This is a genomic window from Blautia luti (assembly GCF_013304735.1).
GTDB lineage: Bacteria > Bacillota > Clostridia > Lachnospirales > Lachnospiraceae > Blautia_A.
In genome coordinates, this window is record NZ_JAAITI010000030.1 from 1 (window position 1) to 40,960 (window position 40,960).

Genomic DNA, 40,960 nt, shown 5'->3' on the forward strand with positions numbered 1-40,960 from the left:
GAATAGTCCCTTATAGGGACAGAGCAAGCCACCCGCTAAGCGGGTGGTCTTGACTGTTTATAATAGTATTTAAGATAAAAAATAAAGCTGCTGACGGGAATCGAACCCGTGACCTCCGCCTTACCAAGGCGACGCTCTACCGACTGAGCCACAGCAGCTTGTTTTGCGACGCGACGTTTGTGCCGCTCACAGTTGAATATATTATCAGATGAGTAGAGAATTGTCAACATATATTTTGTAAATTTCTTTATTTTTTTTCGTGCAGATAAATTTTTTAAAAAACTTTCAAAAACTCCAAATTTATGATAAGATAAAACATCAGGACGATATCTAGGAGGGAGAATCATGGACAACGAGACAGTTTCCAAAAACTTTATTGAGAATATTATAGACAAAGATCTTGAAGAAGGCGTTTATGACACTGTGCATACACGTTTTCCACCGGAACCGAATGGTTATCTTCACATCGGACATGCAAAATCCATTCTTTTAAACTACGGACTTGCAAAGAAATACAACGGAAAATTTAACCTTCGTTTTGATGATACAAACCCGACAAAGGAGAAATCCGAATTCGTAGAATCCATCAAAGCTGATGTAAAATGGCTTGGTGCAGACTGGGAAGACAGACTTTTCTTTGCTTCTGACTATTTTGACCAGATGTATGAAGCTGCTGTGAAACTGATCAAAAAAGGCAAAGCTTTTGTCTGCGATCTGACTGCAGACCAGATCCGTGAGTACAGAGGAACTCTTACAGAACCAGGTAAAGAGAGCCCGTACAGAAACCGTACTGTAGAAGAGAACCTGCAGCTTTTTGAGGAAATGCGCGAGGGTAAATACGGAGACGGTGAAAAAGTTCTCCGTGCAAAGATTGATATGGCATCTCCGAATATGAACATGCGTGATCCGGTTATCTACCGTGTAGCCCGCATGACACACCACAACACAGGAGATAAATGGTGCATCTATCCGATGTATGACTTCGCCCATCCTATTGAGGATGCGATCGAAGGCGTGACCCATTCCATCTGTACTCTGGAGTTTGAGGATCATAGACCGCTTTATGACTGGGTTGTAAAAGAACTGGAGTATCCACATCCGCCGAAGCAGATCGAGTTTGCAAAACTGTACCTTACAAACGTTGTTACAGGTAAACGTTACATCAAGAAACTTGTTGAGGATGGAATCGTAGATGGCTGGGATGATCCGAGATTGGTATCCATCGCTGCACTTCGCCGCCGTGGATTCACACCGGAATCCATCCGTAAATTCGTAGAGCTCTGTGGTGTTTCCAAGGCTAACAGCTCTGTAGACTATGCAATGCTTGAATACTGCATCCGTGAGGATCTGAAACTGAAACGTCCACGTATGATGGCGATTCTTGATCCGATCAAACTTGTGATCGACAATTATCCGGAAGGACAGGTTGAGTACCTGGAAGCTCCGAACAATATGGAGAATGAGGAACTTGGAACCAGAAAGATCCCGTTCAGCAGAGAACTTTATATCGAACGTGATGATTTCATGGCAGAGCCGCCGAAGAAATACAAACGTCTCTATATCGGAAATGAAGTCCGTCTTATGAATGCATATTTTGTAACCTGTACAGGATATGAAGCAGATGATGACGGAACGATCCGTGTGGTTCACTGCATTTATGATCCGGAAACCAAGGGTGGAAACGCACCGGACGGACGTAAAGTAAAAGGAACCATCCACTGGGTAGAGGCATCCAACGCAGGCAAGGTTGAGGTAAGACTATACGAGAATATCGTAGATGAGGAGAAAGGTGTTTACAATAAAGAAGACGGATCTCTCAATGTAAATCCAAATTCTCTTACTGTGACAAGTGCTTACGTTGAGCCGGAGCTTCTGAAAGCAAAAGGCTACGACAGCTATCAGTTTGTCCGCAACGGATTCTTCTGTGCAGACATCCATGACTCCAAAGAGGGCGCACCGGTATTTAACCGTATTGTGTCTCTTAAGAGCTCTTTCAAACTGCCGAAGGCATAAGATCAAAACCGTAATCATATATAACAGACAGTACGCCGGGATATCTGTACATCCCGGCGTATTATATTTTATAATCCGGAAGAAATTCTCTTTTGACAATTCCGGTTGCACCTCCTTCCGTAAAAGGTTATACTGATAACACAGAAAGAGAGGAATACACACATGAAAAAGATCGTGCTTGCTTCCGCGTCTCCCAGGAGACGGGAGCTTTTGAGCCAGGTGGGAATCATATTTGAGGTAAAACCTGCCAGTGGGGAAGAACGTATCACCAGCACAGAGCCCTCGAAGGTGGTTGAGGAACTTTCCTGTCAGAAGGCCATGTTTACCGCACATGCACTGGAAAAAGAACAGGCGGATGATCTGGCGGATATCCTTGTAATCGGAGCGGATACCATAGTCTCCTATGAGGGAAAGATCCTCGGTAAACCTTCAGATCCGAAAGCAGCAGTGGATATGCTGAGTATGCTGCAGGGAAACACACATCAGGTATATACGGGTGTGACAGTTCTTGTAAGAGAAGAAGAAAGCTGGAAAGTTCATACGTTTCATGAATGCACAGATGTAATTTTTTACCCGGTAACCCAGGAAGAGATTACAGAATATGTAAACAGCAAAGATCCCATGGATAAGGCAGGAAGCTACGGAATCCAGGGCGCCTGGGGAGCTTATGTGAAAGGAATCCGCGGCGATTACAACAACGTAGTCGGGCTGCCTGTGGCACGGCTGATCTATGAGACAAAGAAACTGGGAATAAACCTGAGAGGATGAATGACAAAATGATAAAAGCTTGTATTTTTGACCTGGATGGAACAATTGCAGATACGCTGGAATCCATGGCATATGTGGCGAATGAGATCATGGAGAAATTTTCCCTGAAACCACAGCCGGCAGACAATTTCCGCTATTACAGCGGAGAAGGCGCAGACATGCTGATAAAAAGATGCCTGATCGATGCAGGAGATCCGGAACTGGTCCATTACGAAGAAGTCCGGGAACTTTACCGCAAAAAATTTGATGAAGATCCCCTGTATAAAGTTGTACCATATAAAGACATGCCGGAAACCCTTCAGAAACTGAAAGATGCGGGACTGAAAATGGCAGTATGCTCCAACAAGCCACACATTGCGGCACAGAAAGTCGTAAAAGTAATCTATGGGGATGTTTTTGACGAAGTAATGGGACAGCAGGAGGGAATCCGAAGGAAACCAGCACCGGACGGCCCGTTAAAGATCGCGGAAGAATTCGGAGTGAAACCGGAAGAATGCATGTATATCGGAGATACAAAAACAGACATGCAGACAGGAAAAGCAGCCGGAATGTATACGGTAGGTGCGCTCTGGGGATTTCGTGGCCGCAGGGAACTTGAGGAAAACGGTGCGGATATTGTGGCAGATGGCCCGATGGATCTTTTTACCATATATCAGGAGAAAAGTTATAAATAAAGGAGGATTTTTAAATGTACAAAAAAGAATATGTCCAGACATTTCTGGAAAAACAGGGACAGCTCTTTGATGAGCCGGTAGCAGATGATTTTGAAGAGGCAGAGGCATTTCTGGAAGACTGTATGGCAGTTGTTCTGGATTCTCTGAAAGATGTAAAGAAATATCTGGATGGAATGGGTGCAGATGTGGAAGGCCTTTCTCTGAAAGAACTGGAAGAAGAGAGTGAAGTGTTTAAACTTCCGGATGGAAAATATATGATTGTTGAAGGCTGATGGAAAAATATGTCGGAAAACAAGAATTACATCCCCGAAAATTAAATATGGTAAACTTACATCAGCAAAGAAAGGTCTGCAAAAATCTGACAGAAACGCAGAAAATTAAAAATGATGTAAAGGAGGATGGAATATGAAGAAAAACAGAGTACTGGCAGTCATTATGGCCGTGCTTATGATGGTTACATTACTTCCATCTATGGTATTTGCCGCTGCAGCTCCCCAGGGAGCACTTGATGGCAAACTGAAAATTAAAGGAACAATTGCAGTAGGCGTTACCTTAAGCGCAGATTATTCCAAGGTAAAACCAGAAGGAATTACAGATGATTATGTGAGTTTTTCATGGTCTCTGAAAGACGGTGATCTGCTTACAGAAGTAGGAACCGATAAAACCTATAAGGTGGAAGAAAAGGATCTGGGACTTCCCATTGTTCTTAAAATTACAGGTAAAGAAGAAATGGGAATCAGCGGTGAACTTACGGTAACGACGCAGGAAGTTTCCGCGACGGAGGAAGAAGCAAAAGCTCTTGCACAGCAGAAGAAGGAAGAAGCTGCCGATAGTGAGAGCGAATTGGATGAAACTTCAGAACAGGATTCTACAGAAGAAAGTACAGAAACGGAAATTTCTCCGGCAGCAGACCAAAATACAGAAACAGATGAGAGTGCACAGCCTGATGAAAGTACGGAAACCGAAGAAAGTACAGAAGAAATCGGCACAGATGAAAATACGAGTTCTCAGGAAGAAGTATCCAATACAGAAGAAAAACAGGATTCTTCTACAGAGACTTCCGAAATTATTGAGGTTGGAGGAAACCAGGAGGAAAAGACCGAGCAGGCCGAAGAACTTACCTATTCGGCGGCGGCTTCCACAGAAGACGGAAGTGGTGTCCTGAACTTCGGATCTGTTGAAGAAGGATATACGGAAGTACCAGGAGAACAGTATGTTATTATTACCAATAATGGAACCGGAGATCTGAATTTTAAAGAAATTGCGCCGGAGAATTTTATGGCGCAGGATATTAACGAGCAGCCATTGAAAAGTGGTGAATCAGTTACCGTATGGGTGAAACCAAGAGAAGGGCTGAAAGCCGGAGAATATAAAGATCTGATTACCTATCAGACAGAAGAAGGCGCAGATGTTTTCTTTGAGGCAGATTTTTCAGTGGAAGCAGGAGAAAAAGACGATAAAGCGGACTCTGGAAAAACAACCGAACCAAAAGAAAATGAAGATAAAACCTATAAACTTACCGTAGACTCCGAAGAAATTTCTTTTGATGATCTGACAGCAGGTTATGATAATGTTGAAACAAGAACTGTTACAGTCAGAAATGATGGTACAGAGACAGTGACGCTGGTACAGCCGGTTTCCGAAATATTTGACATTGCACCGGTCAGCGCAGTGGAAAGTGACGGAAATATTCAGCTTGCCCAGGGGGATGAGCAGATGTTTACCGTACAGCCAAAAATCGGTCTTGAAGCAAAAGCAGATTCTTACACAGAAGATCTTGTCTTTGCCTCATCGGATAACAATGCATCGGTAACAGTAAAAGCATCGGTAACTGTGAAAGAAGAACCTCAGAAAATAGTATCGGTAAGCGTTAATCCGGAAAAACTGAATTTTGAAAGCCAGGAACAGGGATACAGTACAGCGCCAGAAGCGCAGACAGTAACAGTTGAAAACACCGGAACAGAAGCGGTTCGTTTGGTACAGCCAACCGCCAGAAACTATGAAGTAGGTACAATTTCGGCGGAAGTGATTAATCCGGGAGATTATGCTACGTTTACCGTACAGCCGAAGACAGGTCTTGCAGCAGGCAGCTACAATGGAACAATTCAGATAACGGATAAAGATGGAAACATAAAAGATGGAGTTTCCGTATCATTTGAAGTGACAGAGCCTGCACCGATTTATAATCTATCTGTCAGCCCGGAAAATCTGGAATTTGGAAATGCAGAGGAAGGATACAAAAATATTCCAGAGGCACAGACGGTTACCGTTACCAATACCGGAAACACAGCAATTACATTGCAGCAGCCTTCCGGTATGAATTATACAGTGGGCAGTCTTTCCAAGACAGAGATTAACGCAGGAGAAAACGCTACATTTACTGTACAGCCGGCAGGTGGCCTTTCTGCATCTGAATATGTGGAAGACATTGCGGTTTCCAGTAGCGCGGATGTGGAAGTTTCTGTAAATGCACATTTCACTGTCACAGAAAAAAAGACGGATAATACGAAAAAAGGAAATAATCTGACAGGAATAAAAAAACCGTCTGACATTAAAGATCTTCCAAATGGTACCGAGAAGACACAGAAAGCACTGAAACTTCCGGAAACAGTAACAATTAAGACAACAAAGGGAGAACAGAAAGCTTCTGTAACATGGGATGTAAATGGCTGTTCTTATAATCCGTCCTCTGCGGACAGACAGACATTTAATGTAAAAGGTACTGTCAAACTTCCAGATGGGGTAAAAAATCCGGATGGAATCAGCACAGTGATTGCAGTAAGTGTGACTGTAAACGGATACAGTGGTTCCAAGGCAGCTGCTTCCGATAATAAGATCACAGGAATTGATCCGGATGGCAAGTATGATACCAACACGAAGATTACTTTTACAGCAGTGGGAGCAGGAATGGATAATGCCAGCCCGCGTAAGGGAGATACCAGATATCTTCCGAAAAGCTGGAAAATTACAGAGGAGCGTACATGGGATGCAGCACCGTACACAGCAACATTCCGCGTAAGCAAACCGGGTAATTACACCTTAAAAGTTACTTTTGGACAGCAGAAATATGATGGCACCAACTGGAAAGATACAGGTACACAGTCAGAAAGTACCGTTGCTTTTGCTGTATCACAGGCCGAGATTCTTACAGCAACACCGAGTCCTGCAGTTACGCAGTCAAACAAAAAATCGGCAGTGCAGACAGGAGACAGTACACCGGTTATGACATTTGTGATTGTTCTGGTTGTTGCAGCAGTATGCATTGGTGGTATTCTTGTGTATCGCAGAAAGAAAAAATAAATAAATTATACGCAGATAGCGTCCCCTCGCATGACTTGATGTGCGAGGGGATTTTTACATGGAAAATACAAAATTGTTACTAGCACTCGAAAATGGTGAGTGCTAAATTTTCCTTGACTTTTGTAAAAAGTCGTATTAGTATATATTTAGTCAGTCGGATAAAAGAATCCGCAGGATGATAAAGTAAAGACAGAAACAGTTTTCCGGTTCTGCCGGGAATATAAGGAATAAAAGTAAAAGGAGAGTGACATACATGTCAGCAAAACATGGAAGTTTATCAATCAACAGTGAAAATATTTTCCCGATTATCAAGAAATGGTTATATTCAGACCATGATATTTTTGTAAGAGAGATGATCTCCAATGGATGTGATGCAATCACCAAGCTGAGAAAACTGGAAGTTATGGGTGATTACACATTTCCGGACGGATATAAACCGGCAGTGAATGTTATTGTGGATCCGGATCAGAAGACTCTGAAGTTTATTGATAACGGTATCGGTATGACGGCAGACGAAGTAGAGGAATATATTACTCAGATTGCATTTTCCGGTGCAACAGAGTTTCTTGAGAAGTATAAAGATAAGACAACCGATGATCAGATGATTGGTCATTTCGGACTTGGTTTCTATTCCGCTTTTATGGTTGCGGACGAAGTTCATATTGATACTCTTTCTTATAAAGAGGGTTCCACACCGGTTCACTGGACCTGTGATGGTGGTACAGAATACGAGATGGCAGATGGAAATAAGACAGAGCCTGGAACAGAAATCACTCTTTTCCTTAATGAAGAAAGCCTGGAGTTTGCAAATGAATACCGCATGCGTGAAGTAATTGAGAAATACTGTTCTTTCATGCCGGTAAATATTTATCTTTCCAAGGCAAACGCAGAGCAGGAATATGAAACTATTGACGAAGCAGATCTCCGTGACGACGATGTAGTAGTGGAGCATATCCATGAAGAAGCCAAGACAGAGGAGAAAGAGAACGATAAAGGTGAGAAAGAAGTTGTTGAAGTTTCTCCTGCCAAAGACAAGGTAAAAATTAATAAACGTCCGGTATCGTTAAGTGACACACAGCCATTGTGGATGAAACATCCAAATGAGTGTACAGATGAAGAGTATAAAGAATTTTACCGTAAGGTATTTATGGATTACAAGGAGCCACTGTTCTGGATTCATCTGAATATGGATTATCCGTTCAACCTGAAAGGTATCCTGTATTTCCCGAAAATCAGAACCGAGTACGATTCTATTGAGGGAACAATCAAACTTTATAATAATCAGGTGTTTATCGCAGATAACATTAAAGAGGTAATTCCGGAATTCCTTCTTCTTCTGAAAGGTGTCATTGACTGCCCGGATCTGCCACTGAATGTATCTCGTTCCGCACTGCAGAATGACGGTTTTGTCAAGAAAATTTCCGAGTATATTACAAAGAAAGTTGCAGACAAACTGACAGGAATGTGCAAGACTGACAGAGAATCCTATGAGAAATACTGGGATGATATCAGTCCGTTTATCAAATTTGGCTGCATCAAGGATTCAAAATTCGGTGAGAAGATGAATGACTATATTCTCTTCAAAAATCTGGATGGCAAATATCTTACCCTGAAAGACTGTGTTGAGGAAAATAAAAAAGAAGAAGCCAAAACAGAAGAAGAGAAAACTTCGGATGAATCCAAGAAAGAAGAAAAGGAAGAACCAGAAAAGACAGTTATCTATTATGTTACAGATGAAGTACAGCAGAGCCAGTATATTAACATGTTCCGCGAGGCAGGAAAAGATGCTGTAATCCTGAAACATGTGATAGATTCTCAGTTTATTTCTCATCTTGAGCAGCAGGATCAGGAAATTCAGTTCAAGAGAATTGATGCGGATCTTACAGAAGAGCTTCGTGAAGATGGCGAGACAGATGAAACAACAGTAAAGACTCTGACAGATGTATTCCGCAAAAACCTCGGCAAAGATAAACTGGAAGTAAAAGTAGAAAAACTGAAAAATGAAAATACTGCAGCGATGATTACACTTCCAGAAGAGAGCCGCCGTATGCAGGATATGATGAAGATGTACAATATGTATGGAATGGATCCGAATATGTTCGGAGGACAGGAAATACTTGTTCTGAACGCAAATCATCCACTTGTGAAATTTGTGGCAGAAAATCAGGAATCTGAGCATGTTCCGGTGATTTGTGAACAGCTCTATGATCTGGCAATGATGAGCCATAAACAGCTTTCTCCGGAGGAAATGACAAAATTTGTCAAGAGAAGCAATGATATTCTTATGGTTCTCACAAAATAAATAACGGAATCAGGAACAGAGAGGGCTTTGCCTATTAGGGCAGAGCCTTCTTTTTTTATAAATAGAATAATTGTCTTTTTTATAACAATATACGCATCTTTAACACAATTTTGGATATTATGGATATATAATACATATTAATTAAATTCTTAGGTAAAAATGCTGTAAAAAAATGAAATCAGTATCTAATATGTAAAAAATAAATTTTCAGAAGAAAGCGAAAAATACGAATAAGTGTCGTATTATATATGAGGAAGTGAATTTAAAAAGAGAAAAAATAGAAATAGGGAGGAAAGGTGTATGAAAAACATATATGGTCTGATAAGAAGGTTGGGAGCGAATTCGAAATATAAAGGATATTTCTTCACGGCGGAGGCTGTGAAGATTTCAATGGGTTATCAGTATAAACCGTTACGGATTACAAAAGACATTTATCCGTGTCTGGCCAGAAAATATAAGTCAACGCCAACAAATGTAGAACACGATATTCGGACACTGGTAAATGTCTGTTGGGAGGGAAACAGAAGACTTCTGGATGAAATTGCAGGATATCAGTTAGAAGATAAACCGACGAACAGTGAATTTATTGATATGCTGGCGTATTACCTGAGAGAAATGGAAGAAACCAGCTGACTACAGTTTTTCAAAAATTATCTGGTTCTGAGTCAGAAAGTTAAGAACCATATCATCCCAGAGCTGTTCCGGCCGTTTGTCCATGGAAAAAGTCCGAAGAGAGGTTCCGGTGGTACAGAGAAGACTTCCATTTTTAAACTGAAGATTTAAAAATAATCCGTCAATCTGCTCGGAGGAAATTTCAGAATCTGTATTTCGTATTGCGGCTTCCACTCCGCTTCTGCTCAGATGAAGCACGATTTTAAAACTTAACGGTGTACGTTTTCCGCGGATTACAGACCAGCAGAAGGGTTTTGTGTCCCTCCAGAGAGAATGCGTCCGGCCGTGTTCTGTGATTTTGTTCAGACTGTCTGTATCAAAGAAATCTTTTTGAAGTCTGCCGTCGATGGTGAAAGTATTAAAAGTAGTGATCACTGCTTCGGACAGGCAGAATTTATCGAATACTTCTCCTATAAAAAGCTTGTTTGTAAAATCCCGGATATCTGTGATTTTTAATGCCAGCATGCCGCACTTCCTTTCTTTTTTGATTGCGTGTAGATATTATATCTCAGATACAGAAAAAAGGACAGACTTTTTAAAAAACTCTTTTCAAATACCTGTTTATGTGATACCATAGATGTGGTATTGAATACTACATATAATGGAAAAGAGGACGATATAATTGAGTTATAAGATTGCGATAGATAGCTGTGGAGAACTCCTGAATGAATGGAAAGATGATGAGAGAATAGAATCTGTACCGCTGACACTGATGGTTGGTGGCGAGAGTATTATAGATGATGAAACTTTTGACCAGAAGGACTTTCTGAAAAAAGTTGCTGCATGCCTGGAGTGTCCGAAATCCGCATGCCCGTCGCCGGAGCGTTATATGAAAGCTTATGAGTGTGAAGCAGACCACATTTATGCAGTGACACTTTCTTCTGAGCTGAGCGGTTCCTACAACAGTGCGGTTCTTGGAAAGAGTCTGTTTCTGGAGGATAACCCCGGGAAAAAAATTCATGTATTTAATTCCAAGTCTGCATCTGGTGGAGAAAGCCTGATTGCCATGAAGATTGTGGAATGTGAAGAAAAAGGACTTTCTTTTGAGGAAGTCATAGAGACGGTAGATAAGTATATTGAAGAAATGAGTACATTTTTCGTACTGGAAAATTTGGAAACGCTGCGTAAGAATGGACGTCTGAGCAGGGTAAAGGCTCTGGTAGCCAGTGCACTGAAGATCAAACCGGTTATGGGATCTACTCCGGAGGGAAGTATCTGCCAGTTTGACCAGGCAAGAGGAATGAATAAGGCGATTGTAAAGATGGTGGAGCTTGTTGGAGAAAAAGGAATCAATATCCACGAAAAGATTGTTGCCATCACATACTGTAACTGCCCGGAAAGAGCGAAGATGCTGGAAGAAGCTATCCGGGAGAGACTGAATCCTGCGAAGATCGTTGTTATGGATACTGCAGGAGTCAGCAGCATGTATGCGAATGATGGAGGCGTTATTGTTGCTGTCTGATCTTGCGGCAGTGCAGGTCCTTGGCTTATTGTTCAGAAAATTATCACATTTCTTTCTGGAGTTGCTGCTTTTCTTTTGAAAACAGATGTGCTATAATAAACGGAGTATTTGAATCGGCAAAGGAGAACAACAATGAGCCAGAAGAAAGTTGACAAATATAAAAACAACAAATTTGGACGAAGCAGTGTTCAGAAGAAAGAACGGGTGGAATTTGTTCTTGAGATGGTAGCGTGGATTCTGATCGCGGCACTGTTTGTAGGCTGGATCGGCTATTCCGCTTATGCGAAGATCCAGGCGAAAGAGGCCAGTGTGAAAGTAGATACAGTAATGGATACATCAGCACTGACAGATTATATTTCAGGATTATCTTCAGACAGCGCCGAGTAAAGGCTTGTTTGATGACAGTAACCAAAATAAAATAATTAAAGATGAAGAAATCTCCAGGATGTAGGAATGAGCATCCTGGAGATTTTTTACGTAAAACAATATAATAAAAAACAGGTCTGCTCTGAAGCAAACCTGTTTTGACTTATACGTTTTTTAAGGTTATAGATTTATCGGGTAAATTATAACTTTGTAACGTTAGCAGCCTGCATTCCGCGAGCGCCCTCTGTTAAGTCATAGGATACAGCCTGTCCCTCTTCAAGAGATTTGAAGCCTTCACCGTTGATTGCGGAGAAATGTACGAATACATCCTGTCCGTCCTCACCTGTGATAAAACCATAGCCTTTTTCTGCGTTGAACCACTTTACAGTTCCCTTGTTCATTTTGTGTTACCTCCATAAAAATAAAAAAGTTAAAATAGCCTTCTGATGATAATAAAAAATCACCAGATTTTACAGACTATATTCATGTAAATATAATCTCTAAAAACTAGTGATTTTACATTAAATATCTTGCCATGTTCTGATTATATAACCCGTGTTTTGAAATGTCAAGGAGAAAATTCCAACAATTTCAGTACATAAAACAGGACTGAAACGCTTTGTAAAAAAATTCTTTATAAAAAGAGAATTTTCGTGTATGATATAGTAGATATGGAAAATAAAAAGATGAGAGGAGAACATAAATGGGGATTCTGATTCGAGGAGGCCGGATCGTGGATGCGGCTACAGATACGGATAAAACAGGCGATATTTATCTGGAAGACGGGATCATCACGGAAATTGGCCAGAAGCTGAAAAAGAAAGACGGCGACCGTGTGATTGATGCAAAAGGAAAGCTGGTCATGCCGGGAATCATCGACCTTCATGTCCATTTTCGTGATCCGGGACAGACACATAAGGAAGACATTATGAGCGGTGCAGCGGCAGCTGCCCATGGAGGCGTGACCACAGTAGTTGCCATGCCAAATACAACTCCTACCATTGATAATCCGGACAGAGTAAATTATGTACATAATAAAGCGGCCCAGTTTTCCGGCATTCATGTGCTTCAGGCAGGTGCTGCCACGAAGGGTGAGAAGGGAACGGAGCTTTCGGATATCGCAGGAATGGTAAAGGTCGGTATCCCGGCAGTTTCCGAAGATGGTAAATCAGTGATGAATACAGCACTCTGTAAAGAAGCAATGAAAATTGCGGCAGAATGCGGAGTTCCGTTTTTTGATCACTGTGAAGATATTGACCTGCGTGGGGACGGATGTATGAACGATGACGAGAATGCCAGAAGACTGGGACTTCCGGGAATCTGCAATGCGGTGGAGGATACCATTACGGCCAGAGATATCATTCTGGCGCTGGAAACAGGTGTGCATCTTCACCTCTGCCATTGTTCCACTTATGGTGATGCCGAGATGATGAAGTTCGTAAAAGAAAAAGGATATGATAATATCACGGCAGAAGTGTGCCCTCACCATTTTATCCTTTCATCTGATGATATAAAAACCGATGATCCGAATTACAAGATGAATCCGCCTCTTCGTACACCGAAGGATGTGGAAGCGCTGAAACAGGGGTTGAAAGATGGTACCATTGAGGTAATCAGTACAGATCACGCACCACACAGTGCAGAGGAAAAAACAGGTTCCATGAAGAATACGCCATTTGGAATCGTAGGACTTGAGACAAGCCTTCCGCTTACCTACACAGAGCTGGTAGAAAAAGGTGTGATTACATTAAAACAGATGGTGGAGAAGATGTGCCTGAACCCTGCAAAGATTCTGGGACTCGAAAGCGGAACGCTGCAGGAAGGCCACCCGGCAGATGTGATTATTGTAGATACGGAGCAGGAGTATACTATCGATAAAAATAAATTTGTTTCCAAAGGTCACAATACGCCATTTGACGGATGGAAAGTAAAGGGAAAAGTTCTTTATACCATCTGTGACGGAAAAATTATATTTGAAAATCAGGAGGAGAAATAATCATGATTAACAAACTGATCAGCAACATTCGCAAAACAAATGCACCAATCGTTGTAGGACTGGACCCTATGCTGAATTATATTCCGGAACATATCCAGAAGAAGGCTTTTGCAGAGTTCGGGGAAACCTTGGAAGGTGCTGCAGAAGCAATCTGGCAGTATAACAAAGGAATTGTGGATGCCACCTATGATCTGATTCCTGCAGTAAAACCACAGATTGCCATGTATGAGCAGTTTGGTATCCCGGGGCTGATCGCATACAAGAAGACCGTTGATTACTGTAAATCCAAAGATCTGGTTGTGATCGGTGATATCAAGAGAGGTGACATCGGATCTACATCTGCAGCCTATGCAGTTGGACATCTGGGACAGGTTCAGGTAGGCTCCAAGAAATATGCAGGTTTTGATGAGGATTTTGCTACAGTCAATCCGTATCTTGGTTCTGATGGTGTGAAACCTTTTATGGATATCTGCAAAGAGGAGAAAAAAGGTATTTTTGTTCTGGTAAAAACTTCCAACCCGTCAAGCGGTGAGTTCCAGGATCGTGTTATTGATGGCCGTCCGCTCTATGAGCTGGTAGGCGAGAAAGTTGCACAGTGGGGCGATGAGCTTATGGGCGACGAATACAGTTATGTAGGCGCTGTTGTAGGTGCAACTTATCCGGAAATGGGAAAAGTATTAAGAAAAATCATGCCGAAGACATTTATCCTTGTTCCTGGATATGGGGCACAGGGTGGAAAAGGAGCAGATCTTGTCCATTTCTTTAATGAAGACGGACTTGGAGCTATTGTAAACTCTTCCAGAGGAATCATTGCTGCATACAAGCAGGAAAAATATAAAGAGTTTGGTGCTGAAAATTACGCAGATGCCTCCAGAGCGGCTGTAAAAGATATGATCGCGGACATCAGCGGCGCACTGGAGAACAGATAATACAGGAGGCATTTTATGAGCACGTCAGAAAATAAGAAAACAAAAAAGTCCTGTAAGATTCTAAGCCAGGAATGTATAGGTACAGATATTTACAGCATGTGGCTGGATGCGGGGGAAATTGGGAAAAATGCAGTGCCGGGACAGTTTGTATCTCTTTACAGCCGCAACGGCAGCAAACTTCTTCCAAGACCCATCAGTCTCTGTGAGATCGATAAGGAAGAGGGAAAACTGAGACTGGTATATCGTGTTACCGGAAAAGGAACTGGTACGGAGGAATTTTCCAGACTTCATGCAGGAGTACCTGTTGAGACATTGGGACCTCTTGGAAATGGTTTTCCACTGGATGCAGTAAAAGGCAAAAAAGTATTTCTCATGGGCGGTGGAATTGGAATCCCGCCAATGCTGGAAACTGCCAAAGAGCTGGATGCAGAGAAGATCATGGTTCTTGGATACAGAGATGAGCTGTTTCTGAATAAGGAATTTGAAGCTTACGGAGATGTCTATGTGGCAACGGAAGATGGATCTGCCGGAACAAAGGGAAATGTCATGGATGCTATCCGTGAGAATGGCCTTGAGGCAGATGCGATCTTTGCCTGTGGACCGGCGCCAATGCTCCGTGCCATCAAGGCATATGCCCTTGAAAAGGGAATTCCCTGCTGGATTTCCATGGAAGAGCGTATGGCCTGTGGTGTAGGTGCATGCCTTGCCTGCGTATGTAAATCCAAAGATGTAGATTCCCATTCCCATGTACATAACAAGCGAGTATGTAAAGATGGACCTGTATTCTTAAGTACGGAGGTAGAGTTATGAGCAGAATGAAGGTAAATCTTGCCGGCGTAGAGCTTAAGAATCCGGTAATGACAGCGTCCGGAACATTTGGTTCCGGAGCGGAATACAGTGAATTTGTGGACCTGAATAAACTTGGTGCGGTTGTGACAAAAGGTGTGGCCAATGTACCGTGGCCGGGAAATCCTACACCAAGGGTGACTGAAACAGCGTCCGGAATGCTCAATGCCATCGGCCTTCAGAATCCGGGAATCGATGTATTCTGTGAGAGAGATATTCCGTTCCTTAAGAAATATGACACAAAGATCATTGTCAATGTCTGCGGAAAATCCACGAAGGATTACTGTGAGGTTGTGGAACGCCTTGGAAATGAGCCTGTGGACATGCTGGAGATCAATGTTTCCTGTCCGAATGTCAAGGAAGGCGGGATTGCCTTTGGCCAGAATCCGAAAGCTCTTGAAGACATTACGAAAGAAGTTAAGAAATATGCAAAACAGCCGGTGATCATGAAGCTGAGCCCCAATGTTACCGATATTACCGAGATGGCGAAAGCAGCAGAAGCCGGTGGTGCAGATGTGCTTTCCCTGATCAATACTCTGACAGGAATGAAGATCGATATCAACCGTCGTACATTTGCGCTGGCAAATAAAACAGGCGGAATGTCCGGCCCTGCAGTAAAACCGGTCGCTGTCCGCATGGTATATCAGGTGGCAAATGCGGTATCCCTTCCGATCATCGGAATGGGTGGCATCGCAACCTGTGAGGATGCACTGGAGTTTATCATGGCAGGCGCTACTGCCGTATCTGTGGGAACCGCAAACTTTTTCAATCCTTATGCAACAGAAGAAATTGCGGAGGGAATCCAGGCATTTCTTGAAAAAGAGAAGGTTGAAGATATCAATGAACTGATCGGTGTGGTGAAATAACGGGAATTTCCATAATTTGCAATTCTGTTATACATATGTTAGAATGAACGCGGATAAGCAAAGTGATTGCACACACGAATCACAGCAGAACAAAGAAAGAATATCCGTTTTGCTGTGTACATGAAAAATATGGAGGATTAAATAAATGGAACAGTATAAGCAGGAATTTATTGAGTTTATGATCGACTGTAATGTCCTGAAATTTGGAGATTTTACTACGAAATCGGGAAGAAAAACACCATTTTTTGTAAATACAGGATTTTATCGTACCGGTGCACAGCTTCGTAAACTGGGTCAGTATTACGCAAAAGCGATCGAGAGCAAATTCGGACTGGATTTTGATGTGCTGTTTGGACCGGCATATAAAGGAATTCCTCTTTCTGTGGCAGCAACCATGGAAATCAGTGAAATGTACGGAAAGGATATCCGTTACTGTTCCAACCGTAAGGAAGTAAAAGACCACGGAGATAAGGGAATCCTTCTTGGCAGCCCGATCCAGGATGGGGATAAAGTAGTGATCATTGAGGACGTTACGACTGCCGGAACATCCATTAAGGAAGCACTTCCGATTATCAAAGCACAGGGAGATGTAAATCCGATCGGTCTTGTGGTTTCTGTTGACCGTATGGAACGTGGTCAGGGAACCAAGAGTGCTCTGAAAGAGATTGAAGAGAATTATGGTCTTCAGACTACAGCAATTGTAACCATGGCTGAGGTGGTTGAGCACCTCTACAATAAAGAATACAAAGGCCGTGTTGTGATTGATGATAAGCTGAAAGCAGCCATCGATGCATATTATGAGCAGTACGGTGCAGAATAATACTGGTACAGAATATCATAATAAAAGAGCAGCGGATTCCGAATGTCCGCTTTTACTGGGAGGACACAGACTTATGAATGAAAAAATTTATAAAACCATGGCGAGCAGCGGGGCGGGAAGTCTTGCACTCGGTATTGTCGTTCTGGTGACGGGACTTGTCACAGGGATTCTGATGATCGTGAACGGTGCGAGACTGCTCAAAAGAAAATCAGAGATTTTGATCTAGGAAAAATATAAACAAAAATTCCGGAAAGCCGCACTCTGTTTCGTGTGGCTTTTCGGGCATTTAAGCAGGGGAGAATATTGAAAAAGGGGACAAAACACAGAGTAAAAAAACTCGGGACAGCTTTTTTTGTGCTGTATGTCCTGATACTTGTATACCTTCTTTTCTTTTCGGAAGGTTATGGCCGGGTAGCAGACGCGGAAAGAGAATTTCGATATAATTTTGTTCCGTTTGTTGAAATCAGGCGTTTTTGGGTCTACAGGAAACAATTAGGGATGTTTGCACTTTTTACAAATATTTTCGGAAATGTGCTGGGATTTATGCCATATGGGTTTGTTCTTCCGGTGATAAACCGAAGAATGCGAAATGGCTTTTTTATTATATTATCCGGTTTTTCCATCAGTCTGACGGTGGAGGTGATCCAGCTGATCACCAGGGTCGGATGTTTTGATGTGGATGATATGATACTGAATACTCTGGGCGCGGCACTGGGATATGGAATTTACGCAGTCTGCGACAAAATTAGGAGAAAACATTAATGGCAAGAAGATATCGATATGCATTTGCAAAAAAAAGAGAAGCTGCGAAAGGAAAGTGGTCCGTAGGACTGGCAGCAGCTTCCCTCGTGCTGTTTATTGTGGCAGTTGTGCTTGCACTTTTTCTTGACGGAAAGCTCGGGGGCCTGATTGGCGGAACCGGGCTTTTTGCGATGCTGCTGTCAGCATACGGCTTTGCACTGGGCCTTTCCAGCTTTTCAGAGGAAAACCGGAAACACCGCACAAGTATGATCGGATCAATCTTAAACGGTGTGATTCTGGTAATCTGGCTGGGACTTTTTTTATCAGGAGTATAAAAAATGGAAGAAAAAGAACGATTAAAAAAACAGCTTGATTTTATCCTGGAAGTAGATAAAGTCAAAAATATTTTCCGTCAGACGTATCTTGCAGACGGAAACAGGAAAGAAAACGATGCGGAACATTCCTGGCATCTGGCGCTGATGGCAGTGCTTCTGAAGGAATATTCCAACGAGGAAGTGGATCTGTCGAAGGTAATTCCCATGGTACTGGCACATGATCTTGTGGAGATTGATGCGGGAGATACCTATGCGTACGATGAGAAAGGGGCAGCCACCAAGGATGCCAGAGAGCGAAAAGCAGCGGAACGGATCTACGGATTGCTGCCGGAAGATCAGGGACAGTGGCTGAAAGCACTCTGGGAGGAGTTTGAGGCCTACGAAACTCCAGAGGCGAAATTTGCCCATGTGCTGGATAACTGTCAGCCATTGTTTCTCAATGATGCTTCCAACGGAAGAAGCTGGGAAGAACATCAGGTAAAGAAAAGTCAGATTTATAAGAGAAACCAGAAAACAGGAGAAGGCTCCGAAGTGATCTGGGAATATATGAAAGAACTGATCGACAAACATATTGCCCTGGGGCATGTGATTGATGATGAAAAAGATGGGAGATGAAGTTTTGGACGAATGCATGAAAGAACGTTACGGACTTGCAAAAGAGCGGATCCGTGAGGTCATAACAGAAGAGACGGTAAAAGAACCGTTTGGAGATTTTTTCAGAAAGATGGCGCAGTTTCTTTCCATGACAGCAGATGTGATGGATGAGGAGAATGTGGAACTTACCCTGGAGGAGCTGAAGGAGCGAAATCATCGCTTTTATCAGGATATCCTTCCGGAAAACTATGAAAGCAGTTATGGAAATCCGGCTTATGCAGTAAATAAGCTGGGAGATTATGGAAAAGCTTTCAGTTTCCTGTATGCAGAACTTGCCGGAACAGTGGCTTATGCACATGAGAAAAGACTGTGGGATATGACAGTATCCATGGAACTGTTTCTGGAAGTATACTCTGCATTTTGTGAGGAAGAGCTTCCGGAGGCTGCAACAATAGAGGGAATCCTTCGTTCCTATGTGAATGACTACTGTCAGGATATGATGGAACAGAGAATCCGGGAGGGCGTAGATCCGGAACTTGATTTTGCAGCAGAGATTATTATGAATTCTGATCTTTCTGATCTGAGATATCTGTATCGTTACGGAGAGTATGTTTCTGAGAATGAGACAGGAGTGGCGGAGTTCTTAAATTCCCTTTCCCAGGAAGAGATCGATAAGATGGCTTCTACTTATACAGAAGGTTATCGGATCGGATTTATCACCGGACGAAAAGATATCACAAAGAAGAAAACCGTAAATATCCGTTACAGCCTTGGATTTGAGCGTATGGTAAAGGCTGCGATCCTTCAGTTTGAAAAAATGGGACTGAAACCGGTGATCTACCGTCATGCAACACATGCAGTGAACAAAAGAGGCGCAGTTCGTGTGGGCTATACCGGTGGCGTTGCCAATCCGCAGTACGATTACGATCATCGTCAGGACAGTGCACTGTTCCTGGACGGAGATTTTGTGCAGCGAAAACTCCGTGCCATGCAGACTTCTTATGAGAAGTACAGAGAACTGGCAGAGGTACATGGAGGCCCGGCCTGCATTGACACGTTTGGAGAAAATCCGTTCTCTCCGGTAAGCAAACCGGAAGCTTACGCATTAAGTGAGGCACAGCAGAAGCTGCAGACAGAGCTTGACAATGAATCCGGACAGATCGTAAACCGTTACATTAAAGGTGATGAGAGAAGTTTTACCATTATTGCCTATCCGGTTCCTGAGATCGGTGGAAATTATGAGGAAATTTTCCGTGAGATCGTAAAGATCAATACTCTGGATTATCATCTTTATCAGGAGATCCAGCAGACGATCATCAATACTCTGGACACCTGTGAGTGGGTGGAGGTCAAAGGCCGTGGAGATAATGAGACGGATCTTCTGATCCATCTTCATGAGCTGACAGATCCGAAGAAACAGACGAATTTTGAGAACTGCGTGGCAGATGTGAACATTCCGGTAGGAGAAGTCTTTACCTCCCCGCAGCTTGCAGGAACCGGCGGGATCCTTCATGTGAAAAAAGTATATCTGAACGGATTGCAGTTCCGTGACCTGAAACTGGTATTTGACTGCGGTCAGGTGATCGATTATACCTGCTCCAATTTTAAAACAGAAGAAGAAAACAGGAAGTATATCGAGGATAACATCCTCCATCATCATCCGAAGATCCCGATGGGTGAATTTGCCATTGGTACAAACACCACAGCTTATGTGGCAGCACTGAAATACGGAATTGCGGACAAGCTTCCGATCCTGATCGCAGAGAAAATGGGACCGCATTTCGCAGTGGGTGATACCTGCTACAGCTGGGCAGAAGATACACCGGTATACAATCCGGACGGAAAAGAGATCATTGCCAGAGACAACGAGATTTCCGAGATGCGTAAGGATGATGTAAGCCTTGCTTATTATGGATGCCACATGGATATCACCATTCCTTATGATGAGCTTGGAAGCATCCGTGTGATTGATGATGAGGGAGAAATGATCTCCATTATTGAAAATGGAAGGTTTGTTCTTCCTGGAACCGAGGAATTAAACCGTCCTTTTGAAAATCTTCCATTAAATATTAATATAAGTTAATTAGTAAATTTACAGTTTTTCCGATCGTATTGACAGAAAGTGAGAATATACGTAGAATAACCATAACAATAGTCAAACAACTACAGGTAAACATTCAGTTAGTGTACCACGAAAGGAGAACACAATGGCAAAAGTAGGAATTGTAATGGGTAGTGATTCAGATATGCCGGTTATGAGTAAAGCAGCAGATATCCTGGAGAAACTGGGAATTGATTATGAAATGAAGATCATTTCCGCACACAGAGAACCAGATGTATTTTTCGAGTATGCAAAGACAGCAGAAGAAAAAGGCTTCAAAGTGATCATCGCAGGCGCAGGAATGGCAGCTCATCTTCCGGGAATGTGTGCGGCGATCTTTCCAATGCCGGTAATCGGTATCCCGATGCATACAACATCTCTGGGAGGAAGAGATTCCCTTTACTCTATCGTACAGATGCCAAGCGGTATCCCGGTTGCCACAGTAGCGATCAACGGCGGTGCCAATGCGGGACTTCTTGCAGCCAAGATCCTTGCAACTTCTGATGCAGAGCTTCTTTCCAGACTGAAAGCGTACAGCCAGGATCTGAAAGAACAGGTTGAGAAGAAAGACGCAAGACTTCAGGAAGTTGGATACAAGAACTACTAAGAACCGGTTATAAATTTTTTACCATAAAAATAAAAGAGTGTTGTCATAAGGAGGACATTATGGATTACAAGACTTCAGGCGTAGATATTGAGGCAGGATACAAATCAGTAGAGCTGATGAAAAAACACATTGCCAAGACAATGAGACCGGAGGTACTTGGAGGAATCGGTGGATTCTCAGGTGCATTTTCCATGGAGAAATTCAAAGATATGGAAGAACCTACACTGGTTTCCGGAACAGACGGATGCGGAACCAAGGTTAAGGTAGCCATGGTTATGGACAAACATGATACCATCGGAATCGATGCCGTAGCCATGTGCGTGAATGATATTGCGTGTGCAGGCGGCGAGCCACTGTTTTTCCTGGACTACATTGCCTGCGGCAAAAACTATCCGGAGAAGATCGCAGAGATCGTAAAAGGTGTTGCAGAAGGCTGCGTACAGTCTGAGGCGGCTCTGATCGGCGGTGAGACGGCAGAACATCCTGGACTTATGCCGGAGGATGAGTATGACCTTGCCGGATTTGCCGTAGGAATCGTTGACAAAAAAGATCTTCTCACAGGAGAGGCCCTGAAACCGGGAGATGTCCTGATCGGTATGGCATCCACAGGTGTTCACAGCAACGGATTTTCTCTTGTACGTAAAGTATTCGACATGACAAAAGAATCCCTGGATACTTATTATGATGAACTTGGAACAACTCTGGGAGAGGCACTGATCGCACCGACCAGAATCTATGTAAAAGCACTGAAGAGCATCCGCGAGACCGGAGTGAAGATCCATGCATGCAGCCATATCACAGGCGGCGGATTCTATGAGAACATTCCGCGTATGCTGAAAGAGGGAACCAGAGCTGTTGTCAAGAAAGACAGCTATCCGGTACTTCCAATCTTCAAACTTCTTGCAGAAAAAGGAAATATTGAAGAGCATATGATGTACAATACATACAATATGGGCCTTGGAATGATCCTGGCAGTAGATCCAGCAGATGTTGACAAAACAATGGAAGCGATCCGTAAGACTGGTGACAAGCCATATGTAGTAGGAAGCATCGAAGAAGGAGAAAAGGGAGTGACCTTATGTTAAAGATCGGCGTTCTTGTTTCCGGCGGAGGAACAAATCTTCAGGCAATCCTGGATGCCATTGATGCAGGAGAGATCACAAACGCAGAAGTGGATATCGTGATCAGCAACAATGCTTCTGCCTACGCACTGGAAAGAGCCAGAAAACATGACATAGAAGCGATATGTATCGCACCAAAAGACTATCCGGACAGGGAGGCTTTCCATAAAGCATTGCTTTCCAAACTTCAGGAGAGAGGGGTAGACCTGATCGTTCTTGCGGGATATCTGGTTGCGATTCCTCCGATGATGGTGGAGGCATATCCAAACAAGATCATCAATATCCATCCATCTCTGATCCCGTCTTTCTGCGGAAAAGGTTTCTATGGACTGAAGGTTCATGATGCAGTTCTTGCAAGAGGAGTAAAAGTAACCGGTGCTACGGTTCATTTCGTAGATGCAGGTACAGATACAGGCCCGATCATCCTTCAGAAAGCGGTGAAGGTAAAAGACGGAGACACATCCAAGGAGCTTCAGAGACGTGTAATGGAGAAAGCAGAATGGAAGATCCTTCCGGAAGCCATCAATCTTATCGCCAATGACAAGATCACAGTGACAGATGGAATTGTTTCTTTAAAGTAATCACAAAACAGATGAAACAAAGGAGTAAACAGATGAAAGTATTAATCGTAGGAAGCGGCGGAAGAGAGCATGCAATTGCATGGAGTGTTGCAAAAAGCCCGAAAGTTGACAAGATTTACTGTGCACCTGGAAATGCAGGAATCGCAGAGTACGCAGAATGCGTAGATATCGGAGCAATGGAATTCGAGAAACTGGCAGCCTTTGCCAAAGAAAAAGAGATCGATCTTACCATCGTGGGAATGGATGATCCTCTTGTGGGCGGAATCGTAGATGTATTTGAGGCAGAGGGACTTCGTGTATTCGGACCGCGCAAAAACGCAGCCATTCTGGAAGGCTCCAAGGCTTTTTCCAAGGATCTTATGAAGAAATACGATATCCCTACTGCAGCTTATGAGAATTTTGATGATCCGGAGAAAGCTCTGGAATATTTAAGAACCGAAGCAAAATTCCCGATCGTTCTGAAAGCAGATGGCCTTGCACTTGGAAAAGGTGTTCTGATCTGCCAGGATCTTGCAGAGGCAGAAGCCGGCGTAAAAGAGATCATGGAAGATAAAAAATTCGGAAATGCTGGAAATACCATGGTAATTGAAGAATTCATGACAGGTCGTGAAGTTTCCGTGCTTTCTTTTGTAGATGGAAAGACCATTCGCACCATGACATCCGCACAGGATCACAAACGTGCCAAGGATGGAGACCAGGGACTGAATACCGGTGGAATGGGAACATTTTCCCCAAGTCCGTTCTATACTCCGGAAGTAGATGAATTCTGTAAGAAATATATTTATCAGAAGACTGTAGATGCCATGGCATCTGAGGGACGTCCGTTTAAGGGAATTATTTTCTTTGGACTGATGCTTACTGCAGATGGCCCGAAGGTACTGGAATATAATGCAAGATTTGGTGATCCGGAAGCACAGGTTGTTCTTCCGCGTATGGAGAATGATATTATTGAAGTGATGGAAGCCTGTGTAGACGGAAATCTGGATCAGATTGATCTGAAATTCGAAGACAATGCGGCAGTATGTGTTGTTCTTGCAAGTGATGGATATCCTGTAAAATATGAAAAGGGTATTCCGATTCAGGGATTTGAGAACTTCAAGGACAAAGATGGATACTACTGTTTCCATGCTGGAACCAAATTTAAAGACGGCCAGATCGTTACAAACGGAGGCCGTGTTCTTGGTATCACTGCCAAGGGAAAAACGCTGAAAGAGGCAAGAAAGAACGCATATGCTGCTACTGAGTGGATCAGTTTTGCAAACAAATATATGCGTCATGACATTGGAAAAGCGATCGACGAGGCATGAATTGGTCAGTTTTCACAGGCACAGCTTGACGAAAACAGGGATTTCATTGTACAATAGTAACAACTATGAAACACAGTGAGTAGTTACGAATAATAAAAAGCTGGATGCCATTTCTTTGCTGAAGTGTCGCATCCAAGTGATGAGGCAGAGAGGACAGAAAAATGGGAATCAGTGTAGAAGAAGCAATTCATGAACTCAGAAACAGGGAAGAAGTATTTGTTGCATATTCACAGGCAACCAAGCTTCCGTATGTAACCTGTGATGATGAGACATTTAATGATCAGGCGAGAATTTTTGCCACAGAAGAAGAAATAAAAGAATATGGAAAACAGCTCCTGGAGGATAAGATCCTTCTTATGGGCATGAAATATGAGAAGAAAGATTTTCCGAGACTGTATGGAACGCTGTATGCAATCGGAGTAAACAGTGTAATCTGGATTGATGGAGAAGAGCAGATTGAAATAGAAATTGGAAAAATCGCAAAGCAGAGAGATATGAGTAAAATCGAGCCGGCGAAGAGACCGCTTCTGAATCCATCTCTTGAGCTTTCCGGTATTTACTTTATGCAGGAACTTCGCCGTCCGGTAAAACAGGAAGAACACAAAAATATCCGTGAGCTTGAAGAAGAGCTGATCGCGAATTTACGAAAAGCAGAATTTCTGATTGCTATCAATGCAGAACAGGAAGAAGACGGAAAACTTCATATTCCATATCTGAAAAACAAAGAGGACAAGATTCTGCAGCCTGTATTCACAGATGTTATGGAGTTTGAGAAATTCGGAAGAGGTAAAAATCTCCGTGTTGCAAAAGTAACCATGGACAAACTTCCGAGCCTGATGATTCCACAGGCAAACGCTTATGTGATAAATCCACTGGGCTTTAATCTGATTCTGAACAAAGAACAGGTAGAAAAGATTGCAGGGATCAGCAAATAAAAACAAAAAATTACAGCAGGCTGCCAGGATGAAACTGGGCAGCCTTTTGCTGTTGTAGAGGAGAGATTGCCCTATGGTGATAGAAATCGATTTTAACAGTGATGAGGCGATCTATATGCAGATCACCAATCAGATCATAATGGGGATAGCTACATCAAGACTTCATGAGGGGGATGCTCTGCCCTCTGTACGGCAGCTTGCAAGTATTGCAGGAATTAATATGCATACGGTAAACAAGGCATATGCACTGCTTCGGCAGGAAGGTTTTGTAACCATTGACAGACGGAAGGGCGCTGTGATCTCCATTGATGCGGATAAGGTCAGAGCTCTGGAAGAAATGAAACAGAATCTGACAGTGGCAATGGCATGGGGATGTTGTAAAAATGTAACAAGGGAAGAAGTTCACCAGCTGGTGGATGAGATTTTTGACGAATATGACACAGACAGATAGGAGGAGACATCATGCAGGAACGATATACAAAACAGGCGGAGAATGTTCTTGTTCTGGCAAAACAGGCAGCCAGCTCCTGCGGACATAGTTATATTGGCACGGAGCATCTGTTGGTCGGTCTTGTGGAAGAAAAAGAGGGAACTGCTGGAAGAGTGCTGGAAGAATTTGGTATTCAGGCAGATAAAACCCTGGCACTGATTGATGAACTGATCGCACCGCCGGGAAATACGGCAGTTGCACAGAAACCGGGATTCAGTCCCAGAACAAGACGGGTTCTGGAAAATGCATATGCGGAAGCGGAGGCCATGCATTTTGAGGAGGCAGGCACCGAGCATCTACTGCTGGCAATGTTAAAAGAAACAGACTGTGTAGGTACAAGACTTTTGTATACCATGGGAGTGAATATCCAGAAACTTTATGCGGCAGTTCTTGCTGCTATGGGAATGGACAGCGATGCTATTGCGGAAGAATTCCAATCTGTAAAGGCTTCCAGAGGAAAAAATGGAAGTGCCACACCAACGCTTGACCAGTACAGCAGGGATCTTACAGAAATGGCGGAAGAGGGCAAACTGGATCCGGTTGTGGGAAGAGATAAGGAGATTGCCAGACTGATCCAGATTTTAAGTAGAAGAACCAAGAACAATCCATGCCTGACAGGAGAACCCGGAGTCGGAAAAACAGCTATTGTAGAGGGGCTTGCACAGCGGATTGTCACAGGAATGGTTCCGGATACTGTAAAAGATAAACGTGTGGTAGTTCTGGATCTTTCCGGAATGGTAGCAGGAAGCAAATATCGTGGAGAATTTGAAGAACGTATTCGAAATGTCATTGACGAAGTAAGGGAACAGCAGGGAATCCTTCTTTTTATTGATGAGATTCACACAATTATCGGCGCCGGTGGGGCAGAGGGTGCTCTGGATGCCTCTAACATTCTGAAACCTTCTCTTTCCAGAGGAGAGATTCAGCTGATTGGGGCGACGACTCTGGAGGAATACCGGAAATATATTGAAAAAGATGCAGCTCTGGAACGCCGTTTTCAGCCTATTACAGTAGAAGAGCCTACGGAGGAAGAAGCAATTGAAATTCTGAAAGGCCTGCGTCCATACTATGAGAAACATCACGGGGTAGAGATTCTGGATGAGGCACTTGAAGCGGCGGTAAAAATGTCTGTCCGTTATATTAATGACCGTTTCCTTCCGGACAAAGCCATTGATATCATTGACGAAGCTGCTTCCAAAGTGCAGCTAGCTGGATATCATCCGTCGCCGGAGGCAGAGGCGCTGGAGCGGGAAATTCACGATATTCTGAAAGAAAAAGAACAGGCGGTTGTAAATGCAGATCTGGAACATGCGAAAGAAGCGCAGGCCAGACAGAACGAAGCGGAAGCAGAACTTGAAAAACTCCGCAGAAAAGCAGATCGCCGAAACAGACGGAAAGCTCTCACTGTTGGAGAGGCAGCAGTTGCGGATATTGTATCCGACTGGACTAAAATTCCGGTACAGAGGCTGACAGAAGGAGAATCCAGACGTCTGGCAAATCTGGAAAAAGTTCTAAAAAAACGTGTAATCGGCCAGGATGAGGCGGTTTCTGCAGTTGCCCGTGCAGTAAAAAGAGGTAGGGTAGGCTTAAAAGATCCGGCAAGACCAATCGGTTCTTTCCTATTTCTGGGACCTACCGGAGTTGGAAAAACGGAACTTTCCAAAGCACTGGCAGAAGCTGTATTTGGAAGTGAGCAGGCAATGATTCGTGTAGATATGTCTGAATATATGGAAAAACACAGCGTATCCAAATTGATCGGATCTCCTCCGGGATATGTAGGATATGAAGAAGGCGGACAGCTCAGTGAAAAAGTGAGAAGAAATCCGTACAGTGTAATTCTTTTTGATGAAATCGAAAAAGCGCATCCGGATGTGTTTAATATTCTTTTACAGGTGCTGGATGATGGCCATATCACAGATGCTCATGGCAGGAAAGTGGATTTCAAACAGACGATTATTATTATGACTTCCAATGCCGGTGCACAGGTGATTATGGAACCGAAGCATCTTGGCTTTATGTCCGGCGACACAGAAAAACAGAATTACGACCGAATGAAAAACGGAGTTATGGAAGAAGTTCGAAGGATGTTTAAACCGGAATTTCTGAATCGAATTGATGAGATTATGGTATTTCATTCTCTCAATAAAGAGAATATCCGCAAAATTGTTACGATCCTGCTCAAGAATCTGGAAAAACGATGCCAGGAACAGCTGAATATCACTCTGAAAATTACAGGAGCGGCAAAAGATCTCATTGCAGATGAAGGTTTTGACAGTAAGTATGGTGCAAGACCACTGCGTCGTGCAATCCAGACAAAAATCGAAGATGAAATGGCAACGGAAATTCTGGCAGGAAAGATCAAAGCAGGAGATACGGTACAGGTAAAAGCAAAAGATAAAAAAATCTGCTTTTCTATTACAGTTTCCGGGGAATGAAACCGGAGTTTTTGAAAAGTATAAGAATTTTGTCACTTTCTATGGCAAAAAGAAAAAAAATAAGCTATAATTAACATCATCTTAAAGATACAACAAAAGAATTTCAGGAGGACATAAGATCATGGCAGTGGTACAGGAATTGATCCGTACAGAAGATAACGGTACTATCAGTTTTGGAGATTACGAATTAAACCAGAAATCCAAACTGTCGGATTATCAGTATCAGGGAGATATGTATAAAGTAAAAACATATAAGGAGATTACCAAGCTTGAGCGCAATGGAATGTTCGTATATGAGTCTGTTCCGGGAACAAGTGTATTTCATCTTCAGCAGGATGGAACTACAATGAGCTTTGAGGTACAGGGCTTTGAGGACTCTCAGATCACAGTAGAACTTGAAGCTGAGACAGAATATCAGGTATTTATCGATGGAGCGAGCACAGGCACCATGACTACAAACCTGGGTGGCAAGCTTTCTTTCAGTGTTGAACTGGATGCGAACACCAAAGCAGAAGTAAAAATCGTAAAATGCTAAAAAATAAAAAAACAGTATATTTCTGCCAGGAATGCGGGTATGAATCGGCCAAATGGATGGGGCAATGTCCTGCATGTAAGGCATGGAATACATTTGTGGAGGAAACGGTTTCTTCTAAAAAAACCGCTTCCTCCGGCGTAAAAGTATTGCAGAAGAAGACAGAACCTGTAATTTTAAAAGATATCAGCCTTTCGGCAGATGAACGTCAGAGCTGTGGAATCGGTGAATTGGACAGGGTACTGGGAGGCGGAATTGTTCCTGGCTCCCTTGTTTTGGTGGGTGGAGATCCCGGAATCGGTAAATCTACCCTGCTTCTTCAGGTCTGCAGAAATCTTTCTTCCCAGGGAGTATCCGTATTATATATTTCCGGTGAGGAATCTCTGCGGCAGATTAAATTAAGGGCGGACAGACTGGGGAATTTTAATGATAAACTGAAACTGTTATGTGAAACCAATCTTGAAAATATCCGTGAAATCATAGAGCGGACGAAGCCGGATGTGGTAGTCGTGGACTCTATTCAGACAATGTTCCATGAAGATATTACTTCTGCACCGGGAAGTGTTTCACAGGTAAGAGAATCGACCAATGTTCTGATGCAGATTGCAAAAGGCATGGGTGTATCTATTTTTATTGTTGGCCATGTGACAAAAGAAGGTAATGTGGCCGGCCCCCGTGTGCTGGAACATATGGTAGATACCGTGCTTTATTTCGAAGGAGACAGGCATGCTTCCTATCGAATTCTGCGAGCGGTAAAAAACCGCTTTGGATCGACCAATGAGATCGGAGTTTTTGAGATGCAGAATACAGGGCTGGAGGAAGTGAAAAATCCTTCCGAGTTTCTGCTGAATGGAAGACCGGAGAATGCATCCGGTTCCGTAGTAGCCTGCTCTATGGAAGGAACCAGACCGATTCTGGTGGAGATTCAGGCACTGGTGTGCCAGAGTAATTTTGGGATTCCCAGGAGAACGGCAGTTGGTACCGATTTTAATCGTGTAAATCTTCTTATGGCAGTATTGGAGAAAAAAGCAGGAGTTCATCTTGCATCTTCTGATGCTTATGTAAATATTGCCGGAGGAATGAAGATGACGGAACCGGCCATTGACTTAGCAATCTGCCTGGCAATTATTTCCAGTGCCAAAGATATTGTTATTCCGGATTCTGTTATGGTTTTTGGAGAGATTGGCCTAAGTGGCGAAGTCCGGGCTGTCAGCATGGCTGGACAAAGGGTGCAGGAAGCAAAAAAACTGGGATTTGAAACGGTAATCCTGCCGGAAGTGAACCGGGCAGCAACAGAGAGCATGAAAGGAATCCGGCTGATATATGTGGCCGGGATTCGTGATGCGATTTCATATATAATGAGGTAAACAAATATGCAAAAGGTTTTGTCAGTTATCATTCCAGTGTACAATATGGAAAAGTACATCCGTCAGTGCCTGGAATCGCTGATGATCAGAGAGATTCTGGATAAAATAGAAATACTGGTGGTTCTGGACGGATCGACGGACCGGTCTGAAGAGATTGCAATGGAGTATGTGGCAGCACATCCGGATTCTGTCCGTGTGATCAGTAAGCCAAATGGCGGACATGGATCGGCGATCAATACAGGAATGGACCATGCTGCCGGAGAATATGTAAAGGTACTGGACAGTGATGACTGGGTAAATAAAAAAGCTTTTATCAGGCTTGTGGAAGGCCTGGAAAAATTTCACACAGATATTGTCTGGAGCAATTTTTTCTGGGTTTATGAGCAATCCGGGAAAATGAGTATTCAGAACAGACATCCGTTTCCGGGTGTGGAATATGGCAGGAAATATGATTTTCATGAAGTTGCGGAAAAAACATTTGTAAAGATGCATTCCATGACAATTCGAACAGATCTGGTTCGAAAAACAGGAATGAGAATTGATGAAAACTGCTATTATGTAGATGTGGAATTTGTAATGTATCCGATTCCGGAAGTCAAAAGTATTGTATTTCTGGATGAATTTGTATACATGTACAGACTGGGGCGCCAGGGTCAGAGCATGACACTGGAAAAAATGCGAAAGAATCACAGAAATCATGAGAGGGTTCTGAAAAGCCTTCTGAAATATTACCGGAAACAGAGAACAAAAGGGGCCGACAGAGAATACCTGGTATATCTTGAAAATGGAATTTCCAATGTTTTAAGCAGCCATTTTAAGATCTATTTGAGTTTTCCGTGCTCTGTAAAAATGTGCCGCAGACTGCGGAAAATGGATGGAAAAATTCATGAGAGTTATCCCGATATTTATAATGCGGTAGAAAATAAATTTGTATGGGCTATCAGAAAAAGCGGATATCTGTTATACTATCCAGGACACTTTATTATGAGGCTTAGGGAGAAACTAAATGAAGTATAAAACAGTACAGACAATGATGCTTCCTGACAGTACAGAAGAAAATCATGGACTTTATTATCAGGGAACAGAAGGCGTACATGTAATCAATGAAGAAAAAAAATCATTATACATACCGGAGAACGAAAAAGCAGAACTGTTTACATATTTTAATGGTTTTTATCCGGGACAGTGGTCAGAGTATACCGAACTGAACGGGCTTCATGTGGAGGTTACGGTTTCCGGAAATTGCAAAGTAGCGCTCTGTTATACAGATGGAAAAAAAAGTGCTGTATACGAGGAACGAAAATGTATCACCGAGGGAGATACGGCTTCTTTTGAAATGCCTGATCCGGAAAAATTTTCGGCCGTCTGGATTCGAGTGGAAGGACTGGAGCAAGGATGTTATCTCCGGAATATTGTTTTTGGCTCTGAAGTGGAAGTACAGCAGGATGTTCAGATTGCAGTAGTGATCTGTACCTGTCGCCGTGAAAAAGAGGTAATCGGAAATCTTGAGAGGATTTCCAGAATGGAGCAGGAATATCGTCCGAAAGTTTTTCTTATAGATAATGGAAATACACTGACAGAGGAAATGATTCCGGACTGGGTACATCTTGTTTTGAACCGGAACTGTGGAGGCGCAGGTGGATTTACAAGAGGTATGATCGAGGCGCTGAAGATTCCGGAGTTTACTCATGTAATCCTGATGGATGATGATATTGTCCTGAATCCGGATGTGCTTAAAAAAACAGAATTATTTTTATCTGTTGTAAAGAAAAAATGGCAGAAGGCACCTCTTGGAGGTTCACTCATAGAAAGGGATGTTCCATGGAATCAGTTTGAATGCGGAGCATTATGGAACCGTGGAAAAATTCAGGGCGGCAGACAGAATCTGGATCTTCGGAAACCGGAAACTCTTCTCGAAAATGCAAAGATCGAGAACTGGGATTACGGTGGATGGTGGTATTGCTGTATACCGGTACCGTCAATCCGTGAAAAAGGACTTCCACTTCCTGTGTTTATTCACAGAGATGATATTGAATATGGAATTCGTATGGGCAGCCTGATGACTTTGAATGGAATCGGAGTCTGGCATGAGGTCGTAATCAAAAAACTTCCGCAGATGGGAGAATATTATGATATCCGAAATATGGCGATCTTAAATGCTATTCATTATGAGGACTGGACCAAACGTCAGTGGAAAGCCTTTCTGATGAAATGGGCAGCAGGAAATCTACTGAGAGGAAGATATTCCTATATTTATCTGAATATCTGTGCGATGCTGGATTTTCTGAAAGGTGAAAAATGGCTGGAAGACACAGATGGCGTAGAGATTCAGCAGAATGTTGTCAAACGTCTTCCAAAACTGGAAAGACTGGATAAAAAAGAAAAGAATGTATTCTACACAACTCCGGATGTCAGTGTTTATACTGCAGCCAGAAAAAAACGTGTAGTTTATGAAGATTCTGCGGGACTTTGCCTGAAAGCAGACAAAAATCTTGCGGAAACAATACGTCTGAGCATATATTTGTTACTGGCATTGAGGAAAACAGACAGGTACTTTGAAAGAGCCAGGGAAAGCTATCGCAAGAACTGGAAGAAACTGATAACAGAAGAATTCTGGAATAATTATTTGGAGATTGATAAGAATGAGTAAGAATTACAAACTGCAGAATATCCTGTTCTGCGACAATGACAGACTGGAAGCATACTGGGAAATGTTCTTCAAAAGCAGCCGTCCGGTATATGACAGAGAAAAGAAAACAATTGTTTTAGGTGCAGGCCAGGTAATTGATTTCTGCACATATTTTAACTCTATTTCACTTCTGAAATGGAAAACTTATACTTATGCGTCAAAATTAATACTGAAACTGCGTGTAAAAGGTGAAATGGAGATTATCCTTACAGGCTATGAGAAAAAAGATACGCAGTATATCCGAAAAGTTTTGCACAGAGCAAAAGTTTCTGCCGCAGAGCCGCAGGAGATTAGTCTGGAATATCCGGAAAATAATCTGATGCTTGCTGGTTTTGAGATCCATACACATGGAATATGTGTGGTTTATGGTGGAGAGTATGATACAGAAATCGATGAGGAACAGGTACGTCATGTATCTCTTCATCTTTGCACTACTACATTTAAGAAAGAGGATTATATCCTTCCTAATATTCAGCTTCTGAAGGATACCGTACTTGCAGGTAACGATAGCCTGGCGAAGAATCTTTGGATTCATGTAGTGGATAATGGACGCACACTTCCGGTAGAAGAGCTGGAAACAGAACATGTAATGGTACATCCCAATCTGAATGTAGGCGGGGCTGGTGGTTTTACACGAGGTATGCTGGAGGCAATGGACCATAAGGAGAAGCCGACACACGTTCTCCTCATGGATGACGACGTTATGATCCTTCCGGAGAGTCTGATCCGTACCTATAATCTTCTGAAGATTGTTCGTCCCGAGTATGAGCATCACTTTATCAGTGGAGCAATGCTTTTCTATGAAGAGATGAATTACCTGTATGAGGATGTTGGATTTATGGATCATGAGGGAACTTATGGACCGATTAAAGACCGTGTAGACACAAGAAAGATGGAAGATATCCTTCGTTGTGAGGAAATGTTCCATCAGCCGAAGAATGCTTATGCAGGATGGTGGTATTGCTGTATCCCTGCAGAATTTGTACGTAAAGATAATTTACCGTTGCCAGTATTTGTACGTGGTGATGATGTAGAATACAGCCTGCGTAATAAAGCAAAATTCATTACACTCAGTGGTATTTGTATCTGGCATATGGGCTTTACAAACAAATTTAACGGAGCAATGGAATTTTATCAGGTGCACAGAAATACACTGATGCTTCAGGCAGCCAGTGGAGTATGCCAGAATGTGGATATTATGACCCGTATCCGTAAACTGATTCGTGTAAACCTTCTTCGCTTTAACTATGATGGGGCGGAGCTCCTTCTTGATGCGGTTGAGGATTACATGAAGGGATATAAATTCTTCATGAAGAATCAGGGTGAGAAACTTCTGAAAGAGAAATCTCAGAAAAATGAGAAGATGGAACCACTTTCTAAGTTTCCGGAAGCACCAACAAAGGTACTTAGTGTTTATGCACAGGATCTTCCACGTAAATCACTGGAGACATTTCTGTACAGGATTACTTACAATGGGCATTTTTGGCCAACAAAATGGCTGAAAAAGTCAGTTGTTCCAGTGGCTTATGACTGGTATTATTCACCGCACAGATATTTTTTCAGAAGGAAACTTCTTGCAGTGAACCCATATCTGAAGCAGGGTGCATACAGAGAAATGGATAAGAAGAGATTTTTTGAGCTGTTCAGCAGGGAAAGAAAGCTTTTCAACCGTTATGCTAGGATTCATGAACGTTTGGAGAAAGAGTACAGAGATCACAGAAAAGAATTTACTTCAGAAAGTTTCTGGAGAAAATATTTGGAGATAGATAAATGAGTGTAAAACATATAGGGGATTTAAAAAAAGACGAATGCTATGGCTGTACAGCTTGCCAGTTTACCTGTCCTTTCGGGGCAATTAGCATGCAGAATGATCATGAGGGATTTCGTTATCCTGTAGTGGATGAAGAAAAATGTACAGGATGTGGAAAATGCCGAAGAATATGTCCAGGCTTACATGATAAAGACAGAAGCAATATCGCATCACCAGAATCTTATGTAATATGGGCGGATGATAAGATCCGCCTAGACAGCAGTTCAGGTGGGGCATTTACACTTCTGGCAAAATACATTTTCTCCAAAGGAGGAGTTGTCTGCGGAGTTGTGATGGATGAAAAATTTCATGTTTATCACACTTTTGCAGAAAATGAAACAGAGCTGGAACCTATGCGTAGATCTAAATATGTAGAGAGCGAATTGGGCGAGGCTTATCCAAAAGTAAAAAAATTGCTGGATGAGGGAAGAACGGTATTGTTCACAGGAACGCCGTGTCAGGTTGCCGGTTTAAAAGCTTTTCTCGGTGAAAATACAAAAGGTCTGTTTACTGCAGATCTTATGTGCCATGGACCGACATCTCCAAAAGTTTTTGAGCAGTATTTAGATGAAACTTTTAATGGACGTGAAAATATAGACAAATTTTATTTCCGTTCAAAACGCTATGGTTGGAGCGGAACCACCTGTGAGGTTATCCTGAAAGACGGACGAACATATATGGGATCCGGTGTGCTTGATCCATTTGAAATTGGATCTTTCAAGAGTCTGTTTCTCCGTCAATCCTGTGAGGATTGTAAATTTGCGGCAATTCCTAAACAGGCAGATATTACGATCGGTGATGCATGGGGAATTTCGGCATATAAAGAATCACTTAATGACGATGTCGGAACATCCATGATTTTAATCAATAATGAAAAGGGCAGAGAATTATTCAATGGAATCAAAGATAATGTTAAATTTATCGAAAAAGTTCCGTTGGATGCATTGAAGAGAAATCGATTTGGTGCTCAGAAAATGAAGGTTCCACCACAGAGAGGCCGCTTTTTTGAAATGATAAATTATACAAGTGTTCATAAAGCGGTAGATTATTGTATGAAAGGCCGTTACGACGTGGGTATTGTCGGCGTATGGTTTGGCAATAACTATGGAAGTATTGCGACTTATTATGGTTTGTACAAACAGTTGGAAAGCTTGGGCCTTGCAGTGCTCCTGATCGATAATGAAGGTTTAGGAAAAACCCCGGCAGATGTTGTGGCAAAGAGAAACAGCCGCGTTTTTGCAAGAGAACACTGCCATGTAAGCCGGAAATATAAACTTTCTGAAATGGGACTTTTAAATCAGGTTTGTGATGCGTTTGTTGTAGGATCTGATCAGGTATGGAACTTTGGAGTAGCCCGGAATTTTGGACGGAGTTTCCTGTTGAACTTTGCAAGACCTGAAAAGAAAAAAGTTGCAGTTGCATGTTCTTTCGGACATAAAAGAGATTACAGATCAGATCGGGAGAGAATTATAACAAGTGATCTTCTGAAAAAGTTTGATGCGATTTCTGTACGGGAAGAATCAGCAGTTGATATCCTTGATAATGTTTTTGGCGTGAATTCCACCAGGGTATTGGATCCTGTATTTTCAACAGATCGAAAAGTATATGATGATGTTGCAAAAGAATCACAGCGTTCAGAAAAAGAGCCGTATCTGTTAGCATACATTCTTGATCCAACACCTGAGAAACGTGAGGCTGTTAAACATCTGGCAGAGAAAAAAGGATTGAAAGCGGTATTTATTCTGGATGGCGAAACAGGAACTTTCAAGAAAAACAAAGAAAAAATGGGTGATGAGAAAGTCCTCGAAAATGTAACTTTCCCGGATTGGGTCGCTTATTTTAAAAATAGCAGTTATGTTGTAACGGATTCCTGTCATGGTATGAGCTTTGCTATTTTATACGAAAAACCGTTTGCAGGTATTGGAAATGAAGCCAGGGGTATGGTTAGATCAGAATCTCTGGTGAAATTGTTCCATTTAGAAGATAGACTTGTGAAAAATTCCAAAAATATTATAAATAATGGAACATTATTAAAAGATATTGATTATGCATCTGTGAATGAGATTTTAGAATCAGAGAGAGAACGCTCCAGAAAATGGCTGGAACATGCAATGTTTTCTGAAAAAGTTGTAAAAACATATCAGGCTTATCCTGTCAGGGTGGAAGCTGATCAAGAAAAGGAATTAGTTGTAACTAAAGAAGAGATTGAGCAGGTAAAACCTACATTTTGGCGGGGACTTTTATATCGTCTTCCAATTGGCATGCAGAAAAAAGCTAAAAAAATGGCGAAAAACTATGTTACACAAAAAGAAGAAAAGAATGTGTAATTAAGGAGGATTCGTAGTGAATCAGGAATTTTTACGAAAAATATATGACAAAATGTCACCGGAAACTCAGGTGAAAGCAAAGAAAATCGTAAAAAAATATGGAAAAAGAAAAACAGAGTCTGTGGATACAAAGAAAAAAGTCCCAGAATTTGTACCTGCAAAACTGAAAAAAGCAGATGATATAACGGTTGCCGCAATTTTTGAACAGGATTGTTGTGGATGTGGAGTCTGTGCAGAAATTTGTCCACAAAATGCAATACAGATGGAAACGGATGCGGAAGGGTATGTATATCCTCAGATTGATACAGATAAATGTGTGAAATGTGGAAAATGTTTAAAGCATTGCCCGGCCGTTCAGGTGAAATATGAAAATAGTAAGGAGCCGGAAAGCTATGTTATGATGGCTGAGGATGAGATTCGCAGAAAGGGATCAGCTGGCGGATGCTTTACACTTCTTTCTAATATTATATTGGAATCCGGAGGGTATGTCTGTGGAGCGGCATATAAAAACGGAACATCCGTAGAACATGTCCTGATCCGTAAAAAGGAAGATCTTGATCAGATTCATAATATAAAATATGTTAAAAGTGATATTAGGGCTGTTTGTCCAGAAATTGAAAAACTTTTAAAAAAAGGAAAAACGGTTCTGTTTTCCGGAGTGCCTTGTGATGTTGCTGCGTTATATGCGTTTTTAGGTCAGGAATATGAGAATCTTATTACTGTAGATATTTTTTGCCATGGGCTTCCATCACAGGAAATGTTTGAAAGATACTTAAAAGATTCTTTTCCGGATAAAGAAGTTGAATCAGTAAAGTTCAGAAACAGAGGGGCATTTGGATGGGCCAACACGATCAGTGTTTATTTTAAAGATGGAACAAGCTTTTTTGAGAGATCATCAACAAATGCATATCTGAGAGCAATGTTTATCGGATTGAGCAGACGACCTGCATGTAGCTCCTGTAGATTTTTGGCTATACCACGACAGGCAGATATTTCTTTAGGGGATTTTTGGGAAGCAGGCGATATAAAACGGGAATATTCGGATGGAATTGGAACATCGGCTGTACTTGTTAATTCGGAAAAAGGAAAAAAACTTTTCGAAGTTGTAAAAACTCGAATGAAAATGGTACAGAATATTGAGCTTTCTAAATTGTTAGATAAGAGCAGACGTGAAGGTGAGATCAATAAGCCGAATGGTGCTCATCCATCCAGAAAACGCTTTTTCCAGCTGTTAGAAACATCTTCATTCAAGAGAGCCACAGAGTATAGTCTGCGGGGAAAATATGATATTGGTATTATTGGTCTGTGGTATGGACGTAACTATGGAAGTATGGTCACTTATTATGCATTGCATCATGAATTAACTTCCATGGGACTGTCTGTTCTTATGATAAATAATCCATTATCCCGTGAAGGCGATACCATGACAAAAACCGATCCACGAAGATTTGCAAGAGAACATTATAATATCAGTCCAATTTATCCTATGCATAAGCTTAAAAAATTTAATGATCTTTGTGATGGATTTATTGTTGGATCGGATCAGTTATGGAATTATGGACTCAGCAGAATTTATGGACAATATTATTTCCTGAATTTTGCAGATGATAATAAGAAAAAAATAGCTTACGGTACTTCTTTTGGTAAAAGTGAGTATAGAGGTCCGGAGCCATACAGAGAACTTTCGGCATATTATCTTCAGAGATTTGATGCTGTTTCTGTACGAGAAGAATTTGCGATTGAGATGTGTAAGAATGTGTTTGGTGTTGATGCCACATGGGTAACAGACCCGGTATTCTTCTGCAAGAAGAATCAATATGCAGAGATAGAAAACGTTAGACCGGAATGTGCTGAGGGACCATATATTTTGGCATATATTTTGGACCCAACAAAAGAAAAAACAGAAGCACTTCTCAATGTATCTAAGAGAATGAACAAAAAAGTAAAAGTTATTCTTGATGAGGCACCAGGACAGCGAGAACGAAACAGGCAGAATATGAGAATTCCTGCGGGGGTGCCGATAGAAATTCTTAATGAAGTAGATTTGCCGGAATGGCTGTATTGCTTTGATCACAGTGATTATGTTGTGACGGATTCATTCCATGGTACTTGTTTTGCGATTATCTTTCAGAAGAATTTTAGTGCGATATCTAATAAAAAACGAGGAAGCCTTAGATTTGCGTCACTTCTTGGCGGATTTGGGCTTTTAGATCGTCTTACAGAAGATGCTACAACAATTATTGGTCATCCTATGGTTGAGGAACCAATTGATTATGTAAAAACGGAACAATTGATTGATGCACAGGTTGAAAAGTCAAGAGAATGGTTGCGTAATGCAGTATTTTCTGAGAAAAAAGTAGATAATTTTACAGTATTTCCAATGGTAGATAAGCGCAGATAACAGATGATTTTTATAAAATAATAGACTAAGATTAATAATAGTGGCTGCTGTGCTTGGTGATGATAGCATGGCAGCTACTGTTGTATAGAACGAGGATGAAAGATATGGGAATTGGTAATTTTGGAAACATGATGAAGATTATGAATGCTTGGAATACTTTTAAACAGAATCACCCGAAATTTCCTGCTTTTTGTAATGCGGTATCCAAGAGGGGAATCCGGGAAGGAAGTATTCTTGAAGTAACTTATATCAGCCCTGAGGGGGAAAAATTGACTACGAATATTAAAGTATTACCCAGCGATATTGAGTTGTTGAGAGAGATTTCAGGAGGAAATTAGAAGACTTTTTAGAGCTGGGTTAGGGAGTTGTGAAGTAATGGAAAAGAAAAAGAGAGAAGAGTTTATAGATATTGCGAAGGGAATTGCAATTTTGTGTGTTATTATAGGACATACATGGAAAAATGCCTATCCTGCGGATAAAAGACTTATGGTATTTATTTATTCTTTTCATATGCCACTGTTTTTCATTTTATCAGGATGGTGTTTAAAAAGTACGGATGTAAAAATCAGTTCTGTAATAGTAAAAAAGATTAAACAATTAGTGGTACCGTACGTAGTTATTAATTTTATCCGTACGATGATAATGAGCCCTGAGCTGTTTTTAAAAACAGAATTCTGGCGTTCACTTTTTTATGCTGCCGGAAGAGATATGCAGAAGGGAATTGATGGAAAACCTGTAAGTCAGATTGGTATGACCTGGTTTCTGATGTCGTTATTCATGTGCCAGATATTGTATCTATGTGTAAAAAAGATATCTGAAGAATATGAAGTTTCAATGTGGTTGCTGATAATCTGTCTTGCAATGATGGCTTCACAGTTGAGGGATTATTTTTGGCTGCCGTTGGGAATACAGGCGGGTGTGTATGGAATGTTCTTTTATCATTCGGGATGTGTGATGAAAGAGAAGAAAATATTCGAAAAAGATCTGAAAAAATTACCGGTGGGAAGTATTTTGATTGGTTTGTTTGTATGGCTGCTTGATATTAAAGTGGGGTGTGTTGGGGTACATCAGGCTTCCTATGGTGGAATCATTTCTTTGGCGGCTCCTGTTTGTGGTACATATTTTGTAGTAAAGTTATCGCAATTTATTTATGTGAAAGGTGCAAAGATCAGCAGATTTTTGAGTTGGTGTGGAAGATTTTCGTTGTATATTTATGCAATTCATGCTTTGGATGTGATTGGGCTTTCGGTTATTAAAAGGATGGTGTTGTGTGTATTTGGGCTTCCGTCAAAAAAGGGAGCTTTGTTGTATTGTGTGATTCGTATTATGGTGGTTGTTATTGGTGCAAGGGTGCTTACGGTGGTGAGTGAAGTGTGGCGTATGCGGAGAATGCATCGAGCTGGGTAGGGACTTTGTTGGGGGATATAATTAAAGCTCCGGAAGGTGGAGAGAAAGAGGTACGCCAGAGGGAGAGGATATCGGCCCGAGCAGGGACTCCGTCGGGGGATACAACTAAGATTCCGTGAGATGGCTAAAAGCATTGCGGCAGGGCCAGAACTCGCCTGCGGCTCAG

37 protein-coding genes and 1 tRNA gene are annotated in these 40,960 nt (G+C 42.1%); 35 read left to right on the forward strand and 3 right to left on the reverse strand.

All coding sequences use genetic code 11. The annotated features are described in order from the left end of the window. Positions 1-85 precede the first annotated feature (85 nt). Positions 86-158: transfer RNA gene (locus tag G5B06_RS13955), tRNA-Thr, on the reverse strand. A gap of 187 nt (positions 159-345) precedes the next feature. Here G5B06_RS13955 and G5B06_RS13960 point away from each other — a divergent pair. The 7 genes from G5B06_RS13960 to G5B06_RS13990 all read left to right on the forward strand — a co-directional run bounded on the left by G5B06_RS13960 (position 346) and on the right by G5B06_RS13990 (position 9,690). After that, entirely contained in the window at positions 346-2,013 is a 1,668-nt protein-coding gene (locus G5B06_RS13960) for a glutamine--tRNA ligase/YqeY domain fusion protein (RefSeq protein WP_148447710.1), read from the forward strand. Positions 2,014-2,175: 162 nt separating this feature from the next. After that, on the forward strand, positions 2,176-2,781 hold the full coding sequence (locus G5B06_RS13965; protein ID WP_148447712.1) for a Maf family protein: 606 nt from the start codon (positions 2,176-2,178) through the stop codon (positions 2,779-2,781). 8 nt (positions 2,782-2,789) lie between these two features. Continuing rightward, positions 2,790-3,455: an HAD family hydrolase gene (locus G5B06_RS13970; RefSeq protein WP_148447714.1), complete on the forward strand. Its 666-nt coding sequence runs from the start codon at positions 2,790-2,792 to the stop codon at positions 3,453-3,455. Between the two features lie 14 nt (positions 3,456-3,469). Then, positions 3,470-3,727 (forward strand): glyoxalase, encoded by a 258-nt coding sequence (locus G5B06_RS13975; RefSeq protein WP_148447716.1) that lies wholly within the window; start codon positions 3,470-3,472, stop codon positions 3,725-3,727. A 133-nt stretch (positions 3,728-3,860) separates the two neighbouring features. Continuing rightward, on the forward strand, positions 3,861-6,755 hold the full coding sequence (locus G5B06_RS13980) for a choice-of-anchor D domain-containing protein (RefSeq protein WP_148447718.1): 2,895 nt from the start codon (positions 3,861-3,863) through the stop codon (positions 6,753-6,755). A 253-nt stretch (positions 6,756-7,008) separates the two neighbouring features. Continuing rightward, positions 7,009-9,057: a molecular chaperone HtpG gene (htpG, locus tag G5B06_RS13985; RefSeq protein ID WP_148447720.1), complete on the forward strand. Its 2,049-nt coding sequence runs from the start codon at positions 7,009-7,011 to the stop codon at positions 9,055-9,057. A gap of 300 nt (positions 9,058-9,357) precedes the next feature. Then, the gene (locus tag G5B06_RS13990) at positions 9,358-9,690 is read left to right on the forward strand and encodes a sporulation initiation factor Spo0A C-terminal domain-containing protein (protein ID WP_148447722.1); all 333 of its coding nucleotides are present in this window, start codon (positions 9,358-9,360) and stop codon (positions 9,688-9,690) included. On the opposite strand, the gene G5B06_RS13995 is transcribed toward G5B06_RS13990, so the two are convergent. Next, positions 9,691-10,194, reverse strand: coding sequence for a DUF5721 family protein (locus tag G5B06_RS13995; RefSeq protein ID WP_173762123.1), 504 nt, complete (start codon positions 10,192-10,194; stop codon positions 9,691-9,693). A 157-nt stretch (positions 10,195-10,351) separates the two neighbouring features. Between G5B06_RS13995 and G5B06_RS14000 the strand changes: the two genes are divergently transcribed. Both G5B06_RS14000 and G5B06_RS14005 read left to right on the forward strand, forming a co-directional pair. Then, positions 10,352-11,191 (forward strand): DegV family protein, encoded by an 840-nt coding sequence (locus G5B06_RS14000; RefSeq protein ID WP_173762124.1) that lies wholly within the window; start codon positions 10,352-10,354, stop codon positions 11,189-11,191. Positions 11,192-11,323: 132 nt separating this feature from the next. Next, positions 11,324-11,578, forward strand: a complete 255-nt coding sequence (locus G5B06_RS14005) for a hypothetical protein (RefSeq protein ID WP_173762125.1) — start codon at positions 11,324-11,326, stop codon at positions 11,576-11,578. 179 nt (positions 11,579-11,757) lie between these two features. On the opposite strand, the gene G5B06_RS14010 is transcribed toward G5B06_RS14005, so the two are convergent. Further along, positions 11,758-11,958, reverse strand: coding sequence for a cold-shock protein (locus tag G5B06_RS14010; RefSeq protein WP_015525894.1), 201 nt, complete (start codon positions 11,956-11,958; stop codon positions 11,758-11,760). Positions 11,959-12,260: 302 nt separating this feature from the next. On the opposite strand from G5B06_RS14010, the gene G5B06_RS14015 reads away from it, so the two are divergent. From G5B06_RS14015 to G5B06_RS14140, 26 genes are all read left to right on the forward strand, one after another. Continuing rightward, positions 12,261-13,553: a dihydroorotase gene (locus G5B06_RS14015; protein WP_173762126.1), complete on the forward strand. Its 1,293-nt coding sequence runs from the start codon at positions 12,261-12,263 to the stop codon at positions 13,551-13,553. 2 nt (positions 13,554-13,555) lie between these two features. Then, complete coding sequence (pyrF, locus tag G5B06_RS14020; RefSeq protein ID WP_148447728.1) at positions 13,556-14,482, forward strand: orotidine-5'-phosphate decarboxylase; 927 nt, start codon at positions 13,556-13,558, stop codon at positions 14,480-14,482. Between the two features lie 15 nt (positions 14,483-14,497). Beyond that, positions 14,498-15,292, forward strand: a complete 795-nt coding sequence (locus G5B06_RS14025) for a dihydroorotate dehydrogenase electron transfer subunit (protein WP_173762127.1) — start codon at positions 14,498-14,500, stop codon at positions 15,290-15,292. Further along, positions 15,289-16,194 (forward strand): dihydroorotate dehydrogenase, encoded by a 906-nt coding sequence (locus G5B06_RS14030; RefSeq protein WP_021977584.1) that lies wholly within the window; start codon positions 15,289-15,291, stop codon positions 16,192-16,194. Before G5B06_RS14025 ends, G5B06_RS14030 begins: the two co-directional genes overlap by 4 nt. Before the next feature lie 145 nt (positions 16,195-16,339). Beyond that, complete coding sequence (gene pyrE / locus G5B06_RS14035; protein ID WP_173762128.1) at positions 16,340-17,014, forward strand: orotate phosphoribosyltransferase; 675 nt, start codon at positions 16,340-16,342, stop codon at positions 17,012-17,014. Between the two features lie 73 nt (positions 17,015-17,087). Continuing rightward, entirely contained in the window at positions 17,088-17,240 is a 153-nt protein-coding gene (locus tag G5B06_RS14040) for a hypothetical protein (RefSeq protein ID WP_173762129.1), read from the forward strand. A gap of 128 nt (positions 17,241-17,368) precedes the next feature. Then, positions 17,369-17,776: a VanZ family protein gene (locus G5B06_RS14045; RefSeq protein ID WP_330384663.1), complete on the forward strand. Its 408-nt coding sequence runs from the start codon at positions 17,369-17,371 to the stop codon at positions 17,774-17,776. Further along, entirely contained in the window at positions 17,776-18,090 is a 315-nt protein-coding gene (locus G5B06_RS14050) for a hypothetical protein (protein WP_021977588.1), read from the forward strand. Before G5B06_RS14045 ends, G5B06_RS14050 begins: the two co-directional genes overlap by 1 nt. Positions 18,091-18,093: 3 nt before the next feature. Further along, the gene (locus G5B06_RS14055; RefSeq protein WP_148447736.1) at positions 18,094-18,705 is read left to right on the forward strand and encodes an HD domain-containing protein; all 612 of its coding nucleotides are present in this window, start codon (positions 18,094-18,096) and stop codon (positions 18,703-18,705) included. Then, positions 18,686-20,767 (forward strand): aminopeptidase, encoded by a 2,082-nt coding sequence (locus tag G5B06_RS14060; protein ID WP_420314387.1) that lies wholly within the window; start codon positions 18,686-18,688, stop codon positions 20,765-20,767. Before G5B06_RS14055 ends, G5B06_RS14060 begins: the two co-directional genes overlap by 20 nt. A gap of 124 nt (positions 20,768-20,891) precedes the next feature. Continuing rightward, on the forward strand, positions 20,892-21,392 hold the full coding sequence (gene purE, locus G5B06_RS14065) for a 5-(carboxyamino)imidazole ribonucleotide mutase (RefSeq protein WP_015525905.1): 501 nt from the start codon (positions 20,892-20,894) through the stop codon (positions 21,390-21,392). A 59-nt stretch (positions 21,393-21,451) separates the two neighbouring features. Then, a complete protein-coding gene (gene purM, locus G5B06_RS14070; protein ID WP_148447737.1) occupies positions 21,452-22,477 on the forward strand; it encodes a phosphoribosylformylglycinamidine cyclo-ligase in 1,026 nt (341 codons plus the stop codon). Continuing rightward, positions 22,471-23,094: a phosphoribosylglycinamide formyltransferase gene (gene purN, locus G5B06_RS14075; protein WP_148447739.1), complete on the forward strand. Its 624-nt coding sequence runs from the start codon at positions 22,471-22,473 to the stop codon at positions 23,092-23,094. The genes purM and purN overlap by 7 nt, the downstream gene beginning before the upstream one ends. 32 nt (positions 23,095-23,126) lie before the next feature. Continuing rightward, the gene (gene purD / locus G5B06_RS14080) at positions 23,127-24,401 is read left to right on the forward strand and encodes a phosphoribosylamine--glycine ligase (protein WP_173762131.1); all 1,275 of its coding nucleotides are present in this window, start codon (positions 23,127-23,129) and stop codon (positions 24,399-24,401) included. Between the two features lie 161 nt (positions 24,402-24,562). Continuing rightward, on the forward strand, positions 24,563-25,336 hold the full coding sequence (locus G5B06_RS14085) for an SseB family protein (RefSeq protein WP_173762132.1): 774 nt from the start codon (positions 24,563-24,565) through the stop codon (positions 25,334-25,336). 73 nt (positions 25,337-25,409) lie between these two features. Next, positions 25,410-25,787 (forward strand): GntR family transcriptional regulator, encoded by a 378-nt coding sequence (locus G5B06_RS14090; protein WP_021977595.1) that lies wholly within the window; start codon positions 25,410-25,412, stop codon positions 25,785-25,787. 11 nt (positions 25,788-25,798) lie between these two features. Next, complete coding sequence (locus G5B06_RS14095) at positions 25,799-28,261, forward strand: ATP-dependent Clp protease ATP-binding subunit (protein ID WP_173762133.1); 2,463 nt, start codon at positions 25,799-25,801, stop codon at positions 28,259-28,261. 121 nt (positions 28,262-28,382) lie between these two features. Beyond that, positions 28,383-28,796 carry an endosialidase gene (locus G5B06_RS14100; protein WP_148447747.1) on the forward strand — a complete coding sequence of 138 codons (414 nt, stop codon included), beginning with the start codon at positions 28,383-28,385 and terminating at the stop codon, positions 28,794-28,796. Further along, positions 28,790-30,160 carry a DNA repair protein RadA gene (gene radA, locus G5B06_RS14105; protein ID WP_173762134.1) on the forward strand — a complete coding sequence of 457 codons (1,371 nt, stop codon included), beginning with the start codon at positions 28,790-28,792 and terminating at the stop codon, positions 30,158-30,160. The genes G5B06_RS14100 and radA overlap by 7 nt, the downstream gene beginning before the upstream one ends. A 6-nt stretch (positions 30,161-30,166) precedes the next feature. Continuing rightward, complete coding sequence (locus tag G5B06_RS14110; protein WP_148447751.1) at positions 30,167-31,177, forward strand: glycosyltransferase family 2 protein; 1,011 nt, start codon at positions 30,167-30,169, stop codon at positions 31,175-31,177. Then, on the forward strand, positions 31,167-32,810 hold the full coding sequence (locus tag G5B06_RS14115) for a glycosyltransferase (RefSeq protein WP_173772323.1): 1,644 nt from the start codon (positions 31,167-31,169) through the stop codon (positions 32,808-32,810). The genes G5B06_RS14110 and G5B06_RS14115 overlap by 11 nt, the downstream gene beginning before the upstream one ends. Further along, on the forward strand, positions 32,803-34,623 hold the full coding sequence (locus tag G5B06_RS14120) for a glycosyltransferase (RefSeq protein WP_173772325.1): 1,821 nt from the start codon (positions 32,803-32,805) through the stop codon (positions 34,621-34,623). The genes G5B06_RS14115 and G5B06_RS14120 overlap by 8 nt, the downstream gene beginning before the upstream one ends. Continuing rightward, complete coding sequence (locus G5B06_RS14125; protein WP_148447757.1) at positions 34,620-36,986, forward strand: polysaccharide pyruvyl transferase family protein; 2,367 nt, start codon at positions 34,620-34,622, stop codon at positions 36,984-36,986. The genes G5B06_RS14120 and G5B06_RS14125 overlap by 4 nt, the downstream gene beginning before the upstream one ends. A gap of 52 nt (positions 36,987-37,038) precedes the next feature. Further along, positions 37,039-39,387, forward strand: coding sequence for a polysaccharide pyruvyl transferase family protein (locus G5B06_RS14130; RefSeq protein WP_274602759.1), 2,349 nt, complete (start codon positions 37,039-37,041; stop codon positions 39,385-39,387). A gap of 104 nt (positions 39,388-39,491) precedes the next feature. Next, positions 39,492-39,725, forward strand: coding sequence for a hypothetical protein (locus G5B06_RS14135; RefSeq protein ID WP_173762138.1), 234 nt, complete (start codon positions 39,492-39,494; stop codon positions 39,723-39,725). 37 nt (positions 39,726-39,762) lie between these two features. Beyond that, entirely contained in the window at positions 39,763-40,794 is a 1,032-nt protein-coding gene (locus G5B06_RS14140) for an acyltransferase family protein (protein ID WP_173762139.1), read from the forward strand. Positions 40,795-40,960: the final 166 nt, after the last annotated feature.

What these genes read in the sequence shown, in the direction of transcription:
- G5B06_RS14140 (WP_173762139.1), top strand. Translation starts at nt 39,763, where the DNA reads ATGGAAAAGAAAAAGAGAGAAGAGTTTATAGATATTGCGAAGGGAATT.
- G5B06_RS13975 (WP_148447716.1), top strand. Translation starts at nt 3,470, where the DNA reads ATGTACAAAAAAGAATATGTCCAGACATTTCTGGAAAAACAGGGACAG.
- purE (WP_015525905.1), top strand. Translation starts at nt 20,892, where the DNA reads ATGGCAAAAGTAGGAATTGTAATGGGTAGTGATTCAGATATGCCGGTT.
- G5B06_RS14060 (WP_420314387.1), top strand. Translation starts at nt 18,686, where the DNA reads ATGAAAAAGATGGGAGATGAAGTTTTGGACGAATGCATGAAAGAACGT.
- pyrF (WP_148447728.1), top strand. Translation starts at nt 13,556, where the DNA reads ATGATTAACAAACTGATCAGCAACATTCGCAAAACAAATGCACCAATC.
- G5B06_RS14125 (WP_148447757.1), top strand. Translation starts at nt 34,620, where the DNA reads ATGAGTGTAAAACATATAGGGGATTTAAAAAAAGACGAATGCTATGGC.
- pyrE (WP_173762128.1), top strand. Translation starts at nt 16,340, where the DNA reads ATGGAACAGTATAAGCAGGAATTTATTGAGTTTATGATCGACTGTAAT.
- G5B06_RS13980 (WP_148447718.1), top strand. Translation starts at nt 3,861, where the DNA reads ATGAAGAAAAACAGAGTACTGGCAGTCATTATGGCCGTGCTTATGATG.
- G5B06_RS14110 (WP_148447751.1), top strand. Translation starts at nt 30,167, where the DNA reads ATGCAAAAGGTTTTGTCAGTTATCATTCCAGTGTACAATATGGAAAAG.
- G5B06_RS13960 (WP_148447710.1), top strand. Translation starts at nt 346, where the DNA reads ATGGACAACGAGACAGTTTCCAAAAACTTTATTGAGAATATTATAGAC.
- G5B06_RS13990 (WP_148447722.1), top strand. Translation starts at nt 9,358, where the DNA reads ATGAAAAACATATATGGTCTGATAAGAAGGTTGGGAGCGAATTCGAAA.
- G5B06_RS14025 (WP_173762127.1), top strand. Translation starts at nt 14,498, where the DNA reads ATGAGCACGTCAGAAAATAAGAAAACAAAAAAGTCCTGTAAGATTCTA.
- radA (WP_173762134.1), top strand. Translation starts at nt 28,790, where the DNA reads ATGCTAAAAAATAAAAAAACAGTATATTTCTGCCAGGAATGCGGGTAT.
- G5B06_RS13965 (WP_148447712.1), top strand. Translation starts at nt 2,176, where the DNA reads ATGAAAAAGATCGTGCTTGCTTCCGCGTCTCCCAGGAGACGGGAGCTT.
- purM (WP_148447737.1), top strand. Translation starts at nt 21,452, where the DNA reads ATGGATTACAAGACTTCAGGCGTAGATATTGAGGCAGGATACAAATCA.
- htpG (WP_148447720.1), top strand. Translation starts at nt 7,009, where the DNA reads ATGTCAGCAAAACATGGAAGTTTATCAATCAACAGTGAAAATATTTTC.
- G5B06_RS14005 (WP_173762125.1), top strand. Translation starts at nt 11,324, where the DNA reads ATGAGCCAGAAGAAAGTTGACAAATATAAAAACAACAAATTTGGACGA.
- purD (WP_173762131.1), top strand. Translation starts at nt 23,127, where the DNA reads ATGAAAGTATTAATCGTAGGAAGCGGCGGAAGAGAGCATGCAATTGCA.
- G5B06_RS14010 (WP_015525894.1), bottom strand. Translation starts at nt 11,958, where the DNA reads ATGAACAAGGGAACTGTAAAGTGGTTCAACGCAGAAAAAGGCTATGGT.
- G5B06_RS14050 (WP_021977588.1), top strand. Translation starts at nt 17,776, where the DNA reads ATGGCAAGAAGATATCGATATGCATTTGCAAAAAAAAGAGAAGCTGCG.
- G5B06_RS14090 (WP_021977595.1), top strand. Translation starts at nt 25,410, where the DNA reads ATGGTGATAGAAATCGATTTTAACAGTGATGAGGCGATCTATATGCAG.
- G5B06_RS14120 (WP_173772325.1), top strand. Translation starts at nt 32,803, where the DNA reads ATGAGTAAGAATTACAAACTGCAGAATATCCTGTTCTGCGACAATGAC.
- G5B06_RS14055 (WP_148447736.1), top strand. Translation starts at nt 18,094, where the DNA reads ATGGAAGAAAAAGAACGATTAAAAAAACAGCTTGATTTTATCCTGGAA.
- G5B06_RS14135 (WP_173762138.1), top strand. Translation starts at nt 39,492, where the DNA reads ATGGGAATTGGTAATTTTGGAAACATGATGAAGATTATGAATGCTTGG.
- G5B06_RS14115 (WP_173772323.1), top strand. Translation starts at nt 31,167, where the DNA reads ATGAAGTATAAAACAGTACAGACAATGATGCTTCCTGACAGTACAGAA.
- G5B06_RS14095 (WP_173762133.1), top strand. Translation starts at nt 25,799, where the DNA reads ATGCAGGAACGATATACAAAACAGGCGGAGAATGTTCTTGTTCTGGCA.
- G5B06_RS14130 (WP_274602759.1), top strand. Translation starts at nt 37,039, where the DNA reads ATGTCACCGGAAACTCAGGTGAAAGCAAAGAAAATCGTAAAAAAATAT.
- G5B06_RS14030 (WP_021977584.1), top strand. Translation starts at nt 15,289, where the DNA reads ATGAGCAGAATGAAGGTAAATCTTGCCGGCGTAGAGCTTAAGAATCCG.
- G5B06_RS14015 (WP_173762126.1), top strand. Translation starts at nt 12,261, where the DNA reads ATGGGGATTCTGATTCGAGGAGGCCGGATCGTGGATGCGGCTACAGAT.
- purN (WP_148447739.1), top strand. Translation starts at nt 22,471, where the DNA reads ATGTTAAAGATCGGCGTTCTTGTTTCCGGCGGAGGAACAAATCTTCAG.
- G5B06_RS13995 (WP_173762123.1), bottom strand. Translation starts at nt 10,194, where the DNA reads ATGCTGGCATTAAAAATCACAGATATCCGGGATTTTACAAACAAGCTT.
- G5B06_RS14100 (WP_148447747.1), top strand. Translation starts at nt 28,383, where the DNA reads ATGGCAGTGGTACAGGAATTGATCCGTACAGAAGATAACGGTACTATC.
- G5B06_RS13970 (WP_148447714.1), top strand. Translation starts at nt 2,790, where the DNA reads ATGATAAAAGCTTGTATTTTTGACCTGGATGGAACAATTGCAGATACG.
- G5B06_RS14040 (WP_173762129.1), top strand. Translation starts at nt 17,088, where the DNA reads ATGAATGAAAAAATTTATAAAACCATGGCGAGCAGCGGGGCGGGAAGT.
- G5B06_RS14085 (WP_173762132.1), top strand. Translation starts at nt 24,563, where the DNA reads ATGGGAATCAGTGTAGAAGAAGCAATTCATGAACTCAGAAACAGGGAA.